Raw genomic sequence first — 57671 nt, 5'->3', positions numbered from 1 at the left:
GATAACCTTGATATTGCACAAATAGAAGTGTTTGATGCATTGGAGATTTTTGATGATGCTAGCCCGTATATAATGAGCCAAGAACATCAAGACAAAATGGCTAAAAATCCACGTTGGACCCCTATGGTCGTATCAGCATCATCAGCAAGCCAATCAGCTTTTTTTCAAAGTCATTCGACTAAATATGCAGCCAAAATTTTATTTGAAGAGTCATTGTTTATGGCCGCAAAAACGATATGGGAAAAGCAAGGTTATAGCGGTATCACCATTACCGATGTGAGCTGGCAAGGTGGCCAATTGCATGCTAAAGATGCTGAGCCTTTATCACTGTCTATCATATGTAAGAAAGCTCACGCCGAAGGCATGATAACGGGTGTCATGACCCATGGTTTTAATCGTTGGCAATGGGCAACAGCAAAATTTGAACTTAATCAGCAGCAAAAAGAATACCCACTAGATGCCATCGCATTGGAATACGGCATCGGCGCCAGTGACGCAGTAAAAGCTAAGCAAAATAAACAGGGCTTTGTGGTGCAAGAAAGACAAGCTGTCAATTATCCAGAAGTAAAGCTCAATAGCGCGATGGTACGTTATTACACTCCTTGTTTAACTATGGTAGAACTTGCTGTTCACAAGGTCTCTGGCGAAGTTGACATTCTTAGAACGCACACATGGATAGAACCTGGAAAAGTGCATGTACGGGAATTAGTTGAAGGACAAATTGAAGGTGGGCTTACCATGGGGATAGGCCATGTACTTCATGAAGCATTACCACAAGATAATACTGGCGCGGGTAATGGGGAGTGGAACATTGACCGTTATAAAGTCCCGTTTGCCAAAGACAATGGTGTGTGGACTCTTGACTACACGCTCCTACCGACTATTGATGGAAGTGATGAATCAAAAGGCTTAGCTGAAGTGGTGATGATCCCAATTGTTCCCGCGGTTGTTGAGGCGATTTATCAAGCCACTGAAAAACGTTTCTACCATTTACCTATTACAGCTAAAGATATTTCGGAGGCCAATGCATGAGCACGTTAAACTTAACCATCAATGGTAAGCAATATGGGCCACTTGAGATAGACCCAGGCATGCCAATGGTCAACTTTTTACATGAGTACCTTAACCTTACTGGGACTAAATTTGGCTGTGGCGAAGGTATTTGCCATGCTTGTGTGGTGATTGTAGATAATGATGATGGCACCTCAAGCACTAGGCGGACTTGTATTGCAAATGTCATGCTTTTTAATAACCTGAATATTAGAACCATTGAAGGCCATGCAACCAAAAATAACGTGGGTGAAATTATCGCCCTGCATCCTGTGCAAAATGCTTTTATCAAAAACTTTGCGTTTCAATGTGGTTGGTGCGCCCCTGGTTTTACTAATGAAACAGTGGCATTGATTGAAAAACTGAAACAAAAACCCATCGCGAAAGACCAAGTAGAACGGGTGATTGAAGATACCTTAGGAGAGCATGTCTGTCGTTGTACTGGATATGTACGTTACTTTAAAGCGGCTAAAAAACTGATTTTGGCGACCAAAGGCTTAACTATTTAACGATAATAAATGGTTACGTAATCTAAAGCGCATTCCCTGTAATGGGAATGGGCTTTTATTTAAAGTAATAATAGAAACGTTCAAGGTAGTTAACACCCAGTATAAATTCATTTTTAAAGGCTAATCGCTAAGGTCAAGGGGCATACATGTGCGCTGAAGCTGAAATAAGAGCGGTAAGGCTAGAATTCGATACTTGGTAGGTCATTATGTCCTTAGATGCTAGCTGGCCGCTCGATTCATCAGAGTTAACATAAAGTAAATTATTATACTCAAAGAGATCGCGATCATGATTGCAAATCCAGAAGCAAACATGATGCCCGCTTGCGCTGAGTTATCTTCTTTTAGTTTTATTTCAATGCTGACATGGGCGGTAGTAAAAGCCAAAATTGCGCTCACAATCAAACACCACCAAAAATTGTCACTTAAAAATGGCAGAACAAAGTAAAGCATAGGGCTTGCTAAGCTAAATGCATCAAATTTTGGATTATTGATAGCTGTAAAGAGGGCATTTAGGCCCAGCACTATCAAATAACCTATGAACATCTCCCAAAAGCTTATTGATGATTGAATAGGGCTTTGTCTTTCAGAAACAGAGGCTTCTCCAATAGGATGACTTTGGCTTGTACTTGAGTCAGATAAATGTTGTGTCACTTGGTTTATGGGCTGACTCGTATCTGGTTCGTATATAAAAAAGGCAATGAGCCCATATACAAAAAATGCTGAGACCAAATTATATACTTGCATTGAGTGCTGTTTATCATTTCCTCGAATGTGGTCTATGTATGCGTTGATGGCAATTGTCACCATTAGAATAAAGCCAAGATACAGAAATTGATCCCAGTGTGGAGCATCGAAAAAGAACACAGAAATGGGTGTTAAGCAGATGAGACTGTCAATGGTGAAGGTGTTCTTTTGGGGTTGGGTTTCGACTTGAGTATCGACTTGATCTTGATCTTGAGATTGAGTTTGAGCTTTATTTGAGCGCTGTGTGTAATATATTGAAATTATTGAGCATATTGAGACAACAACTAACCAAGTATTAAAATCCATTTTTTACTGATTCTTTATTTGCGGTAACTGTCATCTATGACTGTTACTGTTGGAAATATAAAACGAACCCAAAGGTTCGTTTCATTTCGAATAGAACTCGGCTAAATGTGTAGGAACCTAGTCCTTTGCAGCTTAGCTATTTACAATTTCACTAAAGCGTATAAGTTAAGTGCCAGTTATTTGTGAACAAATTTAATCGCTTGTTTCACGCCTTCATATAAACGCTTGAGCATTTTTTCGAATATAGTGCGGATGGTGATAAAAGTTAAATCGGTTACTACTGTGACAACTGACCCTGCAAATGCCAACATATGACCAAGTAATCCTCTTACTTCATCAGCTGCAGTTTTTGCCGCCTCTGAAATTTTAAGTAGTGTTTTTGCGATAAGGTCATATAAAGTGAGAGCCCCAGAAGCTGTGGCCTGCGCTGCTACCGCCGCATAATAACCATGTCGTTTTAACGTCGTAATCAATGCAGCACTTAAACGGTCACACCAATAATCGCTGTAACTAGCTTGATTGCGGTTTTCATAACGCAATGTCACTGGTTGCAAGAACTCATTTGCTTTAACTGATAGCTGTCCCCAGTCTTCTGTATTAGCAGTGGTCAAGTATCCAGGATTGGCCCCTGATTTGGGATCCATTCCATGTGCACTAATACGGATCCCTTGGCTATTATCAAGTCGGTACTCAGAGCCTTTAAAAGGAGCATGGATAAAAGGCCATAAAGGCACTTTAGGTACTATATCTGCGCCGTGTGTACAGCGGTGTATTTTATGAAGACGGTTAGTATTTTTTGTGGCAAAGCTGGTTTGTCCTACTCTTGGCGCTCCAAATGTATATAAATTGACGTTTGAAGCATAATTAGAGTGTGCAGCCCAGTCAGCCGTTAGAGATGCGATTGCACCACCCAGGCTATGTCCTACACAGTGAATCGCTTTGCCAGGGTTATTCTTTCGCCATTGAGTTAAAAAGGTGGCAAATTGAGGTTTTAAAGAATTAAAAGCATTATTAAAGCCTGCATGCACAATTTGACCGGCATCACTCGCAGTAAGTCCAACTTGTGCATTGGTTGCCCAATCGGCTTTTGAACTGAACTCCGTCCCTCTGACAGCGATAACCGCATCGCCTTGATATTGGCCCTTTCCGACGCCTACAGCAGCGAAACCTGAGTGACGGTTTAAAATGAATCCACCAGTTCTACCAATACCTATTTCTTTAAAAGAAAAATTATCTCTAATGTATGAAGTGCCAAAGGTACTTTCTCTAAAAAATGAAGCATCGCTTCCTGTTAAAGAATATGTACTCGAAGCAAGTTGTGAAGCTAGTTTAGGTGATAATGTTGTCATGAAAACTATCCTTGTTTTTCAGCTATTTAGTTCCTGCAAAAGGGACTACCATTTTCCGAACTTTTTGCGTTTTTCTACTTCAACCTTTTCTAATGAAGGCCAGCGACAAATGCTACCCACTTCATAACGAACCGATCCATCAGGAAAAGCTTCATCAATGATCTGATGAATTATTTCAGACTCGGTGAGTTCGCAATTCAAACTTAATAATCTTTCTTGAAAATATGATATGTGTTTTAAGCCTCTAGACTCAGTACTCCATAAATAGACACCGTCAACATCTGGAAAATTAGAATCATCAACTGTTATTCTTTGTGCGATGATTTGAGATGCTAATGGGTTATTTGGGTACTTAGTTTCCCATGTCAAATTTGGAAATCTGAATTGGCCATTTTTGTCTGTTGTTGCCTGATCTTCTATGCCTTGCTCCATAGCATTGAGGTATAAAAAACCACGTGTCAGTGTTAATCCCTCTACAGCTTCGCCATTTAGAGTTAATCGGCCAGAAACTTCAGGAAAAACTTCTACATCTACTGCTTTTTTGAATAGGCCCAACATCGATTCCTCCGATAGGCTACTGACTGTTACAATCAGTAGTAAAATCGCAATAACGCCAGTGAAAATACGAGTATTCATAGATTCGCGCTTCCTTGCTATAAATATAATAAATCACTAAATTCTATCGGCTAGATAGATTGAGATCTATTATCAAAAGTAATTATTTTTGCTCTATTTATTGGGAAGAATGGTGACTATCTTATTCTTTCGATAGTTGATGACAGTGCATGATTAGTGGATTTTTTAGTGTGATGATTAGCGGAAGGTTGACTATCCATTTGAATGGCTATTTTACATTACTAATATAGGAACACGTGTTTTGCATCACATTCAGCTTATTAAATAATGCCCCGACCTAGACTTTATCATTATCTATAGCTATCTATGTGGGATTAGCTCTATCTAAAAAACTGCATACTCTGTATACTGCCGCGCTGCTTTTAAAGCTCATTTATTCGACTATTTACCCCGAGGATTGCCGTTATCATTAGTACAAACAACATCACCATGCAGTTTGGCGCTGAGCCATTGTTTGAAAACATTTCTGCTAAATTTGGCCACGGCAACCGCTACGGTCTGATCGGCGCAAATGGTTGTGGTAAATCCACCTTCATGAAAATTCTCAGTGGTGCGTTAGCACCAAGCTCTGGCAATGTCTCAATTACACCGGGCTTAAAAGTCGGTACCTTGAGCCAAGACCAGTTTGCTTTTGAGCAATACAGTGTGGTTGATACTGTGATTATGGGCGATGCAAAACTGTGGGAAGTGAAGCAAGAGCGTGATCGTATTTACTCTCTGCCTGAAATGAGCGAAGAAGACGGCATGAAAGTGGCCGATCTTGAAAGTGAGTTTGCTGAAATGGATGGCTACAGCGCAGAATCTCGTGCTGGTGAAATTCTATTAGAAGCGGGTATTGAAGAAAGCTTTCATTTTGGCTTGATGCAACAAGTTGCACCAGGCTGGAAACTCAGGGTGTTACTGGCGCAAGCATTATTCTCAAACCCAGATATTTTGCTACTTGATGAACCGACCAACAACTTGGATATTCATACCATTTCTTGGTTAGCAGGCGAGCTTAACAAGCGTAAGTGCACCATGATTATCATTTCACATGATAGACATTTCTTGAATTCAGTTTGTACTCATATGGCTGATATCGATTATGGTGAGCTGCGTGTTTATCCGGGTAACTACGAATACTTCCTTGAAGCGTCTGGCCTTATTCAAGAGCAGCTATTGGCAGGCAATGCTAAAAAGAGTGCTGAAATGGCAGAGCTGCAAGACTTTGTTAACCGTTTTGGGGCCAATGCATCTAAAGCGAAACAAGCAAGCTCACGTGCTAAAAAACTAGATAAAATCAGTTTAGATGAAGTGAAATCGTCTAGCCGTATGACGCCATCGCTACGCTTTGATGAAAGTAAAAAAATGCATCGCCAAGCATTAGTGATTGAAGAATTAGGCCATGGCTTTGATGGTGAACCGTTATTTGCTGGTGGCGATTTAATTTTAGAAGCGGGCGCTAAGCTTGCGGTTATCGGTGAAAACGGTGTGGGTAAAACCACATTGCTGCGTTGTTTAGTCAATGAGCTAGCGAACAATCACGGCACGATTAAGTGGTCTGAAAACGCTGCAATTGGTTATTGCCCGCAAGACAGCAGCAAAGACTTTGATAATGATTTATCGCTATTTGATTGGATGTCGCAGTGGCGTACCCCTAAACATAACGACCTTATGGTACGTGGTATGTTAGGTCGTTTGTTATTTACTGAAGATGACGCCAACAAGAAAGCAAAAAATTGTTCAGGTGGTGAGAAAAACCGTCTGTTATACGGCAAGTTAATGATGCAAGACATCAATGTGTTAGTCATGGATGAACCGACTAACCACATGGACATGGAAGCCATTGAAGCGTTGAACAATGCACTTAAGTTGTTTGAAGGTACGTTAATATTCGTCAGTCATGACCGTGAGTTTGTATCATCATTGGCGACGCACATTATTGATGTAAGAGATCAACAACTCGTCAGCTTTCACGGCAGTTTTGATGAATACCTAGCTAGCCAAGCTGAAGCCGCTGCACTCGCAGGTAAATAAGCACAGCAATTTAGATTTTTCCGCTGATAATAAAATGCCGCTAACTTAATGGTTAGCGGCATTTTTTATGTCAGCTTGTTCTAGACAATTTAATTTTGATAATCAGTGGCCAATACTATTGAGGTGTTGGATTAACATCATTCGGATCTCTGTTGGGGTTTCACTATGCCAAAATCCGCCGACATACGCCCAAAGTGGGATCATAAATAACAGCATTAAGACTAGGACTGCTAAGCCTCTATATGACATTACCATTCCCCATCGAGTACTAAAATGTAGCGCCTCTTTTTTAGGACAAGCTGAGATACAGTTCATGCAGGCTTGGCACTCATCACTGCGAATGGTGGTTTGGGTATGCACGATAATATTAGCGGGACATGCGCGGGTGCACTTGTCACATTTCATGCCTTTACCTTCAATAAGGCATTGCTCAGTTGTGCGGCGAATTTTAAATGGGCTTAAAAAACTAACCAGTCCAAGCAGTGCGCCATAAGGACAGATATAACGACAGAACCCCTGTCGCTTCCAAGCCGCTATTGCCAGAATTAGGCTAAAACACATTAAGCTTATTGCAGTGGGACTTAAGAAAAAAAGCGCCATCTTAAGGTCGGCAACCTTGTGATAATAACCATCTAAGTAATGTGGAATACTGGCTAGTGGCATAGTGAACACTAACAAAACCAGTGCTGCCAATAGTAAGTACTTTATCATGCGCAGTATCCAGTCTAACCAGGCTGGTGGTGCAAGCTCCTGTTTGATAAAACGCTTTCTTAAGCTATATAAGTAATCGCCCGCTAACCCAAGCGGGCAGGCCCAGCCACAAAATGCACGTTTGCATAATAACCCTGTCAGTAACACCACAACTAGCATGACTGCAGCTGCTGGATGATTTTGATCCCACAGCCCTAGACCTAAAATGGCTTTAAGTTCAATACCGCCAGCAATAGGCAAAAAGGCATCACCAATATCAGGGCGTACTAACCAAGGGGTTATTTCAGCCTTTAACAATGCGGCATTGATGGCAAATTGAATCCCAACAAGCATCATCGACAGGGCGAGGGCATGCCTGATCATTTCTTTTAATTGATTGGCTTTATTGCCTTTAACGCGTTGACCGTTAACGACACCGCCTTGGGCAAGCGCTGGCTGAAACTTATTGAATAATGGTAGTAAGAGTAAAGATAAACCTAGGCCGACAAATAGTGGCCAATGCAAGCTGATAACTAGAGCTGCCATTAACAGTGCGCCACACAAAGCTGCGCCCCATTTTTGTTTACTCCAGTACAGTAAACTGATGCTGTATACCAAGGCCAATACCAAGGTGATTGATTCGATCGTGCTCATATGCTGATTTCTAAAAAGTGTGAATACTAATGAGAGTGCAGAGCGCTGGTGCTAGTTCGTTGGTTTGATTAAGGATGTGAATTAGCTCGAAAAAATAACCAATAAGTATGCAAAGTAATTGAGCTATATCACTAACCTTGGATTAACAATTGAAACAGTCTGGTATTTTGATTTTTATCTGTTAGGAATTCTTTTTAGCGTTGTTTATTTGAAACCTTTAATAACAAGCTTGAATGGATGCGTTAATAAGGGCATTGCTTATTAACGCATCAGAGGGCCTCGCTATATTATTAATAGCTAAAGCTAGTTAAAACTCTTCATTTGCCTCAACAATGCGCTGTAATCTTTCTTGCTCTTCCTCTTTAGCTGCATTGATTTCTTCAAGCACTGAATCCACATCAGCGATATGTTCACTTTCAGTAAATTCGCCTGTGAGTACCGACTCTGGCGTAAGTTCACCGGCTTCAAAAAGCGCCCACATTTCTTTGGCATATTGAGTCTTGGCAAGTTCCGGCGCAAATTGGCTGTAATACTGAGTCATGTTGTTCACATCTCGGGCGAACATCCATACAGCGTTGTTGTTTGCAGCGGCATCGACAGCCTGAGGTAAGTCGATAATCACAGGGCCTTTGTCATCAACTAATACATTAAATTCAGACAGATCGCCGTGGATCAACCCCGCACACAGCATCAGTTTGGCATACTCGATCATACTGGCATGATCGCGCACAGCGTCTTCATGAGAAAACACCACATCGTTTAATCTAGGAGCCACAAAACCGTCAGTGTCGGTCACCAACTCCATTAGCAACACGCCTGAAAAACAGCCGTAGGGTTCAGGTACACGAACGCCTGCTGCGGCAAGCTTAAACAGGGCATCCACTTCGGCATTTTGCCAAGCTTCTTCTTGCTGGTCACGGCCGAATTTAGAGCCTTTTTCCATGGCTCTTGCACGGCGGCTATTGCGGACCTTTCTTCCCTCTTGGTATTGAACAGCTTGTTTAAAGCTGCGCTTATCAACATCTTTGTAGACTTTTGCGCAGCGAATATCATCTCCGCAGCGCACTACATATACACTGGCTTCCTTGCCGCTCATTAATTGGCGCAGGACGTCGTCGACTAAGCCTTCTTCAACCAGAGGTTGGATTCGTTTGGGGATTTTCATTGCGCCGTTATACCGTAAATAGCGAGTAGATGGAATGCTCAATCAGTAGAATAGCCTTAAAAGGCTAACTTTGGTTGAGATGAGGCTTTTTAGGATAAACATAGGTTGATGATAGCTATGCTAGGTAGTTGCTTGCTATCATTGCTATCTTACTCAATGCTTATTAGCATTATTTAAATCGAACGATTGATAGCAAATTGGCAGTTAATAGGAGCTTTCATGATTGAATTACAGCAAAATAACCCACTACATGGTTTAAAGTCAGAAACTATGGTGTCAGAGCTAGTGGACTTTTATGATTGGAAGATTTTGTACGCAGCACTGCGTTTAGAGTGTTTTAACAATAATCCTAGCATGGAGTCATGCCTTAAGTTTTTAAAGAAAACTGAATGGGCGAGGGAACGTGTTGAAAGCTTTTACTTATATCGTTTTAAAAGTATGCCTAAAGGTAGTGCGGCTCAGTTTGAATTAAAGCCTCGCGAACGTGGTTTTGCTGACGGTATTGTGCCTCGCAAACCACAAGAATTAACCGTTGAGTTGATTGCGGAAATGCGTGAAAAAGCCACTGCTGACTATGAAGAAATGAAGCGTAATAATAATGATCGCCCTAAGCAGTACGGCAAAGATAAGCCAAGAGCACAGGATGGTTACGCGCAAAACAAACCTAAAGGCAATCGCCCTGCACCATCACAAGACCCGTCTAACCCTTGGGGTAAGTAGAGCAACCGTTGCATATCAGCTGCTAAGTAGCAGCTGATTAAAGTTAATCGTTTTATTATTAATTGAGCTAATATAATAACCAAAGTTCAATACTGAATAAGAATGAGGAATAATCAGCGATGATAAAAGCATCAACACTGATTGTAATGCTCAGGATCAGTATTTGCTGTGGTATCAGTCTTATCTTACTCGGTATTTACCTGCATAACTTTAATCATACTGTCGAGCTAATGGGCATTAAAGGCATTATCCTCAGCGCCATGTGTGTTGCCTTTGGTATGGTGTTATCACTGCCGACGAAAATGTATTTAACCTTGCTACTGGTTAATCACGAAAATCATCAGCGTGAACTTGAATCTGCAATTTCACAGCAAGATAAAACGTCCCAAGCCCAACCTAAATCATCTAAGTAAACCTTTCCCCTTTCTGGTTCGTATCAAAGATATGTTTGAATCATCTTTGGGTATATTTTGTCAGACGATCGCTCCTTATTTGTATTTACTCAAGATCTCCGCTTGCAGGATAATTTGGCGCTAAATGCGTTATTTGTCGATGTCTTAACATCAGAGTCTCAGCGGAAAACTGAATTACCCGTAGCGTTTGCTTATGTGTTCGATGAACGCTGGTTCAAATCCATTCGATACCAGCAACAATCCATGGGACAGCATAAGCTGGCATTTTTGCTGCAATCGTTAGCAGACTTGCAGCAGCAACTTGAATCATTAGGGCACACGCTGCATTTATGCATTGGCGACCCTGTTACTGTTATTAGCGATTTAGTGCAGCAAAATAGCATCAAAACCCTAGGGTACAGTAAACAAGTGGGCTGGGATGAAAGGCAAATATGGCAACAAGTCGCTAAGCGACAACCTCAATTACGGTTAATATCAGAATGGAATAATGGATTATTCAACCAACAGCAAATTACCCTTTATGTAAATGCGATGACGAGCTTCTCGCAATTTCGCCGAAAAGTTGAAAAAACAGGGCTATCAGTCGAGCAGCCTTGCAACACATTTAATGGTATTAGTACGCAGTCTATAACGTTAATAAGTGAAGCATTAACTGATTTAAGCCAATTTCAAGCAACGAAGTCGGCGTTGCTTTCTGGTGGTGAGCAAGCGGCTCAACAGCACGTATCACACTACTTTTCAAAATCTTACCCCAGCGAATATAAACAGACTCGTAATGAATTAGATGGCATTGAAAACTCGACTAAATTTAGCCCTTTCCTCGCTATGGGAAATATATCAGCACGGCAAATATGGGCGCAGCTTAAACAATATGAGCAAATTCACGGTGCTAACGATTCCACTTATTGGATAGGGTTTGAATTGCTATGGCGTGAGTATTTCCATTGGTTAGCATTGCAACACGGTAGCCAGCTTTATCGCTTTAAAGGCCAAGCGACTAAGCCGCCATTAACCAGCTTTTTTCCAGAGCGATTTAGCAAATGGTGTTTAGGTAGCACTCCTTATCCATTAGTGAATGCCTGCATGAAGCAACTGAACAGCACTGGGTATATGTCAAATCGAGGCAGGCAAATTGTGGCCAGTTGTTTAGTCAATGAACTGGGTGTTGATTGGCGTTTTGGCGCAGCCTATTTTGAGCAACAGCTGATTGATTATGATGTGGCATCCAATTGGGGAAATTGGCAATACATTGCAGGAGTTGGCGTAGATCCTCGTGGAGGGCGGCACTTCAATATCGAAAAACAGACTCAGCAATATGATCCAAACGGTGACTTTATTGCTCGTTGGTGTTCGTCATCCAATGATTGCAGCCTTGATACAACACTTCTGGATTCAGTAGATATTGATGACTGGCCTATTGATTGCGAGCTTATTGATTGCGAGCCTATTGATTCCAAGCCTATTGATTCCAAGCCTATTGATTCCAAGCCTATTGATTCCAAGCCTATTGATTCCAAGCTTATTAAACACAGGCCTATAGAAGATGTTCTAGTGGATAAAAAGTCGCATAGTAAGAGCAAGTTAAATAAGCGTGACTTTCACCATGAATAGGGCCTGTCGTGAAAATTCTGCGAGCAGAACGTCATTTGCTGATAAGACTTGCCCTGTCTGTTTGCGACCATTTAGCTGGCGTAAAAAGTGGCACAAAGACTGGGCTAATGTGAAGTATTGCTCTAAGCGATGTGCTGGTGAGCGTAACAGGAGTAAACATGATTAAAGCGAAACGTTTACGTCTTATTCTTGGCGATCAGCTTAATGCTTCACATTCTTGGTTTGCAGATAAACACCCTGACACTGTTTATCTCATCGCTGAGCTAAAGCAAGAGGCAAACTATACTCGTCATCACGGACAAAAAATCTGCGCATTTTTTGCAGCCATGGAACAATTTGCACAAGCGCTTAGGCAAGCTGGGCATCAGGTATTGCACTTGACCTTAGATGATACCGCTTTGTACTCAGATGCTTTGTATTCAGATCTTGTGGAGTTACTCAATAGGTTATTTATTCAATATGGTATCAAGCAATTTGAATATCAGTTGCCAGATGAGTATCGCTTAAGGGAGCAACTGCGTTGTTTTTGTGCAAGTCATGCAATTGAAAGTTTGGCCTATGAAAGCGAACATTTTTATCTCTCTGATGCTGAATTAAGTCATGATTTTAAAGCATCAACAAAGCATAGGATGGAGCACTTTTATCGCAAAATGAGGAAACGGTTTAACTTATTAATGGAAGGGCAGGAGCCAGCGGGAGGTAAATGGAATTTTGATGCGGATAACCGCCAAAAACTTAAATCAAATGACTTGCCTGATATTCCTGAGCCGCTTATTTTCGAGAATGATGTTAGTGCGATTATCGACAGGATAACGCGGCATAACATCAAAATAATAGGGCGGATGTCATCTCGCTTACTATGGCCTGTAACACGCCAGCAATCGATTCAATTACTAGAGCATTTTTGCCGTCATTGCTTAATTCGTTTCGGAACGTTTCAAGATGCAATGACCTCAAAAGCAGATACCTTGTTAGCACAGCGTCAATGGAGCTTATATCACAGCAGGCTATCGTTTGCGTTAAATAGCAAAATACTCAGTCCACAGCGAGTTATTGATACCGCTATTGGTTTTTATCAGCAAAGCCTGCATGGCGATAACCCCATTTCTCTCGCGCAAATTGAGGGCTTTGTTAGGCAAATTTTGGGATGGCGTGAATTTGTTCGGGGGATTTATTGGGCCAATATGCCTGTATATGGTCAACTAAATCATTTGGATGCTACACGCAATTTACCTCAATGGTTTTGGGATGCTAATACCAAAATGAACTGCCAGCATCATGCGGTCAAACAATCCCTTGATTATGCTTATGCCCATCATATTCAGCGGTTGATGGTCACGGGTAATTTTTGTCTAATTACTGGCATTAACCCTGATGAAGTCGATGATTGGTATTTAGGTATTTATATCGATGCAATCGAGTGGGTTGAAATGCCTAATACTAGAGGCATGAGCCAGTTCGCTGATGGTGGTATTGTTGGCTCAAAAGCCTATGCTGCAAGTGGTAACTACATCAATAAAATGAGTGACTATTGCTCAAGTTGCCATTACAAAGTCAATAAAATCGATACTGATGATGCATGCCCGCTAAATTCTTTATATTGGCACTTTATGGACAAACATCAACACAGTTTTAATGGTAATCCGCGAACAAGAATGGTGTATGCGAATTGGCTCAATAAGTCAGAGGCCGATAGATCGCGTATTTTACAGCATGCTGAAAAATTACTGGATAATTTAGATACTATTTGAGTTCGAAAAACACCGTTATAACAACCCTGTAATCCTGGTTGATTAGATATTCACACATAGGAATAAGATGATTTTAAAACAATTTTCAACTGCCGACTTTTCTGCATTTGAGTCGCGATACCGTGCCCATTTTATTAATAGTTTATCTGGGTTTAAAAGTGCGAACCTTGTTGGCAGCCAAGATGAAAACGGTATTACTAACCTGTCGATGGTCAGTTCTGTGTTTCATTTAGGCGCATCACCAGCGCTGATGGGGATGATTATTCGCCCAAATACAGTGCCAAGAGGCACACTTAGTAATATAAAACAGACAGGTGTTTATACGATAAATCATGTGTCTTCAGGTATTTATCAGCAAGCCCACCAAACTTCAGCACGCTATGACGTTGAGGTGTCAGAGTTTGATGAAGTAGGGTTAACACCTCAATATCTTGAAGGTGTTGCAGCGCCATTTGTTGGCGAGAGTTTGCTTAAATACGCCTTAGATGTGAGGGAAATTACCCCACTTACGATTAATAATACCGTGTTAGTTATCGGTGAAATCAAGCATGTTTTACTGCCAGAGATCATTGTTGCAGCTGATGGCTACATTGATATCGAGCAACTCGACACAGTTATTGTTTCAGGGCTCGATAGCTATCATGTCACGGAGCGTTTAAGTCGCTTAAGTTATGCTAAACCATATAAAAAGCCTATAGCATTGAATTTAAATGACGATGTGAATAATAGCCTCAATAGAGGTCGATAATTAAGTCCGTAATGAGGGGTAAACTGAAATTTAAACATCAATATTTGAGAAATGAAAATGTAGTCGACAATAAAATATTAGCATAATGCCAATATTTAAGTCATTGACATTAATGACTTTAGTTATTAAATTGTAACCTTACTAATATACATTATTAAGGATAATTGATGTATTTTTTCTACTTTAGATGTCTATTTCTTCTCTCCGTATTAGTCACTTCTTTCAATGCTCTTGCTGTCAGCGAATGGGCTAAATTCGATATCAGCAATGGGCATATCACTCTTCCAGTCACAATTAATGGTATTGAAGGCCGAGCGATATTAGACAGTGGCGCTCAGGTTAATGCGATTAACTTAAGCTTTATCAATAAACACGGTTTTGAGTTTGATAAAGGTCGGAAAATCAATGTCAAGGGAGTCTACGGAACAGAAACCCGAAGACTTTTCAATAATGTTGAAGTGAACCTTTTTGGGGCGGACATAGAGTTAGACGAACTCGCAGGGCTTCGTCTTGGCCATCATGAAGTGCAAATTTTATTAGGCGCAGGTTTATTAGAAAAATTTATCTTTCAAATCGATTACCCCAATAGTCGTCTTAGAATATTTGAAAGAGGCTCTGTCGATTTGGCTAGCCTTGGTAATATTCCCATGCAAATAGATAGAGCAAAAGGCCAACCAATTGTGAAGGTGTCTCTCAATGGTCAACAGGACTCATGGTTAGTGTTAGATACAGGAAACAGTGGTGGCTTGTTTCTTAAGCGCAGTATCGCGACCAAATTTGACTGGCTAGAAGAGTTTGGCTCGCAATCGGGGGTAACTATAGGTGCGAATCAGTTGGGCGTTGTTGATAATTTTCAATTACCAGAAGTAAAGTTTGGACCTTATACTCTTGAAAGTGTGAGAGTTACTGTACCTGCAGAAGGGCAGAAAGAGTCGGTGTCAGGACGAGGTGATGTGAGTTTTTCCAAAATTAAAGGAAAAAATATCAAAGGGCTTTTGGGTTATGATGTACTCAAGCATTTTGTATTAACCATTGATTACAAAGCTGGAAATATGCACATAGGTGTTCCTGAAGATTCTTGATTATTACAATTTCTACTTCAATTTGGGGCGCTCAATAATCAATTTATAGAGCGTCGATAAATTGCTAATCATCAATTATTGGTTAACTACTGGAATATGTTTATCAAATATTCAGTTTTATTTTGTCAGTATAAAGATGCTAACTCCTATAATTCCGCATTATTTGTAATTAACCCAAGACTAATGCGCTAAAAACACCGATAATTCACCCTAATTCGATAGATAAGCGCGATCGTTAGCGCTGTTTTAACTATATTTTGCTAGTCAGTTGTGGGTGTATTCAATGGAAATCAAAGTTAACTTTCTCGATAACTTAAGGCTTGAAGCCAAGTTTGACGATTTTACGGTCACGGCCGATCAGCCGATTCGCTATAAAGGTGATGGCACTGCGCCAAGTCCGTTTGATTATTTCCTTGCATCATCTGCGCTGTGTGCGGCGTACTTTATCAAGGTGTATTGTAAGGCGCGTGATATTTCTACTGACAATATTCGCTTGTCGCAAAATAATATTGTCGACCCTGAAGATCGTTATAACCAGATCTTTCAAATTCAGGTTGAACTGCCTGATGATATTTCTGAAAAAGATCGCACCGGGATCTTGCGCTCAATTGATCGTTGTACAGTGAAGAAAGTTGTACAAACCAGTCCAGAATTTAAAGTTGAAACCGTTGAAAACCTCGATGCAGATGCCAATGCAATGCTAATGGGTCAACCTGACGGTGACGAAAGCACCTTCATTCTAGGTAAAGATTTACCCCTAGAAGAAACCATTAAAAACATGACGGGCATGCTAGCCGACCTTGGGATGAAAATTGAAATCTCATCTTGGCGTAACATAGTGCCAAACGTGTGGTCATTACATATCCGTGATGCTGCATCGCCAATGTGTTTCACCAATGGTAAAGGCGCAACCAAAGAAAGTGCATTATGTTCAGCGTTAGGCGAATTTATTGAACGCTTAAATTGTAACTTCTTCTATAACGATCAGTTCTTTGGCAATGAGATCGCTAATAGCGAATTCGTACATTACCCAAATGAAAAGTGGTTTGAGCTTGAAGAAGATGATGCGCTGCCTAAGGGGATTTTGGATGAGTACACGCTAGATATCTACAACCCAGATGAAGAGCTACATGGCTCGCATTTGATTGATACTAACTCAGGTAATATTGAGCGTGGTATCTGCACGATTCCTTATACTCGTCACTCTGATGGCGAAACGGTGTATTTCCCGTCAAACTTAATTGAAAACCTATTCTTAAGTAACGGCATGAGTGCGGGTAATAACCTGCAAGAAGCCCAAGTTCAGTGTTTATCAGAAATCTTTGAACGCGCAGTTAAGCGTCAAATCATTGAGCAAGAAATAGTCCTGCCAGATGTGCCAATGTCAGTGCTTGAGAAATACCCAAGTATTCTTGCGGGTATTAAAGGCTTAGAAGATCAAGGCTTCCCAGTTGTTGTTAAAGACGCCTCACTGGGTGGTGAATTCCCAGTCATGTGTGTCACCTTAATGAACCCGAAAACTGGCGGTGTATTTGCTTCATTCGGCGCGCATCCAAGCTTTGAAGTCGCATTAGAACGAAGCCTTACTGAGTTACTACAAGGTCGCAGTTTTGAAGGGTTAAACGATGTCCCTAAGCCTACGTTTAACAGCATGGCTGTTAGTGAACCAGAAAACTTTGTTGAGCACTTTATTGATTCAACGGGTGTTATTTCATGGCGTTTCTTTAGCAGTAATCACGACTACGAATTTTGCGAGTGGGATTTCTCTGGCACCTCAGAGGAAGAAGCCAACGGCTTGTTTGGCATTTTAGAAGCGTTAGGCAAAGAAGTGTATACCGCTGAATTTGATCAATTAGGCGCATCAGCATGTCGTATGTTGGTACCTGATTTTTCTGAAGTGTACCCAGTAGAAGACTTAATCTGGGATAACACCAATAAAGCGTTGGATTACCGCGAAGATATTTTAAATCTGCACTCATTATCAGATGAAGAATTAGTGGATTTAGTGAATCGTTTAGATGAAAGTCAGCAAGATAACTACACTGACATTCGCACCATGATTGGCATTGTATTTGATGAAAATACCGTGTGGGGACAGCTGACTATTATGGAGCTGAAAATCCTTATTTACCTAGCATTGGGTGCCCATGAAGAAGCCAGCGAATTGGTCGGTGACTTCTTACAGTTTAACGATAACACGGTTGAACGTGGCTTGTTCTATCAAGCGGTAAACGCCGTACTTGAAATTGAACTAGAAGAAGATCTTGAGCTTGAGCATTACCTACATAGCTTTAACCGTATGTTCGGGGAAGAAGTGATGGAAAATGTTGTCGGCAGTGTAAACGGTAGCGTGCGTTTTTATGGTTTAACTAAAACCAGCATGAACCTTGAAGGGATTGAGCCGCATTTACGTCTGATTGAAAGCTATAAAAAGCTGCATCAAGCGCGTAAGTTGGCTGCTAAGTAATCTACATTCAGCCAATGTATTAACGATAAAAGCGAACCTCAAGGTTCGCTTTTTTATTTGCTGCATTATAAGTGGTTGAACATGTATCAGTGTTTGTAAAAATATGAAATCGGCTTTTGTCATAATACTGATGCGAGCTTTGGATTATAATAGGCCCATTCGTTTGCCCTTCATCATTTAGGAATATGTTTATGTCTTCACACCCATTTGACGCCTTAACCTTAGACAATGGCGCACAACTGATTTTTACCCCTTGCCCTGGTACTAAAGAGGCCTCTTTGGTCGATTCTGTCGTCACATTAAAGCAAGCTGGAACTCAGATGCTATTAACGTCAATGTTTGATAGAGAAATGGCAGCGAACAATGCAGAAGCTTTGCCAAGCATATGCGTTGAGAATGATATTCGCTGGATTCAATTACCGATATTGGATGATGCAGCGCCTAATGAAGTATTTGAAGCAGCGTGGCAAACGCACAAAGATGAAATACTTGAGCTAGTCTCGCAAAAAGGCACCATTGCTGTTCACTGTAAAGGCGGCACTGGGCGTACAGGTTTAGTGATCGGTTTAATCATGTTGGCACATGGCATACCAGCCGATAAGGTGATTGCAGAAGTGCAAAACATTCGCCCTAAAGCGCTTAAAAACCCTGTGCAAGTGGCTTACTTTAACCGTTACACGTAAAGCCAACATTGAAGCGTTTAGTGATTGAATTAATCACTTGATAGATTAGTTTTTTAGACTTTTTCAGAGATTTGTCTAAAGGTTTTACTAGAGATTTTACTAAAAATTTTATTAGATTATCTTGCAAAGCTTTTTCAAATAGCCAAAAGTCAGAATGGACTTGTTCTGACCTTTGGATTGTATAAATTACCCACTGATGCGCGGTAAATATCCATTTTAAAGCCGTAATGCTGGATTAACTAACAATCATTGTTTAGTTAAAAATCTGCTGACCGACCATCGCAATTTCCTACCAGTGAGCTGTTTTTATCAGAGAACACTGGTAGGTTGATTAGTGCTAGATTTGGAAGAGCCGGCAGGGGGCATTTTTAAAAGACTTTAATTAGACGTCAGCTGTTTCAATGTTTTCAATGATCTTTGATTTGTTGTCATCTTCTGGATTAATTTTGAAGCTTTTATAAAGTGAAACAAGGATAAGTGTTGAAAAGACGATCATCACAAGCAACTTAACGACTGCAATGTTTGCAAACATTCCCCATGTTTCTAGCACATCACTTGAAAGAGTTACGACTAAACTGATTAAGCTAGTTAGTAAAAAGTATCCCTACACGACACCACAGATGTAATAACCTTTCTCCATTCCTTTATAAAGCATAATGCCACCAATTATTCCGCCAATGCCTCTTACTATCACTGTGAGCAGAATGTTAATAGTTACTAAATTCAATGAAAGTCCTCCCCAAACGCCTGTGGTAGATTCTCGAACATCAGGTATGCTTAATATCGCTACAATAGCCAATAAAGCAGGTAGCCCGAATAAGACAGTAATAATTCCAAGTCCTTTTTTTGGTTGTTTCATCTATATTTCCTTTTAGAATGATACAGCCCCTTATGGAGCCATTTGTTGCTTGCTGAAATCTGTAGGTAGCTAAATGTAGCTAAGCTTTTAAAAATTCATTTCAAACGCTTTGATTTGGTTTTGGTGAACATTGCTGCCACAAGCGCTTTGTTCCCAACAGATAGTATGTGCCATAGATACAGCAAACTATGGAACTAACTAGCCAGAAAGTGATGGAGTTTTGATGTACAACAGGATCAGAAGTAAAGAAGGGGACGATTAATCCAGCCACGCCACGAATTAAGTAGACTGCGGTAATTAATATTAAGCATGTTTTTAATAAGGGCAGTTTCCACATTAAGCCTGCACCAGAGAATGCATAAAGCCCCCATACACTAAGAATGGCAGAAATAACCAATGTGACTATCGTTGGATATGAATCACCTGCAGCTGCCATTTGTGCCATTCTTTCACCAGCACCAAAAAAGCGATACCAGTCTGGCCCGCCAAAGATACAGCTAATGTGAAGTAAAGCCGCTAAGAAACTTAAGCAACCTGCAATGATAAGTAGATTATTTTTATGCATGCTAATCCTTTAGGTACATAAGTTGTCGTTAACAGAAACTATCGACAGTATTTTTCTTATTAGAAGTGATTGTTAAATGTGCTTTATTAAGCACAGCCCAAAGTTGCACAACATTTTTTGGCATTGCTTTATATACATTTCAGAATGCATTTCAGCAGAAATATAAGCAAATTGGTCATTATTACCATCAATGTGTTTAATTGCATTCTTTGAATAATTAAATTTTTTTAAAGCGACTTTAGGCTTAGAAAAAAACTTAGGGTTTGAATCATGGAAGTCTTTAAGCATTAACTTCAAATTTCCATGAGAACTTTCAAGGTTATTAATTTCACATAATCCTGACAGTAATTCTGATGCTGTGGCAGATAAGTGTAAGCTTGAATGAAAACGCTTAGCTTTGTATAGGTCAATTGCATCTTCAAGCATATCCATTGCAATGTCACCTTTATGGATTTTCATATAGTTAATGTGGTCCAGTGAGATATAACATCTGTTTTGTTTGCATGCATATAAAGCTGAGCAATGCGCATGTGCATTTAATAAACCTATTATTTAAGCTTTATACAGCAAAGCTATTGATTAATAAGCACTCTATCAGAGTCATGTTGAATAAACGAGATTAATAGGAAGTGATTTCCCAAACTTAGTTTGAATTAAGGTCATGGCGCTTCGTCCCCATGTTTTGCAAAGAGTGACGAAAGGGAAACAACAGCATTTCTCTTCTCGCTGATTCATATATAAAGCGTCTTGCTGCCCCCCAACGAAATCGCTCTAACTCTTATAGGTGAGCAAGCTTCATACTTATTCGAAAATAGTTAACGCTTTATGTAGACCATTACACTGCTAGTTCCTTTATCTAGATTCCAGCTAGCTTTCTTATGGAAGGGAAGCCCCATCGACAGCGTTAGAGGGCTATAAAACCAAACTTGTAGCTTACCGATGCAGATTAAAAATGCAGCTAGATGCTCAATATCAGTGCCGTTGAAAACTTTTCGCAGATTGACTTTAATTTTATGTATAACAAAAAATTATGATTTTAAGAATTTTTAATGATTATATTTTTATAATACTAAGTCGTAAAATAGCTTTATTCGCTAGTGATAACAGCACATTTATTTGCACATGCTTAAGGGTATTTTATGAAATTTCTACACACGATGATCAGAGTTGCTGATCTTGATACATCAATAGAATTTTACACTCATGTATTGGGTATGAAGGTGTTAGAGCGTCATGAAAATACTGATTATCGCTATACCTTAGTGTTTGTTGGTTATGAGCAAGGCGGCACGACTATCGAATTGACCCATAATTGGGATACCAATGAATATGAAATGGGTAACGCTTTTGGTCATTTAGCCTTAGGTGTTGACGATATTTATGCGGCGTGTGACAAGATTAAAGCATTAGGCGGAAACATCACTCGCGAGCCAGGCCCTGTTAAAGGCGGCGAAACTCACATTGCTTTTATTACTGATCCAGATAACTACCAGATTGAACTGATTCAATTAGATTAAGTTTTCCTTGGCATATTGCCGATTGATTTACCATTTTCGTTATAAGGAAAGACCATGAAAGATGCATTATTTCAAACTATTCAATTAGGTGAACACGCCCTAAAAAACCGTATTGTTATGCCACCAATGACACGCTCTCGTGCAACACAGCCTGGTAATTCTGCAAACGATATGATGGCTGAGTACTATGGTCAGCGCGCACAAGCAGGTCTAATTGTGGCTGAAGGCACCCAAATTTCTGCAATGGGTCAAGGCTATGCTTGGACACCAGGCATTTACTCGCCTGAGCAAATTGCGGGTTGGAAGAAAACCACTGAAGCCGTGCATGCTAATGGTGGAGTTGTCTTTGCCCAGCTTTGGCACGTAGGTCGCGTTACCCATCCAGCAAACATTGGCGGTGAACAGCCAATTTCATCATCAGCGATGAAAGCTGAAAATGTAAAAGTATTCATTGATGACGGCAGCAATGCACCGGGTTTTGTGGATGTGGTTGAGCCACGTGCTATGACCAAAGCTGATATCGAACAAGTGATTGGCGAGTATCGTCAGGCTGCATTAAATGCCATTGAAGCTGGCTTTGATGGCATCGAGTTACATGCGGCAAATGGTTATTTGATCAATCAGTTCATTGATTCAGAAGCGAACGATCGCACTGATGAATATGGTGGCTCAATCGAAAACCGTCTGCGCTTTTTAAGTGAAGTCGTCACGGCGATGGTTGATGCCATTGGTGCTGATAAAGTGGGTGTGCGTTTAGCGCCATTTACCTCACTTAACGGCACTGTTGATGCAACGCCTGTTGAAACCTATACCGCTGCTGCAGCAATGCTTAATGGCCATAACATTGTTTATTTACACATCGCAGAAGTAGATTGGGATGATGCGCCTGAAACCCCACTTGAATTCAGACAAGCCGTACGTGAAGCTTACAAAGGCGTGTTAATTTACGCAGGTAAGTATGACGCAGCAAAGGGCGGACAAGCGATTAACGATGGCTTAGCTGACATGATTGGTTTTGGTCGTCCGTTTGTATCAAACCCTGACCTACCGAACCGCATCAAAAATGGTTACCCGTTAGTTGCCCATGATCCAGCTACCTTATTCGGCGGAGATGAAAAAGGCTTAACTGATTACCCAGAGTATAGTGAGCAGTAAACTAGCTCATGGCTAAAAAGATTGGCTAAAAAGATTGGCTAGTTGAATCCGCTGCGATCAACTAGAATAGAGATTAATAGCAACCTCGCTAACGCTTGGTTGCTATTTTTTTGGTATTTTAATTATTTAAATCCATCGTGATAAATCTCGTTGATTTCACAGTTTACAAAAACGATGTTCGTGACTTTATCGATAATCGTTTATAACAGCGTCACTTCTTTTCATATTCATCAATTCCACTTTAGAGGCCATACATGCGCGGATCCTTGTTTTTATTCATCGCCACTTTGTTGGCTGCACTTGGCTGGATTGCCTCGAAAGTCGTGGTAATGGATATGCCAGGCGAGACCTTTATTGCCAGTCGCTTCATGCTAGCAAGTCTAGTGTTACTGCCATTTTGCTATAAAAGCTTATGGCGTTTGCGGGCGAAACAAATTCTGCTTGCTTGTGGCGTGGGGATCTTTCTAGGTCTGGCACTATTGGTATGGGTACATGCGGTGTCAGTGACCCAAAGCTTGTCGGAAGGGGCATTCATCATGAGCCTAGCCATGATCATTGCACCGATGACAGCCTGGATTTTATTTAAGATTAAACCTAACAAAGCTTTTTGGTATGCCTTACCCATGAGTATTGCTGGGATGATGCTCATGACATTAACCAATGGCTGGCAAGTGGATGAATCTCAATGGTTCTTTTTATTCGCTTCAGCGTTATTGTCAGTTCATTTTGTATTAAATAAGAAGATCAGCAATCGTATTAAACCGTTAGATTCAATCTGCTTACAGCTGTTTATGGTAGGTTTAGTCGGCGGTATTTATGTTGCGTTCACGCAGCAAGCACCGTTTGAAGTCAGCAGTAACTTGGCGATATGGTTTGTGTTATCTACAGTGTTTGCGACATCACTGCGTTACTTATTACAGACCATAGGTCAGTATTCTGTGAACATGGAAACCGCCGCGCTGATTATGGTTTTAGAGCCGATTTGGACCTTAATGTTGAGTATCTTGATGTTAGGTGAAAGCGTAGAAATGCAAAAGCTAGCGGGTGGCGTGGTGATCTTCTTGTCATTGATTATGTATATTAAATTATCAAAGCATTCACTTAAGTCTACAAATAAACAGAAAGCTGATTAAGCAGAACGCTGCACCCAATCACCCAATCACCCAATCACCCAATCAGCCAATGGTAAATGGTAGATGGTTATAGTCGGCGAAGTTATTTGAATCAAAGCACAGTTAAAAGGTGTTGATTAAAGTCATTAATCAACACCTTTTGGATTTAATTACAGCTCCGACTCACCATCCATTTTCTTGAATAACCAATCCGGTAGCTTATGCCAACTACCATAGTTTGGGTTTGACTTTAGTACTTCTTGTTGCGACTGCCATTCAATCTCGCCTTCAGCGTTTTTACTCACTTGCCAATACAGAGATGATTGCTGGGCAAATAGGTAATGATGCAACTTCTCAGCAAAGGCTGCACTGTGAACAAATAACCCAAACTCCACATTGATAAAGTCTGAGCGCGGATCAAAGTTAGACGAACCGACATAAGACACGCGGCTATCTAAAATGATGGTTTTATTGTGGTAATAAGTATCGCCATGATAAAAGTGGTCATCATTTTTAGCCGTGTCTTTATATTCGAAAATATCGACGCCCATATCCAGTAAGGTTTTACGGTGTTCTTCGTAGTAGGCGGGTATAAATAACGAGTCGTTCGATGCCGATGAGTTTGTGACTAGCTGTACTTTTGCACCTTGCTTTGTAAGCTTTGATACCACCGAAAAATCACCGTCGGTTGGCACAATATATGGGGTTGAAATAACCGCCTCTTTGGCATTAGCCAATTCATCCTGGATTGCAATTTCAGCACGTTGTCTAAAGTAAGGTAAACGGTTTTCCATTTTATTTAGCGAATCAAACACTGGGGAAACGGTGACATCAATCCACTGCGCTGCTGGCATTGTGTTGATGGTGTGCTCAATATCGGCAATAATTTCAGCATGCTTTTTTGTTGCCTTATTGAAGGCTTTTTTAAAATAGCGGGTATCGTTAATGTCTTTTTTAACATGAATCAGCTCGGCAATAGGCACTAAGTGTTCACTGTGCCACTGACGCTCATAATTGGTCGCGAAAGGCGCGATGACGTCACCTGAAAATAAAACATCTAGGTCGTAAAAGTTGGCCGCTTTACTGTAACCGAAATATTCGTCACCGATATTTCTACCACCTAAAATCATGTACTGATGATCAATGTTAAAGTATTTTTCGTGCAGGCGATTATCTAGCTTCTGCTGATGAATTTGAAAATCAAAAGCCCGTCCAGCCCAACCCATTTTGCGCGAATTAAAAGGGTTAAATATTCTGATTTGTACATTAGGGTGTTTATCAATATCAGCTAACCATTTGTCATTAAACACTAATAAGTCATCTAAGGTTAACCTAACTTTGACGCCGCGATCGGCAGCCTTGCTAATTTCATTTAGCAGGCTTAGTCCTAAGGTATCGCCATTCCATGAAAAGTAGGTCATGTCGATGCTACTTTTGGCTTGCCTGACTAACTCAATACGGTGTGCAAATGCTTCATTGGCTCTAGGGATGATATAAGCTTTAGCTTGATAATCACGCTTTTGAAAGTTGGCCTCAAAATCGTCTGGTACGCTTGGGTTCGGGGTGGCGCAGCCGCTTAACAGCAAGATGCCACATAGCAAAGCCCAAATGGAATTGTGCTGGTTAAGTTTGAATAATGTCATTGAAAATATTTTACCTTAGCAAGAAAAAGTCATAGAAAAGGCCAGCGAACTGGCCTTATTAACATGTCATTAGTGTGTTGTGCTAGACACCTGGTTAATGCTTACATGTAACCTAATATTAGATTTAGGTTTTCTAGTCCTTGTAGGCGACCGCCGCGTAATTCTGGGTCGACGCCTGGTTGTTTGCTATCCCAATCTTGGGTGAAGGTTTCAACGCCATCTTCATCAAACACAAGTACGCTGTCACTGTTGTATTGGTAGTCGTTAAACAGCTCATCGCTGAACCATAGACGAGACATTCTATCCATCAATGCTTGGTCTTTAGTGCTTACTTTTACTGAAGAACCATCCAGTTTTAACGGTTTGTTAAACACAAATGGCAGTTCTGATGCATTACAAGCACCGCTAATACAGCTTACAGTCTTAAGTACATCGCCAATATCCACAGCGCCTTCTTGTCCATCGGTATTGTAAGTCCATACGTTAAAGCTTGCGTGATAACCAAATTGGTAAAAGGTCGCTTCTACATTATCCTCTTGGCTGTCGCGAGCCTGTTTACGTGCAGGTCCTGCAAATAACACGTCATTCAACATCATTTTAAACTGCTTCATGTTGGCTAACGCGCCTGACACTTCACCTTCTTTGTTTGGGTAAAAATCAGTTAAGCCTAATAAGCCATTCGTGGTGTCACCATTACCTAAACCAAAGTAAAACTTGGTAATCGCCTCGTATGCAGAGCTTGGTAAAATATCGCCAAGTTCGACTTGCGCTTTAATATCATCAGCAGTTAGTTGGGCTATTTCTTGCTCTACTAATGCCATGTTATTTTTGTCTGCAAGCCACTCAATCATGTTTTGGTTAACATCGCCTTGCTCGATTAAATCTTGGTCATCTTCAGTCATTAAGTTAATAATGGTTGGAATTAAAAACGTTAAGCTTGGCAGCATAGCGGTGCTGCTAGCTTCGTCAGTGTTTGACCCCACAACCGTTGGCACAGTGAAGTGATCAAGTGCTGGCTGAGTTCTTAAGTGATAACCTTTAATGGTTGAACCAAAAATCGGTTTTTTATATTCAATGTAAGGCGCGAAAGGCATTAAGTTTGCCAATGGCGTCGTTTCATTTGAAACCTTACTGGTTAAACAAATACCACTGCCAACTAAGTTGTCTAAGTCAACACAAGATAATCCAGTCCAGTCGCCAATGCGCGAAAGCGCTGATGATGCTTTTCTTTGTACTTCTAACAATTGATCAAGTGGCAAATCTTTTAAATCAACTTGGTCAAGCTCAGGCATTTCGGCCTGATAATCTGCTATTTTATCGGCAAAATCTTCTGCTTGGTCGTAACTACGATAATCGAAACCTGCTGGATTACTTTGCATAATCGCGCGAGTAAAGTACTCACCTGACATCGGCTCTTCGGTGTCAGTTTGCTGTAAAATACCGACAGACATAGCGCCAGCGCCTTGACCCATTAAGGTGACATTTTCAATATCACCGCCGAATTCTGCGATGTTTTGGTTAATCCACTTAAGGGCTGTTTTTTGGTCGCCAAGGCCATAGTTGCCGCCCTGCGAATCTTTCAGCCAGTGGCTGCCTAACATGCCTAAACGATAGTTAAGGGTAATGGCAATAAATGGGTTACCTTCAGCTGTACCTTGAGCGACAACGGTATCGCCATGAATAAGCGGTTCAGAACCTGCACCAGACTCGAAATCGCCACCATGAATAAATACATAAACAGGTAATGATGTCTCTTCTGCGACATCTGCAGGACGCCAAATATTAAGGCTTAAACAATCTTCAGATTGCAGTTCCTGTGTGGTTTTAAGCTGGGGACAAGCAAAACCAAACTCTGTGGCATTAACTTCAGTTGTCATGTCGCTTACGCCGCTGTGAACAAATCGTTCTGCTGTTGCGTAAGTAATGCCTTTAAAGCTTTCAATGCTGGCTAAAGACTCTTCGCCGTCACTTGAAGTGACTACGTGAGATTCTTTTGTTGCTGTAATAATGCTGTTACCGATTTCAAGGCTGACTTCTTCAGGTGGTAACGGCTGAAGTTGTGGTGGTGGAGTCGGTGTTGTTTCTGGCGTCTCATCACTATCACTACCGCAAGCGGCTAAAGTCAGTGTAATGGTAACGGCTAGTAGTGTTTTATTGAACAAAGTCATCGTTGTATCCTGTAATACTCTAGCTGTTATAAGCTAGGCTGTTGACGTAGCCAGCAGTTCGCCAAGTTAGGCTTACTGATTATTGTTAAGGTCTGTTGGCTGCGCTGTCAGTGAATGTGGGTGTATAATAATTGCTCAAGCTATCTATCTGTAATCGCATATGTAGGATGGAGTCCTCATTGAGTTTTCAGCCTACATAGCCATAGTCAGTGATATTGAGCTAGCCTTTAGTTGGCTAGCTCGTCATGTGCTTTGTCGAACAATTAATATTTAGAAGTGGTAGCCAAAGTTAACCGTAAATGAGTTACGTGTTTCGCCTTTGTTGTAAAGCACACTCAGGTTGTAGTTTTTGCCAAATTGCTTGTTAAATCCGATTAAGTAAGCCCATTTGTTTAGGTCTACGCCGACGTTATAGAAAAATTCTTCTCCGCCTAGTTCAACACCAGCAATCGTGCCTTCCATATTCGGATTTAAGTCTTGATACTCAGCACCAACAAAAATTTGTGCACGGTAATCAGCTAATTGGTAACCCAACATAGGTTGAATCGTTAAGATACCGTCGCTCCATTTATCACTACCTTCCATTTTTGTTTTGGTGTAAGTGGTTGTTACTGAGGCAAAAAGCTGTTTGTAGCCAACTGATAAAGTCGTACCGATACCGGCTAAGTCATAATGTAAATCAAGTGGCACTGATAATGTGCCCGAGTTACATAATGCAGATAGCTCATCACATAGTGCGTTACCTAATCCTGGTAGTTTGTTATTCAGTGCATCTTGTAGTTGGCGACCAATTTCACCGGTGTACTCCGCATCAACCTGGGCATCAACATTCAGTTTTCCGTAGTACCCAAACACATTCCAAAATGGCAGGATGTTCATTTCACCGCGTAAAGTTAATGTTTCAGCATTCACTTGGGCTACCGATTTATAGGGATCGAATAGCTCATTTAACTTAATGCCCATAATGTCAAAGTCAGTAAAGCCAAAGTTCATATCTTGGTTGCGGTACGCCATAGAGATACCAAACGGTAAAGGCACATCAATGCCTTGCTGGCGAACCATGTCACTCATTAAAGGAAAGACTCTGTCTAACTTTACGCTTTCCTCTTTGTATCTCGGATCAGATACCTGTGATAAACGTGCTTCGTTTAGCACTTTAGAGTGTGTTTCATCATCGTAAAAAACCACAGGTTCAACCAAGGTAGTAACACTCACAGGTTGGGCTTTTTTATTCATGCCAATAGCTTGGATGTGCTTTTGCTTAATTCTGACGCCTTCATCGTGAACCTCAAAATCAACCACTTGTTGATAGTCATTAATTCGAAAATTTTGGTATGCAAAATCACGAGTATTTTTAATAACCATACGCACTGGTTGATTGTTTTCCGCAATGATTTTAACTCGCATAAAACGGAAATAAGCGATGTCTTGTGGTAAGCCAAATTTTGAATAGTTAAATGCAATTTCTACCTGACCATTACCCAGCTCAGTTGCAGTAACAGAGTTTGGATCGTAGCTTTGGGCATATTTACGTAAGCGATACTCAATTTTGGTGTTGGCTTCAATTTCATTGATGATGTCTTCATTTTCATCAACCTTGGATGGATCGTATTTAATCCTAAGGTCAATGTTGCCTTTCTCATCAGTATTTTGAACCAAGAAGACTTCTGAACGACGCTCTTGGTCACCCACTTTAGTTGTGCGGCTTACATGCTCGACCAAGTGCTCACCTTGCGCTAATGAGCTTAAGCCAAGCTTAGGTAGATCATCAGCAATACCGTACTTTGCAAAAATAGCTCTGCCAGTCAAAATTTGTTCTTGCTGTTTAACGACTTCGATTTGCGTATCTTCAGCAAATGCATGCACTGGATAATTGAGTGCCAACAAGCCTATACCAAGGGTTAATACTTGCATTGGGAATGATGTCATCCAGTTCTTTGTAAAGCTCATGTCTAATACTCCTATTGAACCGCAAAACTATGCGTATTCAATCGTTATTGATATCAACTAACGAACCTTGGTCAGTTGTGAACCCCATACAATTTCTGCTTAAAGTGGCGCATCTTTATGTGCTGCTCATCTTGTTACATTGTTGAAATTGCATCGGTCTTAATGTGTTGGCGAGCATTCTAGGGGGAGACATTAATTTAAGTTAATCGCGTTTGTAGGATGAAACCCTCAGGTTGTTTTTTGCTCGCTGAGGGTTATTTGTTCTTTATTAAGTCGTGGGAGCGAGTTAATTGAGCTGAATGGCAATTAACCAATTGCCAATCGTCGATTGGTTTTAAGGGCGTAGTTTTAATCGCTTAGTTTTAGTCGCTTAGTTCTAGGCGCTTAGTTTTAGTCGCTTAGTTCTAGCCGCTTAGCTTTAGTCGCTTAGTTATAGACGCTTAACTTTAAAGATTTAGCCTAAGGCGCTTAGTTATAGCCGCTTAGCTTTAGTCGCTTAGCTTTAAACGCTTAGCTAAGGTTTTGTGCTTTTAAACGGAAGATGACTCTTGGAAGAGGTGGTGATTTGATTTGTTATTTTTTATTGGAGCAAGCCAAAATACTCAGCAAGAGAGTTAAAGGTATGGATGTTCTAGGCGAGGGTTTAATCCTACAAACGTGATTTAAGTGCAGGCTAGTTTGTCTTTATAGTGCCCCAATTCAAGCTGCATATATGACGTTAGCCTTAAAATAAATACACCATGGTGTGCTTATTAGGGGGTAATTAGTCATAACAGATATAACCCCGTTTATTGAACGATAAGCCTTCCTGTTTACTGCTAATAAAAACAGTTAAACGAGTGAGATGCATGTCGCTATACAGACCAAAAGAGAGATAGCATGACTCATATTAAGAAATTAGCTGCATTATTGTTAGTGACCATTTTAATGGGCTGTAGCACGACGCATACACTAGATATTCGTATTCCTGAAAAAGGATATGAACAGGCTATCGTTGGTGATATTGCCGATAATACATCGAAAGAACCTTTACGTTTTTGGGCCGGTGAGCAGGATGATTTTTTATATTCAGAGCTTAACAAATCAACTCCACTGAAGGTTCAAGGTGATGCGTTAAATATTCTCGTGCTATCGGGGGGAGGTGCTAAAGGTGCGTTTGGTACTGGTATCGTAAATGGCTTATATGAACAAGATAAACTTGAGCAATACACCATTGTAACAGGCGTGAGCGCAGGGGCTCTTATTGCACCATTTGCATTTTTAGGTGGCGATGAAGTTCCTCGACTAAAAGAAGTCATGTTAGGTATCACAGATAAAGAAGTGATTGGTAAACGTAATTTTTTAAATACGTTATTCAAAGATGGGTTTAGCAATGGCGACAATATGTTCGAGTTTATTACCCATGTATATAACCCAGAAATGATTGAGCAAATCGCCAAGCAACATCAAGCGGGTCGTCGACTCTTTATTGGCACCACTCAATTTGATTCAGGTCGTTTATCAATTTGGAATATTGGTCAAATTGCCAATAGCGATATAGAAAATAAACAGGCTTTAATTCATCAGATTATTGCTGCTAGTTCGTCAATTCCTGGGGTTTTTCCGCCGCAGTTCATTCAAGTGAATTATCAAGGTGAGCAGTACGAAGAATTACATGTAGATGGCGGTTTATCGGCGCAAATGTTCTTTGAACCGACTCAAACTGACTTTAACAAAGTGTCCAAAGCTTTAGGGTTAACACAGCAGCCTTATATTCATGTCATTCGCAACGGCATGTTTAATATGCCCTATGAACCGACGCCAGATAAAGGCATGAAACTCCTAACCCGCAGTTTAAAAAGCTTAACCGTACTGCAAAGTCGTGGAGACTTATACAAGATGCTTTACGATAGTGAACTTCAGCAAATCGATTTACGTTTTACCTATGTTGATGATGAGTTTTCAGCGCCATCAAAAACCAAAGCAATGTTTGACCTTGAATACATGAAAGCGCTTTACCAGTATGGCTTTGACAAGGTGGTAAATGACACCGTGTGGTCACAAGAACTGCCATAAGTAACACCGTTATAAGTATGTTTTACCCATAATTAGTATAAGAAAAGCAATCACTAAATTATCAATCTACTCGTTGGTTATTGGCGTTCGTTATCATGTTTTGTGGTGTCACGAATAGCCAACTTGCCTTAAGGCATTTTTTTCGTAACCAGTGCACGGAAGCAACACGTTAACCGGACTTTATGTCCGGTTTTTTTTGTCTATTTTTTAAGGATGATATTGTTTAAGGCAGATATTATTTAAGGCTGAGTTTACCGGTTCAACTGTTATCAACTGTTAGATTGGCGGCATCAATGCCCATTTGATAACCAGACTCTAAGATGGCTTTATCTGTGGTTAGACGGCCAACATTGAATTCTGCTGGTGGAGCGATAACATTGATTTTGCAATCCAGGGGGGGTGACTGAATAAAATCAATCGCGTTATTATAACTATTGGCACGATTGACCATTGCATTGGCTAATTGTGGGTGAGCTTTTAATGCACGCTTTATTAGCCAAGGTAGTTTCGGGGATTTTTTTCGGTAACCCAGTGGCCTTGATAGCACGACAGTGATTTCTTTCGCTCCCATTTCGTAGGCTTTGATAATTGGAATCGAGTCAGCGATACCGCCATCTGTCATGGGGCTGCCTTGATAGGCTGGAAAATCTCTAAATGCGATAGGTACTGAACATGATGCTTTTAAGATATGTTCGATATTGTCAGCATTACTTTTAATATAAACCGCTTTTCCAGTAGTAATGTCTGTTGTGACCACAAATAGTGGGACCGGTTGTTGGCTAAAGGTGTCCATATCAAAGTGACATTCTTTGGCAAGAATATCCCATAACCAGTTTAGGTCTAGCCAGTGTCCACCTTTAATAAAACGTTTTAAATCAATGAATTCAGGCAAGCATGAGTAGTGGGTGATAATACGGTAATTTCGTTGCTTTTGATTTGAAAGCCAAGAGGCGAGATTAGTTGAACCAGCGGAAACACCGATACAAAAATCAAAAGGGCGATGGTTTAAATCAATAAAACGATCTAACACTCCTGAGGCAAAAATCCCTCGCATGGCACCACCTTCTACAATCAAGGCGTGAGGTGGGGGAGATGGCTGAAGTAAATTGGTATCCATGCGTGTGTTAACTGGTTTCATTTTGATTATTTAGTTATTTATTGAGTTATGTACATTAGCTATTAGGCTTTAATTAGAAAGTCGCTTTCTATGTTAATCACCATAGAGTAAAGACTCAATCACTTCAATCTCAGATAGAGTTGCAGACAGTACCCAGGGCTGAGTACTTATTAAGGTTTTAGTGTTTATGGAAGTATTTTGATTCTAATTGCGCTAACGTTAAGGGTTTATCGAAGTAGTAACCTTGTATTAGTTCACAACCATATGATTTTAAAGTTGAAAACTGTTCTTTTTCTTCGACGCCTTCAGCGACAACTTTGATATCGTAAGCTTCACTTATAGCTAAAATGGCTTTGACTAGGGCATTACTTTGAGGGCTGCTGATCATATTATTAATGAAACAGCGATCTATTTTGATTTCAGTTATTGGCAGTTCATTTAAATAGCTTAATGAAGAATATCCTGTACCAAAATCATCAAGGGAAATACCAAATCCTAGTGCTTTTAATTCATTTAAAATAATGGATGTCTTTTTTAAATCTTTCAACACTAAGTTTTCAGTAATTTCTAATGTAATACGTTGCTGATCAATATGGACCTCATTAACTATTTGAGTAATCGATTCGGCAAAATTGATATCCAATAATTGATGGGGAGAAATATTAATAGCCACACGGATCGCACTATCGCCATTGGGTGAGATGGCTAAAATATCTTCACAGGTTTTACGGAATATAAACAAACCTATGCTGTTTATTAGGCCTGTTTTCTCGGCAATATTAATGAAAATTTCTGGTGAGATGTTACCCAGTATTGGATTGTTCCAACGGGCTAATGCTTCAACACTCTGCAGTTTTTTAGAATTTGTGGTGATTTGAGGTTGATATAAGACGCTAATTTCATTCTTGGCTAAAGCGGATCTTAGCTGTTCTTCAAGTTGATATTCATAAGTTATTTGAGCATCGACCTCTTCATCAAAGAAATTGACCAAACCATTCAATTTGGCTTTGGATTTATAAAGTGCAATATCGGCTTTACGAATTAACCCTTCAGGGTCTTGGCTGTCAGAGGGATACATACTGATCCCAATGCTACCTTTAATCTCATGATGATTGTCATTCAAGCTATATTCTCGATTAAAGATATCCTGGATCAAGACAACTTTTTGATGCACTTGATGAATGTTGTCTAAGTTTGGAAAGCAAAATGCGAACTCGTCTCCGCCAAAGCGTGAAGCTGTGTCTTCTGACACTATAGATTGTTCTATGTTTCGGCTCACTTCTTTGAGTAATTCATCCCCAACTGAATGGCCATAAACATCATTAATTTTTTTAAAATTATCGATATCAATCAATAATACCGCGAGTTTTTTATGCTTTTTGTTAGCGGTTTTGATCCCTTTAGCAATATGCTCTACGAAGCATAATCGATTAGGAAACCCTGTGAGGCCATCATGCATCGCCATATGCTTCATGGTGGCTTTGGAGTTTTCTAACCTTTTAAAGTCTTTCTCAATTTGAAACTTGAACTTTTTAAATCTTTTAGCAATTAAATTACTGGCGAATAGGCAGCCTCCCACCATAAAAAAGGTCGATAGAATACTTAAAGTTAGCACCTTCATCAGTTTTTCATGGTTATTTAGAAGCAATTTTTCTTGTTTATTATTCAGATACTTTTCAAAGTCATGTGAATTGAAATGTGCCCCGACAACCCAGCCCCATGGCTCAAGTAATTTGGCATAACTAATTTCAACAGGGGCTCTTTTTTCTTTGGTTAAATTAGCTAAATCAAATTCCATGAAATTCCCCTCAATGCTAACTTGAGAGAGCAACTGATTGACTAATTCTTGAGTCGTGTGCTCATGGTGTTCGACGAAGTCATGTCGTTGATGGCTGATAGGGTTGGCCAGTGGATGACCACTCTTATTAATAATGAAGACACGCTGATGTTTGTCGTCATCATATTCAGAAATCCAGTTTAGGAGGGTATCTTTAATATCTTCTTCTACATCGGCGAGATATTCGCCTGTGCCGATAAACCAGTCATAGGGGCCAAATTGTTTGCCATAGCCCACTTTTTCGAACTCTTGGTTAGCAGGAAAACCAGGTTTTTGATACCACCAATGATAAAAAGCTTCACCGTTATGCAGCTGTATTTTCTGGATGTGTTCTTTCAGGATATAAGTCCCACGAAGATCTTGAGCGTTCCATACTGAGGTGTTTTCTAAATGAGGTTTTAATCCGTGTAGTACATTTATGCCATCCATTTGGAAAATAAAAAAATAACCTCTGCCATCATTAAACCTAATCGGCCTTAATGCATCAACAATCATTTTTTTGACTTCTGATTCAGGTTTATCTTGGTTGATATTAAAGATATTGAGAGCAATAGCGTGGGCTTCATTTACTCGCATTCTAGATAGGTTTTTTAGCTGTGAAAGCGCTGCACTTTTTTTGAATTCAATGATGTTTATAACTTGATTGACTTGCTGTTTGATTTCTTGTTTTTGGCGAGAAATGACGTCTTCTCTGAGGGATATTATACTGTTGTTGGCTTTTTCTTGGTTGTCACTGATGATGACAATATTAATAATAATCATGAAAAAGCACACTGTTAAGGCAGGTGCAAACTTAATTAAATTAATCAGTTTCTGGTCATTCCATAACACCATCATTATCTTTGTAAATCCTTTTACACCGAGATTAGCTTAAATTCAGTATAGAACAAAAATCACAGGCTTATTTAGAAAAAAAGTATAAATATCAGTTAATTTATTAAAGTTTGAAGTGTGTCTAACTATCGGTTTTCGACCGACTGGAAAATGGTTGAAAAGACGAATAAATCACTTTTTGCTTCAGCAGTATGAGTGATCGATCATTTAGCTTATTCTTGGGGATTGAGTGGTTGATGCTTGAGCTTTACATATTGCATAATATTTCGGTAATTATCGACCCATAGCGTTTCTCGGTTATCACTTAAATACTGCAATAATTCATCATGAGCTTGATTACTGACAGTTAAGTAATCTCCTTCAATTCCATGAAACAAGATATTGGCGATGCCACCTTGTCTGTGGGCTTTTTTTACAAAGTTAATCAGCGTTTCACCACTGACATTTTCGGGCATCAACAACAAATCAAATTTGGCATCATACTGCGGATTAAAGCCTTTAATCGCCACGAAATCGTTTCTTATTACCTCGACATAATTACCTTCAGCGGTTTCAGTATCGCCGCAGGGAATAGTAAATGTGCGACTGATTTGGCTATCTATTGCTTGCAGAAAAGTATTGGCGACGCTGATTTCTTGCTGTATCTGAGTCAAGGTTTTAGTGTCGATATCATGATAAGCGGCAACCCAGTCACGGTCTTTTTGACTTTTACTACAAGGGTGAAAAATGGTGTGATTACCTAGCTCATGACCATTAGCGGCTACGGAGCGCCATTGCTCCATTCCTTGCTGTGTACCGGGATTTGCTAAGGTGAGGTAAAAAGAGGCTTTAAAGCCATATTTATCCAGTGCTGGAATAGCATGGGCTAATTGACTCATTAACGCATCATCATAGGACAGACTGACAGCGGCTTGATAATTAGCTGGCCAAGTGAAATCGGACTCTATGTCGGTTGAGTGAACAGAGTAAGACAGACTCATCGAGCAGGTTGCTGTGATAAAAGCAGCCATTAAGGTCCAAGTTGGTGATTTCATTTTCGCTATTCCTTGAGCTTTGATTTTTACCATGATGCATGAATGGGCTATAGCATGGCTATTGTCAGGTCATGGCTATTGTCATTGTCATAGTTATGGCTATAGGCATTGTGAATGTTATTTTTTAAATAGATCCTCAAACAGTAACCCGCTACTTATAACAGTCCTAAAAGCGCGCTTGTTATTATGGCGGTAATTTTCACTAGAAAACAAATTGGAACAACAAAGTGGTTCATTGTGGATGATTAAGACCATAATGATTGGAGCTATCGGCTCTTTTTCTCTTTCGTAATGATCTTTAATATGCACTCCATCGACATCGTTCAATGAGGAAAATCATCATGTCTCACCAAATTATTAAAGATTTAAACAGCCGTTACACTGCTAAAAAATACGATTCATCAAAGCGTATTTCGGCTGAAGATATGACTGTGCTTAAAGAAGCTATTCGTTTATCAGCTTCCTCTATTAACTCACAGCCATGGAAATTCATTGTGCTTGAGAGCGATGCAGCAAAACAACGTTTCCACGACACATTTGCTAATATGCATCAGTTTAACCAACCACATGCGACTGAAGCGTCACATATTATTATGTTCGCTCATAACCCTAATTTCACAAAAGATGACTACAGAAAAGTCGTTGATGTTGAAGTATCTTCAGGTCATTTACCTGCTGAAATGTATGACAACATGCTTAACGGAGCTTTTGGTTTTGTGGACCTTAATACCGATGAGAATGGTTATAATGGTGGCTGGACTAAGGCACAAACTTACATAGCAATTGGTAATACTTTGCATGTACTTGCTCGCTTAGGTATTGATTCAACGCCAATGGAAGGGGTTGACCCGGATTTAATTGGTGAGATTTTTAATGAAGAATTAGGCGGTTATGTGTGTCAATTCGCGTTAGCGATTGGTTACCACAAAGACGGCGAAGATTATAACAAAGGCTTACCGAAAGCCCGCTTACCAGAAGCTGACGTCATTACAGTTTTATAATTGTCAGATTTCAATAAAAAGCTCAAGCCATTGCTTGAGCTTTTTTGTTACTGAAAATCAGTACAAGAATGGTTTTATTGATTTCGGTTATTTGTCTGCATTGGTGGAGCCAATTTTATGAATGGCTAAGTCAGCGCCGATATATTCATCTTCTTGGCTTAAACGTAAGCTAGATACTTTATTGACGACGCCATAAACGATGAATCCACCAACTACAGCGAATACGACGCCAGCAGCAGTGCCGACAAGTTGCGACATAACGCTTACACCACCAAGGCCGCCAAGACTTTGTTGGCCAAATATACCCGCTGCAATACCGCCCCAAACACCACATAAACCATGAAGTGGCCATACACCTAAGACATCATCAATTTTAGTGCTGCGCTGAAGCTTAGTGAACACAAATACAAACAGTCCGCCAGCAACCCCGCCTACCACGAAAGCGCCAATAGGATGCATTAAATCAGAACCTGCACAAACAGCGACTAAGCCTGCTAGTGGACCATTATGAATAAATCCGGGGTCATTTTTACCGACAATAAGCGCAATAATAGTGCCGCCCACCATGGCCATTAAGCTATTTAATGCTACCAGGCCACTAATGCCATCTAAGGTTTGTGCTGACATGACATTAAAGCCAAACCAACCAACGATTAAGATCCATGAACCCAATGCAAGAAACGGAATGTTTGAAGGTGCAAAGGCTACCCCTGGTTTACGACCACCACGGACACCCAAAAAGTAAACTGCGACTAACGCTAACCAGCCGCCCATGCCATGGACGACAACTGAACCTGCAAAGTCGTGAAACTCAGCGCCAAAAGTACTGCCAAGCCATGCTTGAAAACCATAGTTACCATTCCAAATAATCCCTTCGAAAAGTGGATAAACAAAGGCAACAATTAACGCTGATGCAAACAAGAATGGACGGAAACTGCCACGTTCAGCAATACCGCCTGATACGATCGCTGGAATCGCTGCCGCGAACGTTAATAGGAAAAAGAACTTCACTAAGTCATAGCCATTATTTGCTGCTAGCGTGTCGGCGCTAACAAAAAAGTGGCTACCATAAGCAATTTGATAACCTATGACGAAGTAGGCGACAGCTGAAAATGCGAAATCAGTTAAGATTTTAACTAATGCATTAACTTGGTTTTTGTGTCGAACGGTACCAACCTCTAAAAATGCAAAGCCTGCGTGCATCGCAAGCACCATAATTGCACCAAGTAGGATAAAAAGGGTGTCTGCACTTTGTGCAATGACCCCGATTGCGTCACTAATATTGTCCATTTATGCTCCCCAAAGCTATTCTCTTATTAAAATTCATAGGCTTAGTGAAGCAAGAATTATTCCCATGTTGTAAAAATGTTACGCTTGGCAGGTTCGTTATTGGTGCAGGTAAGTAAAATTACTGTGCTAACAGTGAGTTCGATGAGCTATAGAGGTGCGATAGTTGTGAGTCTTTTGGTTGAGTTTCGATTTTTAAGGGCAGTTTTAAGGCTTTAATGATTCAACTTGGTGCAAGCTGGTTTCATGATAGTGCAAATAGATTTTATGATAGTGAAAATGGATTTATGCGATCGCAAAGTTTAACTATCAGAAAGTTAAGCTATCAAAAAGTTAAGCTATCACAAAGGTTAATCATTAATATAAGAGTTAAACATTAATATAAGAGTTAAACACTAATATAAGAGTTAAACACTAATATAAGAGTTAAACACTAAGCCACAAAATGAATGGCTTAAGATTGACGAATATCCTTAGCAAGTTCTAGCATGATTTGAACTGTAATTTATGAGACTTGTTTCAATCAAGCTTTGTTCAATCCAGTTTTGTTCTATAGCTTGCGACTACCTTTTTTCCTTTAAGAGATCATTTGCGATCAAATTCTCAAATTTGGATTGAGATTGCAGACGATACTTGTATTTAGCTAGACGATCGGTCTAATATTAAGCCATGACAGAATCACAACTGGTAAAAGCGGCTAAACCTCGTCGAGGTCGACCACCAAAGGCTGCAAGAGACAATCAAGATACTCGCGCTGAGTTAATTCGCAGCGGCCTTGAGCAGCTGACCGAAAAAGGTTTTGCTTCATCAGGGATTGATCAAATATTGCGAAAAGTAGGCGTGCCTAAGGGATCTTTCTATTATTACTTTTCCAGTAAAGAAGAGTTTGGTCAGGTTGTGATTGACAATTATGCGACTTATTTTGCGCACAAACTTGATAAGCACTTGTTAGAACAAGCCTATTCGCCCTTAGCACGTATTGGCCAATTTGTAGAAAGCGCCAAAACTGGCATGGCGCGATTTGAGTTTAAACGAGGTTGTTTAGTGGGCAATTTAGGCCAAGAAGTGGACTTGCTGCCTGAAAGCTATCGCCAGCAGTTGATTGATATATTTTTAGATTGGCAACAAAGGTTATCCATTTGTCTTGAGGCGGCTAAAGCTCAAGGTGAAATCGCACAAAGTGCAAATTGTGAATTACTTGCTGAACAGTTTTGGGTTGGCTGGGAAGGTGCGGTAAGTCGCGCTAAGCTAGTTCAAAGCACCCAACCTTTACAGAATTACCTCGAGTTTTTTATTGCTGGATTACCGCGATAAAAATTTTTTAACTATTTATAGACGCTCGGTCTATATTAAGGAGACACCATGTTTAATGGTTTATTGATTGAAAAAGATGACCAAGGTTATCACGCAGAAGTTAAAGCAATTGATGAAAGTCTGTTACCTGAAGGCGATGTTAGCGTGAAGGTACTTTATAGCACGGTAAATTACAAAGATGCTTTGGCGATTACCGGCAAAGGACCGGTTGTTAGGCAGTTTCCTATGATCCCGGGTATTGATTTAGTCGGTGTGGTTGAGCAATCAGATAGTGATAAATTTACTCAAGGCGACCATGTGCTACTTAATGGTTTCGGAGTTGGCGAAGTTCACTGTGGTGGCTTAGCGACAAAGGCACGTTTAAAAAGTGAATGGTTAATTCCGCTTCCAGCAGCGTTTACGCCAAGACAAGCTATGTCAATTGGTACTGCAGGTTATACGGCCATGCTGTCTGTTATTGCACTTGAAAAAAACGGTGTGACACCGGATAAAGGTGAAGTATTAGTAACAGGCGCCAATGGCGGAGTTGGGAGCTTTGCTATCGCTATTCTAGCCAAGCTTGGTTATAAAGTTGTGGCTTCAACAGGTCGTGCTGATCAATCCGCTTATCTAGAAAAGTTAGGCGCTACAGAGGTGATTGATCGTCATACTTTATCAGAGTCTGGTCGTCCATTAGCGAGAGAACGTTGGGCTGGTGCGATTGATTCTGTAGGGAGTCATACCTTGGCAAACATTTGTGCTAGTACCCAATATGGCGGCACAGTGGCAGCGTGTGGTTTAGCCCAGGGAATGGATTTTCCATCTTCAGTGATGCCATTTATTTTACGCGGGGTGACATTAGCGGGTATCGACAGCGTCATGCGCCCACTTGAAGATAGGTTAGAGGCTTGGCAGCGTTTGGCTGAGATTATCGAGCCGGAAATGTTTGATGATATTTCCAAAGAAATCAGTTTAGATGAAGTGATTAATACCGCTGATGATCTGGTTGCTGGCAAGGTGCGTGGCCGTGTAGTGGTGAAGCTAGCGAAATAAAATTTCGATTTAATACCGCCTTAATGAGTTAATAAAAAAGCCAGTCAGTGACTGGCTTTTTTGTGCGAGTTCAATATGGAAACTCACGTTTGAATGGTTAACTGATTACCAGATGCGAACACGCTCACCTTCAGGTAAATACAGTTTGTCACCAGGCTTAACGTCAAATGCTTTGTACCATGCATCATGGTTACGTGGTGCTAATGCGCGGTATCGACCTGGAGCATGGGTACCGGCGCGAAGCTGGCTTAACATGCTTTGTTCGGTGCGTTTTTCTTTCCACACTTGTGCCCAAGCTAAGAAGAAACGCTGATCGCCAGTTAATCCGTCGATAATTGGTGCTTCTTTGCCATTTAAACTTAACTGGTAAGCGTGATATGCCATAGATAGACCACCAACATCACCAATGTTTTCGCCTAAGCTATTACGGCCATTAACGAAGTTTTCAGGGATAGGCTCATATTGACTGTATTGGGCGGCAAGCATATCTGCTTTCGCTTCAAATGCAGCACGGTCGCTATCAGTCCACCAGTTACGCTGAATACCATTAGCATCAGACTTAGAACCTTGGTCATCAAAGCCATGGCCCATTTCATGGCCAATAACTGCGCCAATACCACCGTAATTCACAGCAGGATCAGCATTGGGATCGAAGAATGGCGGTTGTAAAATTGCCGCTGGGAATACAATTTCGTTAAATGAGCTATTGTAATAAGCATTGACAAATTGCGGGGTCATGCCCCAACGATTACGATCGGTTTTCTTCAGCTCTTTAGCAACGCTATCGGCATGGAAGTACTGACGTAGATTTTTGATATTGCTTAGCAAATCTTTGTTAGTCAGTGCTAATCCATCAAACTCTTGCCACACATCAGGGTAACCAATTTTAGGCTTGAAGGCAGCTAGCTTAGCGTGAGCGTTCACTTTAGTTTCATCGCCCATCCAATCAAGACCATCAATGCGTTGGCCTAATGCAGATCGAAGGTTTTCTACTAACTCAGCCATTTGTTGCTTAGATGACTCAGGGAAGTAGCGAGCAACATAGACTTTACCGATTGCAAAACCAAGTGACTGAGTACCAGACATTTCAGCGACAGCGCGCTTCCAACGTGGCTTAGGCTCCTCTTGACCGCTGAGTTCTTTGCCGTAAAACGCAAAGCTAGCATTGTAGATATCTTCCGATAATAAACCTGCATTGTTACTGACAGTGTGGAAGGTGAGGTAATCTTGCCATACATTGAGTGGCTGATTATTAACCAACTCAATCATTGCCTTGATAGGCTCAGGCTGAGAAACGTTAAGCTGTGGTATTTGGTAACCTGATTGCTCAAAGAATAAGTCCCAGTTGAAGTTAGGGTATTCATTGTTTAAGTCAGCACGTTTTACCTGATTTAAGGTTAAATCACGGTTACGACGTTTTTCACGTGGCCATTGACCTTCAGCTATTTTAGTTTCTAATGCCACAATCGCTTCAGCGCGAGCTTGGCCATCTTTAATGCCTGCAAAAGCAAGCATTTCAGCAATATGGTTTACGTAGGCGCTACGAATCTTTACAAAACGCTCGCTATCTTCTAGGTAGTAAGAACGATCTGGAAGACCTAAACCACCGGCACCAATTGATAATTCATACTGGTTTGGATCAAGACGGTTAAACCACATACCACCAGAAATTGGCGATTCAGCATCGGTTAGCCATGCATTACCAAAAACTTGGGTTAAGTCATCGGTATTTTTGATCGCTGTAATGGTGTCTAAAGTACCTTGAATTGGGCTGATGCCCAGTTTGTTGATGGTATCTGTGTCCATATAAGACTGATAAAAGTCAGCAATTAATTGCTCTTCAGCATTTAGGTCGCTGCGGCTTGCGATATCATCAATGATTTCTTTGACTTGCTGCTCGCTGCGTTCACCTAATGCGGTAAATGCACCGTAGCGAGTTTTATCAGCAGGCATTTCAAAATTGTCATACCAAGTACCGCTGGCATACATAAAGAAATCATCACCTGGTTTAACAGCTTCATTACGGGCGGTTAAATCAACGCCGAAATCACCCAATTCAGCTTTTTGGGTTAGGGTGGCGACTGCTGCTTTAACTTTATCTGTGGCGTTATCTGTGGTTTTTACATCTGAAGTGCCACAAGCGCTCAAAAATGTTGAGGCCAGTGCAATTGCGATCAGTGTTTTTTTCATTGTTGTCTGCTTCCTTACAAAGGATGGAATCGGTTTATATTTTTATAATTATTCGATGTTATTTTTTATGGGTATTTTAACGAAAGTGGGCTTTATCGGTAAAAAACCTATCCATACTCTTAGACTGAAGAAAAAAGTCAATTTAATAATTGTTAGCAAATCTTGTTTTTATTGAGTAATTTCAATATCAGCCTAGATTTTAGGCGCGGACAATCACTAAGTTTATCCCCCCAGTTCTGAAAAATATCGCGATATTATCAACTTAATATGTTTGTCACTCCCCCTTGTGATGTGCCTTTTGTGTTTCTAGTTGGTTGGTTTTGCGTGAATAATTTGTTTGGTTGATGTTAAATTTGGGCGGGTTTTAGCTATTTGTAACAAAATATTTGCCAGTTAACTTAATTGGCAACTAGAGGTTAAAAGGCACCACCTATTGTTTTAATAATAAATAACAAGGAATGTCTATGATCAAATCCAATATCATCTTTAAGCTTCAAGTTCAGGCGCAAACTCAGTTGCATAACCAAGTAAATTTAGTGATGCAGCATATGGGCAATGCCCTTGTTTCAGAGGGGGGATTGTTAGCACCACGTCAGCTAATCACTAAAGCTGGAATTATGTTGTTAGGCGCAATTGTCACTTTAGCGTTATTCGTTTTCATGGCGCAATTAGTTAAAAGTGACGCTGTATATGTTGATGAACCTGCTCCATTGCCAGTGATTAACTTTTTTCAAAAGCCACAAGAGCCTCAAAAAGTGATCAAAAAAATCAGGGTGCAACCTCAAAAAGTGCCTGCAATTATTGATCGTACTCCTATGCCAACTTCTTCAGAGGGAGATGCTGACGTCATTAAAGGTTTTACGCCTGAAGCCTTACCTGTGCCAAAAGAGAACTATGATCGTAGCTACAATGATGGAGATGCTATGCCTGTTGTGCAGGTTTCACCGCAATATCCCATGGCAGCAGCGCGAGATGGTAAAGAGGGTTATGTGATTGTGATGTTTGATATTAGTAAGACGGGCGAAGTGATCAATGCTCAAGTGATGGAGGCTGAGCCCAAAAGAGTGTTTAATCGCTCGGCAATACAAGCGATTAATAATTGGAAGTACAAACCTAAAACGGTTGCAGGGCAAGCCATTGAACAAAAAGGGCTGCAAGTGAGGCTAGACTTTAGCCTTGATCAGGCTAACTAAACTTGAGCTTATTCGCACTAAAACCTATCAAGTATTGATAGGTTTTTTGTCGACTAAATTTATCGGCAAGGAAGAATGATTAGCTGGCAGCTTGCTGAGAGGGCGGTAAATTATTGGCTATCCATTGCAAGGTAAATTCGATAAAGCGAGACAATCTAGCTGATTGATGGATCAATTGTGGATGCATCAAATACGTGGCTGAAGAGACAGTGCTTACCTGTGGTAATACTGTAATGAGTTGCCCTGAGGCTATTTCTTTGTCCACTAAGTATTCGGGCACCATAATAATTCCTTGTCCGGCAATGGCTAACGATTTGAGCATGTGATTGTCATTAACGCTAAGGCTACTTAATATAGGTAATGACTCGCCATTTAATGGCCATTCAGTAAACTCCGTTGCTGTTAGGCATTCATACTTAGTTAAATCTGTCACCCGTTGAGGCATACCATTACGGTTAAGGTATTGAGGGGAAGCACAGCAAATGTGCTGATAAGAAAACAGCTTTTTTGCCACCATATTTTGTGGTGGTGTGTTAGTCGCGCGAATCGCTAAATCAAAATCACTTTTGGCAAGGTCATGGGTGGTGTAACTGCTATCGAGACTAAAGCTAATCTGTGGATGTTGTTGCTGAAACTCACTGCAGATAGCTAATAAATAACGCTGGGTAAATTGACTTGGTGCGGTGATTTTAATCCGTCCTGCAATACTGTTATTCTCATGACGGATCTGTCGGTCTAAATCTAAAAGCGACTGTTTTACATGGCTCATGCTTGCAAGGATAAGCTCACCTTGAGGCGTGAGTTTTACACTGCGAGTGGTGCGGATGAGTAAGGGTCTGGCGAACTCTTTTTCAAGCTGTCTAATTTGCTCAGAAAGATATCCTCTTGAGATCCCAAGCGTTGCTGCGGCTTCAGTAAAACTTAATTGTTTTGCGACTTCACTGAACAGAAATAGCCGTTCAAATTTCTTGTGTTCTCGGCTCATGTCATCATCATCTTAAAATCAACACCCTAAAATCATCATCTTAAATTAATTATCTTAAACTATTCATCATTATCTTTTAAAACGAATTGTATTCTTTTATTGGTAGCTATAACAAACAATGATTTTGGTAAATACGGTTCCTCATTGCTGCTCAATGCTTACACTGATTGTTATCTAAAATGTGCCGATAACGAGCGAAGCCTTTCAATGAATGCATCTTTAACCGAGCCTCAAGTTATTAATTCAAAATCAGTTATTAATTCAAAATCAGTCACGGGTTCAAACTCAGCAATAAATGCAAAACAAGTCAACGTTAAGCCTTTGGCGCTTGCGCAACACTTACCAGACGTTAGCCGAGTGGTTTATGGCTGCATGGGACTAGGTGGTGGCTGGAATAATCATGCCATTAGCGCAGCTGATCGAAATCAAGCTCACGAGGTTATAGATACGGCTTTAGCACAGGGAATTAACTACTTTGACCATGCTGATATTTATACCTTTGGTAAAGCAGAGCAAGTGTTTGGTCAGGTGTTGTCAGCTCGTGCTGAATTACGTGAAAAGATGTTTATTCAAACCAAATGCGGTATCCGTCTTGAAGATGATCTAGGGCCAAAGCGTTACGATTTATCAGCGCAATGGATTAACCACAGCGTTGATAAAAGCTTGCAACAATTACAAACCGATTACCTTGATGTGTTGGTATTGCATCGCCCAGATCCACTCATGGAGACAGAGGAAATCGCAGACACGTTCCATCGTTTACGTGATGCAGGAAAAGTACGATTCTTGGGTGTTTCTAATATGCAGCATCATCAAGTATCTGCCATTCAACAAGCGCTTGATACACCTTTAGTTGTCAACCAAATTGAGTTGAGTTTACACAAGCAAGATTGGCTCGATGAAACTGTTTATGCGGGTAATCAGGCAGGCGCTGGGGTTAACTTTACCCCTGGTACATTAGCGTATTGCCAGCAGAACCGTCTGCAAGTGCAGTCTTGGGGGAGCTTGTGTCAGGGGATTTACACTGGAGCCGATGCAAGTAGTCAACCAATTGCGGTTCAACAAACCAGTAAATTAGTAGCGCGATTAGCCGCAGATTACGGTGTTAGCAAGGAAGCCATTTTACTTGCTTGGTTAATGCAGCATCCTGCGCAAATTCAGCCCGTCATTGGTACTACGAACTTACAAAGAATTTCAGCTTGTCAGCAAGCTATTGGCTTGAAACTTTCCCGTGAACATTGGTATGCCTTATATGTGAGCGCAAAAGGTGAAGAGTTACCTTAACTTTATATCACTTCGTTGTGGCACTTTTGTTTGAACTATTAATGGATTAAGAACAAATATGAAATCAATATTATCAAAAACTACATTGGGTGTAGCAAGGCTTGTTTTAGTCACTGTCAATGCAGGAGTGCTGCTCCTAGGTTGCCTCATAAGTGAGTCATCTCAAGCCGAGTCATCCCAAACTGAATCATCCCAAACCGAGTCAGCGGCTTTTGAATTAGCATCCACGCAATCAATATCAAGGGAATCGAACGTAAGCGAACCCCCATCATCGTTAGATATTTACCAAGATTATCTACATCGAGATATTAGGGATGACATTTTTTATTTTGTATTGCCAGATCGATTTAATAATGGCAACGAAGCTAACGATAATGGCGCATTGTCAGGAATATCTCACGGTGGTGTCGATAAGGCGTCAACGCGTGGTTTTCATGGTGGTGATATTACTGGGATTGAGCAGAAATTAGATTATTTGGCGTCTCTAGGGATCACAGCTATTTGGATGACACCACTACTGAGAAATCAGGCGATTCAAAAAGACGGCATTGCACATCACGGTTATTGGATTGTCGATTTTAGTGAAATTGATCCACACTTTGGTAGTAATGATGATCTTAAAGCCTTAATCAATGCTGCTCACCAGCGGGGAATGAAGGTGTTTTTTGACATCATCACTAATCACACCGCAGACATCATCCGCTATAGCGAGTGCCATCAACAAGACGGTCAATTCCGTCAAGGTCTAGACCATTGTGAATACAAGCCATTAAGCACATCTAAAACAGAACAATACTCACCATTTATACTTGATGAACACGCTGATATTAAAGTGCCAGAGTGGTTGAACGATCCGCAGTATTACCATAATCAAGGTGATAGTAGCTTTAAAGGTGAAAGCTCACTTAATGGTGATTTTAATGGCCTTGACGATCTTAATACTAAAAATCCTCAAGTGCTCAAAGGGATGATTGAAATTTATCAGCAATTGATAGCCGAGTTTAAGCCTGACGGGTTTCGCATCGATACTGTGCGTCATGTTGATTTGTCATTCTGGCAAACTTTTACGCCAGCAATTATTGATTATGCCAATCAACAAGGCATTCCTAATTTTCATGTATTTGGCGAGGTCTACGACACTAACCCACATCATCTCAGTTTGTATACCACAGAAGGTAAATTGCCCTCGGTATTAGACTTTGCTTTTCAGGATGTCGCTGCTGATATTTTTTATCGTGGTAAAAGCCCGCTATTAGCTAAACAGTTATTTGAGCAAGATGTGTTGTATCAAGATGAAGATAGCCAAGCAGATTTATTGATGACCTTTTTAAGTAACCATGACATGGGGCGAGCGGGGTATTTTATTAATGGCTCAGGACTTGAATTGACGGCAGCTGAAAAGTTACAGCGGAGTATTTTATCCCATGCGTTTATGTTTTTATCGCGCGGGATCCCCGTTGTATATTACGGTGATGAGCAAGGCTTTACTGGTGATGGTAACGATATTGATGCAAGAGAAGACATGTTTCCATCAAAGGTAAACAGCTATAACGATAATGTCTTAATGGGGACTTCAGCGACGACTGCTGAAGATAATTTTAATCAATCCCATCCACTATTTAAGGCGATATCAGCCCTCAGTCAGCTTAGGAAAGAGCATAGAAGCTTACGTCGTGGCGTATATCAACCTAGATACTATCAAGCTTCAACAATCCAAGATTCAACAATTCAAGTCTCATCAATTCAAGCTTCATCAATCCAAGATTCATCAATCCAAGCTTCATCAATCCAAGATTCAACAATCCAAGATTCAACAATCCAAGATTCAACAATCCAAGATTCAATAATCCAAGATTCAGCAATTCAAGCGAACAGCGGCATGTTTGCCTTTGCTAGAGTGGATGAAACGAGTGGTGAAGAATATTTGATTGTGTTTAATTCTGGTAATCAATCTGCAAGCATTGAAATTGATATGACAGATAAAGGTGAGCCTATCACGGCGATTGAAGATGTATTGAAAACCTTTAAGGCTGCTGGTGATTTATATTATAACGGCTTACCTTCTAGCAATGTAGATTCAAGCCACTTAATTGACGTTGAAAAACAAGCTATCACAGTCTCAATGCCTCGCTTAAGTTATGGGGTATATCAAATAAAACGATAATAATGGGCATTAGTCTTCAGGAGTTCCCCCCTTCAATTTACTCCTAACCACGGATTTTTAAACGTGAAGTTACTGGTATCTGTAGCGTTGAACGTTGATGAAAACTGTGGTTTTTTTATGCCAATTTTGTATAAATAAAGCAGCGTAACAGCACAAATAATGGATGCGTGGTTCATTAAGCTCAGTGTTGGAGAAGTCACTTGAGCTTAATGATGCACGGAAAGCATGGTGGAGAAATGCACGCTTATGCAGAATAGATAAACAGGGTGTTTGAATACAATAATGTGTTAAGCAAAGAAATCATCGCCACCCATAGCACGTTTAAGTTGTTGTGCTTCTAAGTAGTCTTCAAGGCGTCTTTTCACCTCGCGTCTATGCAACATATCTTCTTTTGCTTTTGGAGTAGATGGTTTGTCAAACCCATCGATTTCAGTGTTATTTGGAACAAGGTCAATAATTTCAGCCATAAAATATCCTTTCTATCGAGACATGGCTTTCTTGTTGGGGAATGAGTCGCCCTTGAAATAGAAAGTCCGTTCGATATCAATCATAAAGCCCAAACTACAAGCACTTAGTATTGGTGGTTGTGAACACTATATTAGTGTGTGCTTAATCTGGAATTTATCAGGAGTTTCAAAATAAAAATGCGATCTGGATAACAATTTTTTTTTAAAGTTTCAAAAGGAGATATGAGTCATATTTTAATTGATGAGTGGCTGACTAAATTGTTTGAAATCGCAGCAGTTTTAGCTTTTTTATTGTCATTTAGCGACTCAACTAAACTGCTTGTTTAGCTTCAAGCTGAAAAATTTTAAAGCGTTTAGTTGCTGCAATACTTAACTATATTGATATTATTGAAAGCGTTCGTTGTAAAAATAGTAGTGGTTAATTTATATAAGACAGTACGGGTATTGTTATAAATACCCGTAGTTTTATTTTAAAAAGAAAGACTGACTTAACTTAATTTAACTCAGCTCTGTAAGCACTTGCTCTAGCACGTCTACCACTTTTGCTGTTTTAGCCACATCTAAAGCGTCAGGGTGAGGAGAGGCGAATTGTCCTCTATCATTATCAAAATATTGCCCTGTTGCCTCTGCAAACTCATCAGCTAACGCTGCGCGAGTTAATATATCTGCGCCAATCGATAAGTCGCCACCTGCAACGCCGTATGCTTGTTTGACCATTTTACTGCCAAGCATTGATGCTGGGTTAACTGCCACAATCATTGGGCCTGTTCCTTTAATCGCTAACCCTAAATGGCGTGACCACATCGTCAGTGCCAACTTACTTTGGGCATATACGGTTGAGTCAGACAATGGGCTTGGTTTAGCCATATCATTGGCAGAAAATGCAGCCTGTGCTGCAGAAGATAAGTTAACGATACGACTACTTGAATCCATGATAGGCAGTAATAATTGGCTTAATAAATAGGGCGCATAAGTATTAACCGCATAACGTGAATCTAAGCCATCTAGGGTAATTAATGTGCTTGGGTTATAAACCCCTGCGTTATTAATTAGCACATCAAGGTGATTATGCTTGGCTTTGATTTGTTTAGCCAAAGCTCTTACCTCTTCCATGCTCGATAAGTCGGCAACATAAGACTCAATTTGTGATTCATCTGCCGCTGTTGCTAATAGATTAACAACGTCAGTCAGTTTATTTGGATTACGGCCATGTAATAACACCTTATGACCTTCAGCAATTAACATCTTTGCTGTTTCTAAACCAATGCCATCGGTAGAGCCGGTAACAAGAATCGTCTTTTGCATGATGAGTTCCTAGTGATTAATAAGTTACGGGACTGCCTTTAAGGTTTCATTTTTAAGACTTCAAGGCTTAAAAATTGATGTTTTATAAACCTAACGCCCGCACATTCAATATATTAATGTTAGCAGGTATAAAGCGATTGATAAGCGAGAGTTCAGTAGAATTAGTTTATAGGTTTTGTTAATAATAGAGGGCGTGAGTAAGCTTTTATTAATCACTGTAGACTAGATGTTGGCCGCATTTTTGATTGCAAATATCATGTTAAAGTTTATGCTAATCCTTTTCGAAAGCTGTGCTGATACTTATGACCGTTTCAAAAAATTCCAATGCCATTTCTATCGTAGTTGTCTTAATTTTACTGATTGCTGTTATCACAGCGGTGATAATGATTAATCAGTCTAATCAACATAAGGGGCCTGCAGTATGGAGCTCGTTTGTGTATAAAAATGGCTATACTTCAGCTGCCTACGAAATGGACACCGACTTCACCGATTATCAGTCCTGCAAAGTTCACGCTCAAACGGTATCAGCTAAATATGATAATGCGCCGTGGCAATGTGGTTCTCAGTGTCGATTTGACTCAATGCGCCAAGGCTTTGAGTGTGAGTCCATGATGAATGACTAGGGCGTGCCAGCGCATTTATTTGGCCGGAAACAATCTGTGTGATGGCGCGTTAGCTGAAACTTGAAATACTTGTTTCTGCTTATCCTCTTGCCGAGTGACACTCATATCAATCACTTGTTCACTGAAACTTTTACCAAATAATTGATTCTCAAATATGAGGGGATCTTGACTGTTGTTGAGTTTGAACCTGCCCATAACGATGATTTGATCTGATGGCTGTTTAGGAGAACCATGTGAAGCCAATGAAATGATCAACCCTTGCAGAGGCAATGGTCCGGTAGCATCGCGTAAACTTACCCGTTGTAGAATGATGCGGCTTATTTGTTGTCGATGCTGTTGTAATTCATCAGATGATAGTTTTCCGTCATTATTTTGATCAATGCTCAGGTTCGACATTGATATATTGCCGATTTTTTTATCAACATCATCAGAGCCATCAGCAGCATCAGCATCATAGAGATCAGCAGCATCAGAGCCATGAAGTTCAGTCAGACTATTATCAAGAAAATGAAACGCCGACACCGGCAGTGATAGCACCATAAAGGCACCATCATCGACTAAGTTAATTGTGCCATGTTGGGCCACCATCATATGTGCCTGAACAGATGAGAATGTTAATCCACTCAAGGTGATACAAGTAGTGATCCCTGCAGCGAGTTTCTTTATTAATTTCATGTACTCATACTCTTAATAGGTTTTATGCTTGATGGCTCCATTGACTTCATCATGATGCCAATAGTTAGACAGTTATTTACAGTTCACCTTTTACACAACGTTGAAAGTAGGGGTAGCTGTCAGTGGCATAGTAATGATAAATGCCATCAGGAAACTCAGGAGTGACCCCAACACGGCCATTACACTCATCCAAATCACCAGAACCTGCTACGTACTCCCAATCTTGCGCGAATGTACCCAATGGATATATGTCGCTTGATGGTCTGCTACTGCTGGCGTTGGTCACTAACTGATAACTGCCTGTAATGGTTTTAATGGCAGAACTGGCATCGTCTGCGATGCTATAGCCGTAACGAGCATAAATAGGAAAGCCATCTGCTGCCCAGCCGATAATGGTCATTTTATCGCTGCTACCACCTTGTAAAGTGACGAAGCCTTCTGGCATGCCATGGTAATGGTATTCACCGCCAGGTTGAACATGGGCGTTATTGTCATCGGTGCCAAAGTTGAAACTTGATTGGCCCAATGCTTCAATATTCCAGTTGCCGTCATTGCCAACTAAACTGCAATCATCACCAGAGTCATCACAAGTGCCTGCGGTGCTCGCATCAATTTTTACCCCATTAAGTACATAGCCTAAAACACCTCTGGGGCCACCAAGGGTTGTAGCAGTGTTACTTTCTTCAGGGGTTAAGGTGTAACTGGCAGAAACATCTTGCTCATAAATGCTGTTTGGATTATTTGCATTAGGAAATAATCCCACTTCATGATCAGGGATCCCATTAGCATCAAGCAAGCGTTCACCTTCCTCGCAAGTCCACTCGGCATTACTGGTGTTATAAACCGATTCAGATTCGTTATAGGTGCTATTTACATAATCACACAGCACACCATCTGTTGAACCTGTTGAAGGCGTTTCATTATCAGGGTCGTCTCCAGAATCATCACCAGAGTCATCTCCTGAGTCATTATCAGAGTCATCACCTGAATCATCAGTAGAGTCGTCTGGAGTGGTGATAACTTCATCAGCATCTTCAACAACAGCAGTATCATCATCGCTACTGCCACAAGCCAGTAATGTGCTTGTGATGAGTACAAATAAGGCTGACTTTATTAGGCTAATTGAGTGTTGCTTGGTCGGGGCAAAGAGTTTCATGGCAAGGGCTTCCACTTGTTATAAAAAGCAATTTATAAATAGGCAGTTATCAAGAGCTGTTTACAAGCCTCTAGGTACAGAGGTCTACTTGTTAAGCGCTTGCTTAATTGAGTTTGGTTTATCCTAGCGTTAAAAAGTGCAGAAACGGTGCAGAAAATGAGGGGAAACAGCGTGATTGTTACTTAATTGTTGCGGGTGGTTTGATTAGATTGATTTCCTTTAATACTTACATATGTTTTTTGATTTAAAAATTATTAGCAGTCGAAATGAGGGGAAGAATATTTCCTATGAAAAATAGCGTATCATGCGCGTTTTTATTTTGATGATCTTGTTATGCGCCATTTAAAAACCAGCCACCACCCCGACACACCTAGTCAGTTTGTTGCTCAACAGCAAGACTCAATGTTAACTCGCCGAGCTGCGAGGGCAATTGTACTGCAAGGTAATACTATTTTAATGCTCTATACCGAGCGTTATCATGATTACACTTTACCTGGTGGTGGGGTTGATGATCATGAAGAGGTTGAGCAAGGTTTAGTACGAGAATTACAAGAAGAAACTGGCGCTAAATCAATTCGTAATATTAAAGAATTTGGCTTGTATGAGGAATATCGCCCTTGGAGTCGCGATGGCATGACATTGATTCATATGTTGTCATATTGCTATACCTGCGAGATAGATAGTGAATTGGGTGAAACCCAGTTTGAGTCCCATGAGATTAACAATGGTATGAAACCCGTGTGGATGGATATTGATGAAGCTATCCAACATAATCTCGATACCATGGCGAACAGTGACAAAAAAGGCTTATCCATTGAGCGTGAAACTTTTTTACTCAAATTAATTAAACAAGAGCTGCTCTAATAAGCTGTAGAGCAGACGACAAAAAATAAGATCTTGATAACAAAACTGTGTAAAAGTTAATAAATGTACTTATCAGTGCTATTTATGTTGTAGTGGCGGGTTCATGGTTGGAGTATTATCGGCCTTCCTTTAACTATTTCATATTTTTCCAATAGATAAATATGATGTTGTCAGTGAATATTTGTTATGAAATACCCCATTCAACGCGGTTTTACTTTAATTGAACTTGTGGTTGTTATTATTATTTTAGGTGTACTTGCGGTGGTTGCAGCCCCTAAATTTATTGATATTAAATCCGATGCCGTTAAGGCGAATTTAAGCAGCTTACAAGGCAGTATTCAATCAGCTAATTCGTTAGTTTATTCAAAAGCGGTTATTGGCTCTCAAGAGACACTTGATCCCGGTGAGATTGATCATAACGGCATCAAAATATCGACTACCCTAGGTTATATCACAGCAACTAACGTTAACTTACCTAAAGCTATAGAAGGCTCGTTCGCTCAGATGGCAGGAGCAACTGATGAATTTAGTGAAGATTGGGGGATTTACAATATTCCAAACTCTGGCGTGTATATATTTCCTCAAGGTTATGACATAAGCAGTAATTGCTCATTGCACTATTTGGTTGATGGTAACAATTCAGAGCCCGCTTTCTATCAAATAACTGATACAGGTTGCTAAATTTGCCTAAGTTTTAAAAAGCCTGAAATGCTTATTTCAGGCTTTTTTTTGGATAGTCATTTTTATTTAGGCTTTATTGGCAGGATAAAAGTAAAACGGTAATCAATTATTTAGTAAATAATATATGAGTCAATGCTAAAAATACCTATTTCGAGGTATGCTAATTTAGTATAAGTTAATGATCTGGCTCACAAATATTGATGCGTAATTGTAGCTCTTTTGTAACATTGTTCTAGATCAATTATTTCATTTCATTTCACCTTTATAACATCACTCGAGATGATGAAATAAAAGGATTACAATAAATGAAATTAAGTACCCTCACATTAGCCGTTCTTGCCAGTTTAGCGACTTCTACGGCCTATGCTGAAACTGAAACTGTTGACCCATTGAAAAAAGCCTTTATCGATGACTCGTCAGTGAATGTGCAATTTAGATTGCGCTATGAAGATGTCGATGTTGCCAATGTGGATCAACAAAACCAAACCACATTACGCACACGTTTAACTTATCAAACAGGTGATATATATAATTTATTTGCAGTAGCGGAAGTTGATGATGTTCGCTCTACGGATAATGAACCACTGATCGGTGATTATAAATATACCCAAATCAACCAAGGTTTTATTGGGTATAAAGGCCCTGCTGAAACGTTAGCTAAATTAGGTCGCCAACGCATATTATTAGATAACCAGCGTTTTGTTGGTGGTGTGGGCTTCCGTCAAAATGAACAAACTTATGATGCGGTTTCGATTAAAAACACCGCGATTGAAAACTTGACGGCTTACTATGCGTATGTCGCTAATGTAAATCGTATTTTCCCTGAAGGTTCAGGTAAAGAAGAACATGAAAACGAAACCAGCTTAATCAATATCAATTATAAAGGTTTAGAGTTCGTTAATTTAACCGGTTATGGTTACTTGATTGATAATACTGATGTTGCTGCCTTTTCTACTGATACCTTTGGTATTCGAGCTGCGGGTAATATCAAATTAGATGCGCTGAAAGTCAGTTATGAAGCTGAATATGCGCAGCAGTCTGAAGGGGGGGATAACCCTGTAAGTTACAGCGCGGATTACTACAAGTTAGGTGCGGGTATCGATTTTGACGCCTTTGGCGCAAAAGTGGGTTATGAAGTATTAGGTTCTGATAGTGGTAAAGCTGGCTTTATTACACCATTAGCAACACTTCATGCCTTTAACGGTTGGACTGACAAATTCTTGTTTGGCGGAAAAGGTAACTGGGATAACGGTTTAGTCGATACCCATGTGATCTTAACGGGTAAAGTTGCCGGTCTTAAATTACTAGCCAAATATCACCAGTTTGAATCAGATTATGGCGATATTGATATGGGAACAGAGTGGGGCGTTGCTGCTACTTACCCATTTGCTAAGCATTACAGCTTAGGTGTGAAATATGCCAGCTTCAGCGGTGCAGATGAAGGCTATGACTTTTCAAATGATACCGATAAATTATGGTTAACATTCCAAGCTAACTATTAATGCTAAGCGGATGAAACATCTTGCAGTCACTACTTTGGGTGTGTAGTGACTGTTGTAACTCCCCCCCCCACCTAGTTTGCAGGAATCTAATTGATTCCTGCTTTTTTATGTCTAAGTCTTAAACAACTTTGGCGTGAAAGACTTCAGTTGGCTGAACGAGTTCAGCTTGAGCAGCAATGGTTTGTAGCTCCCACTCTTGCCTTTTATGGGTTTCTTTTAATACCCCATAACAAGCGTTAGTGGCATGTTCAAATGCTGTTACTGCGCTCATGTCTTGTAATAGCCCCCCAGTAAACAACGCTGATATTAAATCCCCCACACCAACAGGCTGGCGGTTAAATTCAAGCTGTGGTCGCTGGGAAATATACATGCCATCTGCAGTGGCTAACATCATGGTAAAGGTGTCATCAGCAATAGAGTGCAGGTGCTTTACTAATACGATTTTAGGTCCTAGAGTCAGTGCTTTTTCGCAGGCGAGTTTTGCTTGTTCTAGGTTATTGATTTCCATGCCTGTAAATTGAGTTAATTCAAATTGGTTAGGCACAATGACATCTGCGATAGGCATGACATCATTGATTAATTGCTCAGTGATCCCGTCTGCCAGAATGCAGCCTTTTTCAGGATCGCCCATCACAGGATCGCACACATAAATCGCAGCAGGGTTTTGTTGTTTTACACTGTTAACGGTATGGATAATTGCCTGGCATTGTTCTGCAGTGCCTTGATAACCTGAAAGTATCGCTTGGCAATCCGCCAGTTTACCTATGTTGTCGATACCTGCCACAAGTTGGTTGATGTCGTCAGCAGAAAATGCACGACCTTTCCAACCTTGTTTATATTGGGTGTGATTTGAAAATTGCACCGTATGAATAGGCCACACTTCCATGCCCATGCGCTGCAGAGGGAACACGGCAGAACTGTTACCTGCATGCCCAAATACCACGTGAGATTGAATTGAAATAATACCTTTCATGTAATGACCTATTATAAGTAAAGTTGTGATGAACAATGCGAGCACAATACTGGAAGAATGCCGTGCTCTGACAATGATGGTGCTGGTTAACGTTAGCTTATAAAGGCTTACGCGATTGATTTCAATATGGCTAATGATAGTCTGTGATCTTGAATAGTCATAATCCTTGTTGATGGATGAAATCCACCAGTAAGGCTTTCTTATGCACAAGGTTTTATGAAGATTCTTAGAAAAGCTATTCGAGCATACAAACACGCCAATCTAATGATTGGCGTTAGTATTTACAATAGTATTGATGGTTATTACTGGTAATAGTTTTAGTAATAGTTTGGCACTAGTACTGTCACGATTACTGTCACGAGTACTGGCTCAGTTTAGTGAGCCAATACAGGTGTTATTCATTACGCAGTAGCTGCTTGAAACTCAGTAAAGTAATCGTTCAATACTGAGCGTGTTTCACGGCCAATTAACTCGTATTCGTGATGAGTTAAGTTTGCTAAAGAAACGCGTACTGATGGATGCACCACGTCAAAGC

The 57671-nt window shown here is 40.4% G+C and carries 48 protein-coding genes and 2 pseudogenes (2 of these 50 cut by a window edge); 26 read left to right on the top strand and 24 right to left on the bottom strand.

All coding sequences use genetic code 11. From position 1 onward, the window contains the following. Positions 1–1032: the end of a xanthine dehydrogenase family protein molybdopterin-binding subunit gene (locus Q4600_RS08045; RefSeq protein ID WP_303515089.1), read on the top strand. The gene continues 1794 nt to the left of window position 1, outside the view; the window shows 1032 of its 2826 coding nt (coding positions 1795–2826); its start codon lies beyond the left edge, outside the window; it ends in the stop codon at positions 1030–1032. Next, positions 1029–1559 (top strand): (2Fe-2S)-binding protein, encoded by a 531-nt coding sequence (locus tag Q4600_RS08040; RefSeq protein WP_303515087.1) that lies wholly within the window; start codon positions 1029–1031, stop codon positions 1557–1559. The genes Q4600_RS08045 and Q4600_RS08040 overlap by 4 nt, the downstream gene beginning before the upstream one ends. A gap of 219 nt (positions 1560–1778) precedes the next feature. Here the strand turns inward: Q4600_RS08040 and Q4600_RS08035 are convergent, their stop codons facing one another. The 3 genes from Q4600_RS08035 to Q4600_RS08025 all read right to left on the bottom strand — a co-directional run bounded on the left by Q4600_RS08035 (position 1779) and on the right by Q4600_RS08025 (position 4594). Beyond that, the gene (locus tag Q4600_RS08035) at positions 1779–2609 is read right to left on the bottom strand and encodes a hypothetical protein (protein ID WP_303515084.1); all 831 of its coding nucleotides are present in this window, start codon (positions 2607–2609) and stop codon (positions 1779–1781) included. Between the two features lie 176 nt (positions 2610–2785). After that, positions 2786–3958, bottom strand: coding sequence for a lipase family protein (locus Q4600_RS08030; RefSeq protein ID WP_303515082.1), 1173 nt, complete (start codon positions 3956–3958; stop codon positions 2786–2788). Between the two features lie 45 nt (positions 3959–4003). Then, complete coding sequence (locus Q4600_RS08025; protein ID WP_102526548.1) at positions 4004–4594, bottom strand: DUF6795 domain-containing protein; 591 nt, start codon at positions 4592–4594, stop codon at positions 4004–4006. Positions 4595–4999: 405 nt separating this feature from the next. Between Q4600_RS08025 and Q4600_RS08020 the strand changes: the two genes are divergently transcribed. Then, positions 5000–6610 (top strand): ABC-F family ATPase, encoded by a 1611-nt coding sequence (locus Q4600_RS08020; RefSeq protein ID WP_229369193.1) that lies wholly within the window; start codon positions 5000–5002, stop codon positions 6608–6610. 102 nt (positions 6611–6712) lie between these two features. On the opposite strand, the gene Q4600_RS08015 is transcribed toward Q4600_RS08020, so the two are convergent. Beyond that, the gene (locus tag Q4600_RS08015; protein WP_303515077.1) at positions 6713–7954 is read right to left on the bottom strand and encodes a 4Fe-4S binding protein; all 1242 of its coding nucleotides are present in this window, start codon (positions 7952–7954) and stop codon (positions 6713–6715) included. Between the two features lie 307 nt (positions 7955–8261). Beyond that, entirely contained in the window at positions 8262–9119 is an 858-nt protein-coding gene (locus tag Q4600_RS08010) for a PA4780 family RIO1-like protein kinase (protein ID WP_303515327.1), read from the bottom strand. Between the two features lie 219 nt (positions 9120–9338). Here Q4600_RS08010 and Q4600_RS08005 point away from each other — a divergent pair, with 219 nt between their 5' ends. The 9 genes and pseudogenes from Q4600_RS08005 to Q4600_RS07965 all read left to right on the top strand — a co-directional run bounded on the left by Q4600_RS08005 (position 9339) and on the right by Q4600_RS07965 (position 18594). Beyond that, complete coding sequence (locus tag Q4600_RS08005) at positions 9339–9839, top strand: VF530 family DNA-binding protein (RefSeq protein ID WP_229369114.1); 501 nt, start codon at positions 9339–9341, stop codon at positions 9837–9839. A 119-nt stretch (positions 9840–9958) separates the two neighbouring features. After that, positions 9959–10252: a hypothetical protein gene (locus Q4600_RS08000; RefSeq protein WP_102526543.1), complete on the top strand. Its 294-nt coding sequence runs from the start codon at positions 9959–9961 to the stop codon at positions 10250–10252. A 57-nt stretch (positions 10253–10309) separates the two neighbouring features. Beyond that, on the top strand, positions 10310–11863 hold the full coding sequence (locus tag Q4600_RS07995) for a DASH family cryptochrome (protein WP_303515072.1): 1554 nt from the start codon (positions 10310–10312) through the stop codon (positions 11861–11863). Positions 11864–11903: 40 nt separating this feature from the next. Next, positions 11904–12029, top strand: a pseudogene (locus Q4600_RS07990) (DUF2256 domain-containing protein); the annotation flags it as partial. Beyond that, the gene (locus Q4600_RS07985; protein ID WP_303515069.1) at positions 12022–13614 is read left to right on the top strand and encodes a cryptochrome/photolyase family protein; all 1593 of its coding nucleotides are present in this window, start codon (positions 12022–12024) and stop codon (positions 13612–13614) included. The pseudogene Q4600_RS07990 and the gene Q4600_RS07985, both read left to right, overlap by 8 nt. Positions 13615–13681: 67 nt before the next feature. Further along, entirely contained in the window at positions 13682–14362 is a 681-nt protein-coding gene (locus tag Q4600_RS07980) for a flavin reductase family protein (protein WP_303515066.1), read from the top strand. A 167-nt stretch (positions 14363–14529) separates the two neighbouring features. Then, positions 14530–15444 (top strand): aspartyl protease family protein, encoded by a 915-nt coding sequence (locus Q4600_RS07975; RefSeq protein ID WP_303515063.1) that lies wholly within the window; start codon positions 14530–14532, stop codon positions 15442–15444. Positions 15445–15727: 283 nt separating this feature from the next. Next, entirely contained in the window at positions 15728–17911 is a 2184-nt protein-coding gene (locus tag Q4600_RS07970) for an OsmC domain/YcaO domain-containing protein (protein ID WP_229370081.1), read from the top strand. A gap of 191 nt (positions 17912–18102) precedes the next feature. Then, positions 18103–18594, top strand: a complete 492-nt coding sequence (locus Q4600_RS07965; RefSeq protein ID WP_303515061.1) for a tyrosine-protein phosphatase — start codon at positions 18103–18105, stop codon at positions 18592–18594. A 604-nt stretch (positions 18595–19198) separates the two neighbouring features. On the opposite strand, the gene Q4600_RS07960 is transcribed toward Q4600_RS07965, so the two are convergent. The 3 genes from Q4600_RS07960 to Q4600_RS07950 form a co-directional block, all read right to left on the bottom strand. After that, the gene (locus Q4600_RS07960) at positions 19199–19453 is read right to left on the bottom strand and encodes a hypothetical protein (protein WP_303515059.1); all 255 of its coding nucleotides are present in this window, start codon (positions 19451–19453) and stop codon (positions 19199–19201) included. A gap of 100 nt (positions 19454–19553) precedes the next feature. Further along, a complete protein-coding gene (locus tag Q4600_RS07955) occupies positions 19554–20018 on the bottom strand; it encodes a hypothetical protein (protein ID WP_303515056.1) in 465 nt (154 codons plus the stop codon). 72 nt (positions 20019–20090) lie between these two features. Further along, positions 20091–20477, bottom strand: coding sequence for a hypothetical protein (locus Q4600_RS07950; protein WP_303515054.1), 387 nt, complete (start codon positions 20475–20477; stop codon positions 20091–20093). A 680-nt stretch (positions 20478–21157) separates the two neighbouring features. Here Q4600_RS07950 and gloA point away from each other — a divergent pair. From gloA to Q4600_RS07935, 3 genes are all read left to right on the top strand, one after another. Then, positions 21158–21535 (top strand): lactoylglutathione lyase, encoded by a 378-nt coding sequence (gene gloA / locus Q4600_RS07945; RefSeq protein ID WP_229370077.1) that lies wholly within the window; start codon positions 21158–21160, stop codon positions 21533–21535. 54 nt (positions 21536–21589) lie between these two features. Next, complete coding sequence (locus Q4600_RS07940; protein WP_102526531.1) at positions 21590–22690, top strand: alkene reductase; 1101 nt, start codon at positions 21590–21592, stop codon at positions 22688–22690. A gap of 254 nt (positions 22691–22944) precedes the next feature. Continuing rightward, positions 22945–23823, top strand: a complete 879-nt coding sequence (locus Q4600_RS07935; protein ID WP_303515049.1) for a DMT family transporter — start codon at positions 22945–22947, stop codon at positions 23821–23823. A gap of 149 nt (positions 23824–23972) precedes the next feature. Here the strand turns inward: Q4600_RS07935 and Q4600_RS07930 are convergent, their stop codons facing one another. The 3 genes from Q4600_RS07930 to Q4600_RS07920 form a co-directional block, all read right to left on the bottom strand. Continuing rightward, the gene (locus Q4600_RS07930) at positions 23973–25445 is read right to left on the bottom strand and encodes a phospholipase D family protein (protein ID WP_303515046.1); all 1473 of its coding nucleotides are present in this window, start codon (positions 25443–25445) and stop codon (positions 23973–23975) included. Between the two features lie 101 nt (positions 25446–25546). After that, positions 25547–27613, bottom strand: a complete 2067-nt coding sequence (locus tag Q4600_RS07925) for a carboxylesterase family protein (protein WP_303515044.1) — start codon at positions 27611–27613, stop codon at positions 25547–25549. A 270-nt stretch (positions 27614–27883) separates the two neighbouring features. Beyond that, a complete protein-coding gene (locus Q4600_RS07920) occupies positions 27884–29563 on the bottom strand; it encodes a hypothetical protein (protein ID WP_198589517.1) in 1680 nt (559 codons plus the stop codon). 879 nt (positions 29564–30442) lie between these two features. Between Q4600_RS07920 and Q4600_RS07915 the strand changes: the two genes are divergently transcribed. Continuing rightward, positions 30443–31618, top strand: a complete 1176-nt coding sequence (locus Q4600_RS07915) for a patatin-like phospholipase family protein (RefSeq protein ID WP_303515035.1) — start codon at positions 30443–30445, stop codon at positions 31616–31618. 259 nt (positions 31619–31877) lie between these two features. Here Q4600_RS07915 and Q4600_RS07910 read toward each other — a convergent pair whose 3' ends face one another. The 3 genes from Q4600_RS07910 to Q4600_RS07900 form a co-directional block, all read right to left on the bottom strand. Then, positions 31878–32756 carry a patatin family protein gene (locus Q4600_RS07910; protein ID WP_303515032.1) on the bottom strand — a complete coding sequence of 293 codons (879 nt, stop codon included), beginning with the start codon at positions 32754–32756 and terminating at the stop codon, positions 31878–31880. A 157-nt stretch (positions 32757–32913) separates the two neighbouring features. Then, positions 32914–35409 carry an EAL domain-containing protein gene (locus Q4600_RS07905; RefSeq protein ID WP_303515030.1) on the bottom strand — a complete coding sequence of 832 codons (2496 nt, stop codon included), beginning with the start codon at positions 35407–35409 and terminating at the stop codon, positions 32914–32916. Between the two features lie 209 nt (positions 35410–35618). After that, positions 35619–36440: a polysaccharide deacetylase family protein gene (locus tag Q4600_RS07900; protein ID WP_303515028.1), complete on the bottom strand. Its 822-nt coding sequence runs from the start codon at positions 36438–36440 to the stop codon at positions 35619–35621. Between the two features lie 341 nt (positions 36441–36781). On the opposite strand from Q4600_RS07900, the gene Q4600_RS07895 reads away from it, so the two are divergent. After that, positions 36782–37441 (top strand): nitroreductase family protein, encoded by a 660-nt coding sequence (locus tag Q4600_RS07895; RefSeq protein WP_102526523.1) that lies wholly within the window; start codon positions 36782–36784, stop codon positions 37439–37441. Between the two features lie 87 nt (positions 37442–37528). Here the strand turns inward: Q4600_RS07895 and Q4600_RS07890 are convergent, their stop codons facing one another. Continuing rightward, complete coding sequence (locus Q4600_RS07890) at positions 37529–38731, bottom strand: ammonium transporter (protein ID WP_303515024.1); 1203 nt, start codon at positions 38729–38731, stop codon at positions 37529–37531. A gap of 666 nt (positions 38732–39397) precedes the next feature. Here Q4600_RS07890 and Q4600_RS07885 point away from each other — a divergent pair. After that, entirely contained in the window at positions 39398–40042 is a 645-nt protein-coding gene (locus Q4600_RS07885) for a TetR/AcrR family transcriptional regulator (RefSeq protein WP_303515022.1), read from the top strand. A gap of 48 nt (positions 40043–40090) precedes the next feature. Continuing rightward, the gene (locus Q4600_RS07880) at positions 40091–41074 is read left to right on the top strand and encodes an MDR family oxidoreductase (RefSeq protein WP_303515020.1); all 984 of its coding nucleotides are present in this window, start codon (positions 40091–40093) and stop codon (positions 41072–41074) included. Between the two features lie 105 nt (positions 41075–41179). On the opposite strand, the gene Q4600_RS07875 is transcribed toward Q4600_RS07880, so the two are convergent. Continuing rightward, complete coding sequence (locus Q4600_RS07875) at positions 41180–43264, bottom strand: M13 family metallopeptidase (RefSeq protein ID WP_303515017.1); 2085 nt, start codon at positions 43262–43264, stop codon at positions 41180–41182. A gap of 464 nt (positions 43265–43728) precedes the next feature. Here Q4600_RS07875 and Q4600_RS07870 point away from each other — a divergent pair, with 464 nt between their 5' ends. After that, the gene (locus tag Q4600_RS07870) at positions 43729–44457 is read left to right on the top strand and encodes an energy transducer TonB (RefSeq protein WP_303515014.1); all 729 of its coding nucleotides are present in this window, start codon (positions 43729–43731) and stop codon (positions 44455–44457) included. 79 nt (positions 44458–44536) lie between these two features. Here Q4600_RS07870 and Q4600_RS07865 read toward each other — a convergent pair whose 3' ends face one another. Further along, complete coding sequence (locus Q4600_RS07865) at positions 44537–45442, bottom strand: LysR family transcriptional regulator (protein WP_303515010.1); 906 nt, start codon at positions 45440–45442, stop codon at positions 44537–44539. Between the two features lie 207 nt (positions 45443–45649). On the opposite strand from Q4600_RS07865, the gene Q4600_RS07860 reads away from it, so the two are divergent. Then, positions 45650–46726, top strand: coding sequence for an aldo/keto reductase family oxidoreductase (locus tag Q4600_RS07860; protein ID WP_303515007.1), 1077 nt, complete (start codon positions 45650–45652; stop codon positions 46724–46726). A gap of 58 nt (positions 46727–46784) precedes the next feature. Then, positions 46785–48425, top strand: a pseudogene (locus tag Q4600_RS07855) (alpha-amylase family glycosyl hydrolase); the annotation flags it as partial. Here Q4600_RS07855 and Q4600_RS21170 read toward each other — a convergent pair. From Q4600_RS21170 to Q4600_RS07845, 3 genes are all read right to left on the bottom strand, one after another. Continuing rightward, complete coding sequence (locus tag Q4600_RS21170) at positions 48415–48540, bottom strand: hypothetical protein (RefSeq protein WP_368501619.1); 126 nt, start codon at positions 48538–48540, stop codon at positions 48415–48417. The pseudogene Q4600_RS07855 and the gene Q4600_RS21170 overlap by 11 nt on opposite strands. Before the next feature lie 637 nt (positions 48541–49177). Then, complete coding sequence (locus Q4600_RS07850) at positions 49178–49357, bottom strand: PA3496 family putative envelope integrity protein (RefSeq protein ID WP_102529429.1); 180 nt, start codon at positions 49355–49357, stop codon at positions 49178–49180. 498 nt (positions 49358–49855) lie between these two features. Next, positions 49856–50662: an SDR family NAD(P)-dependent oxidoreductase gene (locus Q4600_RS07845; RefSeq protein WP_102529430.1), complete on the bottom strand. Its 807-nt coding sequence runs from the start codon at positions 50660–50662 to the stop codon at positions 49856–49858. Between the two features lie 302 nt (positions 50663–50964). On the opposite strand from Q4600_RS07845, the gene Q4600_RS07840 reads away from it, so the two are divergent. Beyond that, positions 50965–51285, top strand: coding sequence for a hypothetical protein (locus Q4600_RS07840; RefSeq protein WP_102529431.1), 321 nt, complete (start codon positions 50965–50967; stop codon positions 51283–51285). A gap of 15 nt (positions 51286–51300) precedes the next feature. Here the strand turns inward: Q4600_RS07840 and Q4600_RS07835 are convergent, their stop codons facing one another. Together Q4600_RS07835 and Q4600_RS07830 are read right to left on the bottom strand one after the other, a co-directional pair. Continuing rightward, positions 51301–51960 (bottom strand): hypothetical protein, encoded by a 660-nt coding sequence (locus Q4600_RS07835; RefSeq protein ID WP_303515001.1) that lies wholly within the window; start codon positions 51958–51960, stop codon positions 51301–51303. A 76-nt stretch (positions 51961–52036) separates the two neighbouring features. Next, positions 52037–53116: a YHYH protein gene (locus Q4600_RS07830; protein ID WP_303514999.1), complete on the bottom strand. Its 1080-nt coding sequence runs from the start codon at positions 53114–53116 to the stop codon at positions 52037–52039. A 333-nt stretch (positions 53117–53449) separates the two neighbouring features. On the opposite strand from Q4600_RS07830, the gene Q4600_RS07825 reads away from it, so the two are divergent. The 3 genes from Q4600_RS07825 (at position 53450) to Q4600_RS07815 (ending at position 56163) form a co-directional block, all read left to right on the top strand. Continuing rightward, positions 53450–53980: an NUDIX hydrolase gene (locus tag Q4600_RS07825; protein ID WP_248955416.1), complete on the top strand. Its 531-nt coding sequence runs from the start codon at positions 53450–53452 to the stop codon at positions 53978–53980. A 186-nt stretch (positions 53981–54166) separates the two neighbouring features. Further along, positions 54167–54661 (top strand): Tfp pilus assembly protein FimT/FimU, encoded by a 495-nt coding sequence (locus tag Q4600_RS07820; RefSeq protein WP_303514996.1) that lies wholly within the window; start codon positions 54167–54169, stop codon positions 54659–54661. 305 nt (positions 54662–54966) lie between these two features. Continuing rightward, entirely contained in the window at positions 54967–56163 is a 1197-nt protein-coding gene (locus Q4600_RS07815; RefSeq protein WP_102529436.1) for an alginate export family protein, read from the top strand. Positions 56164–56281: 118 nt separating this feature from the next. On the opposite strand, the gene pdxY is transcribed toward Q4600_RS07815, so the two are convergent. Further along, on the bottom strand, positions 56282–57136 hold the full coding sequence (gene pdxY / locus Q4600_RS07810; RefSeq protein ID WP_102529437.1) for a pyridoxal kinase PdxY: 855 nt from the start codon (positions 57134–57136) through the stop codon (positions 56282–56284). A gap of 401 nt (positions 57137–57537) precedes the next feature. After that, on the bottom strand, positions 57538–57671 hold the 3' end of the coding sequence (locus Q4600_RS07805) for a bifunctional aspartate transaminase/aspartate 4-decarboxylase (protein ID WP_303514993.1). The gene runs 1483 nt beyond the window's last position; the window shows 134 of its 1617 coding nt (coding positions 1484–1617); the start codon falls outside the window, past its right edge — the gene reads right to left on this strand; the stop codon is at positions 57538–57540.

The sequence above is a fragment of the Shewanella sp. 2_MG-2023 genome, assembly GCF_030548905.1.
Classification (GTDB): Bacteria; Pseudomonadota; Gammaproteobacteria; order Enterobacterales; family Shewanellaceae; genus Shewanella; species Shewanella electrodiphila.
The sequence above is the reverse complement of the archived record's forward strand: the minus strand, read 5'-3'. Positions and strand labels throughout refer to the sequence as shown.

Coding starts and splice junctions, on each gene's coding strand:
- Q4600_RS08040 (WP_303515087.1), top strand. CDS start 1,029: ATGAGCACGTTAAACTTAACCATCAATGGTAAGCAATATGGGCCACTT.
- Q4600_RS08035 (WP_303515084.1), bottom strand. CDS start 2,609: ATGGATTTTAATACTTGGTTAGTTGTTGTCTCAATATGCTCAATAATT.
- Q4600_RS08030 (WP_303515082.1), bottom strand. CDS start 3,958: ATGACAACATTATCACCTAAACTAGCTTCACAACTTGCTTCGAGTACA.
- Q4600_RS08025 (WP_102526548.1), bottom strand. CDS start 4,594: ATGAATACTCGTATTTTCACTGGCGTTATTGCGATTTTACTACTGATT.
- Q4600_RS08015 (WP_303515077.1), bottom strand. CDS start 7,954: ATGAGCACGATCGAATCAATCACCTTGGTATTGGCCTTGGTATACAGC.
- Q4600_RS08010 (WP_303515327.1), bottom strand. CDS start 9,119: ATGAAAATCCCCAAACGAATCCAACCTCTGGTTGAAGAAGGCTTAGTC.
- Q4600_RS08005 (WP_229369114.1), top strand. CDS start 9,339: ATGATTGAATTACAGCAAAATAACCCACTACATGGTTTAAAGTCAGAA.
- Q4600_RS08000 (WP_102526543.1), top strand. CDS start 9,959: ATGATAAAAGCATCAACACTGATTGTAATGCTCAGGATCAGTATTTGC.
- Q4600_RS07985 (WP_303515069.1), top strand. CDS start 12,022: ATGATTAAAGCGAAACGTTTACGTCTTATTCTTGGCGATCAGCTTAAT.
- Q4600_RS07980 (WP_303515066.1), top strand. CDS start 13,682: ATGATTTTAAAACAATTTTCAACTGCCGACTTTTCTGCATTTGAGTCG.
- Q4600_RS07975 (WP_303515063.1), top strand. CDS start 14,530: ATGTATTTTTTCTACTTTAGATGTCTATTTCTTCTCTCCGTATTAGTC.
- Q4600_RS07970 (WP_229370081.1), top strand. CDS start 15,728: ATGGAAATCAAAGTTAACTTTCTCGATAACTTAAGGCTTGAAGCCAAG.
- Q4600_RS07965 (WP_303515061.1), top strand. CDS start 18,103: ATGTCTTCACACCCATTTGACGCCTTAACCTTAGACAATGGCGCACAA.
- Q4600_RS07960 (WP_303515059.1), bottom strand. CDS start 19,453: ATGAAACAACCAAAAAAAGGACTTGGAATTATTACTGTCTTATTCGGG.
- Q4600_RS07955 (WP_303515056.1), bottom strand. CDS start 20,018: ATGCATAAAAATAATCTACTTATCATTGCAGGTTGCTTAAGTTTCTTA.
- Q4600_RS07950 (WP_303515054.1), bottom strand. CDS start 20,477: ATGAAAATCCATAAAGGTGACATTGCAATGGATATGCTTGAAGATGCA.
- gloA (WP_229370077.1), top strand. CDS start 21,158: ATGAAATTTCTACACACGATGATCAGAGTTGCTGATCTTGATACATCA.
- Q4600_RS07940 (WP_102526531.1), top strand. CDS start 21,590: ATGAAAGATGCATTATTTCAAACTATTCAATTAGGTGAACACGCCCTA.
- Q4600_RS07935 (WP_303515049.1), top strand. CDS start 22,945: ATGCGCGGATCCTTGTTTTTATTCATCGCCACTTTGTTGGCTGCACTT.
- Q4600_RS07930 (WP_303515046.1), bottom strand. CDS start 25,445: ATGACATTATTCAAACTTAACCAGCACAATTCCATTTGGGCTTTGCTA.
- Q4600_RS07925 (WP_303515044.1), bottom strand. CDS start 27,613: ATGACTTTGTTCAATAAAACACTACTAGCCGTTACCATTACACTGACT.
- Q4600_RS07920 (WP_198589517.1), bottom strand. CDS start 29,563: ATGAGCTTTACAAAGAACTGGATGACATCATTCCCAATGCAAGTATTA.
- Q4600_RS07915 (WP_303515035.1), top strand. CDS start 30,443: ATGACTCATATTAAGAAATTAGCTGCATTATTGTTAGTGACCATTTTA.
- Q4600_RS07910 (WP_303515032.1), bottom strand. CDS start 32,756: ATGAAACCAGTTAACACACGCATGGATACCAATTTACTTCAGCCATCT.
- Q4600_RS07905 (WP_303515030.1), bottom strand. CDS start 35,409: ATGATGGTGTTATGGAATGACCAGAAACTGATTAATTTAATTAAGTTT.
- Q4600_RS07900 (WP_303515028.1), bottom strand. CDS start 36,440: ATGAAATCACCAACTTGGACCTTAATGGCTGCTTTTATCACAGCAACC.
- Q4600_RS07895 (WP_102526523.1), top strand. CDS start 36,782: ATGTCTCACCAAATTATTAAAGATTTAAACAGCCGTTACACTGCTAAA.
- Q4600_RS07890 (WP_303515024.1), bottom strand. CDS start 38,731: ATGGACAATATTAGTGACGCAATCGGGGTCATTGCACAAAGTGCAGAC.
- Q4600_RS07885 (WP_303515022.1), top strand. CDS start 39,398: ATGACAGAATCACAACTGGTAAAAGCGGCTAAACCTCGTCGAGGTCGA.
- Q4600_RS07880 (WP_303515020.1), top strand. CDS start 40,091: ATGTTTAATGGTTTATTGATTGAAAAAGATGACCAAGGTTATCACGCA.
- Q4600_RS07875 (WP_303515017.1), bottom strand. CDS start 43,264: ATGAAAAAAACACTGATCGCAATTGCACTGGCCTCAACATTTTTGAGC.
- Q4600_RS07870 (WP_303515014.1), top strand. CDS start 43,729: ATGATCAAATCCAATATCATCTTTAAGCTTCAAGTTCAGGCGCAAACT.
- Q4600_RS07865 (WP_303515010.1), bottom strand. CDS start 45,442: ATGAGCCGAGAACACAAGAAATTTGAACGGCTATTTCTGTTCAGTGAA.
- Q4600_RS07860 (WP_303515007.1), top strand. CDS start 45,650: ATGAATGCATCTTTAACCGAGCCTCAAGTTATTAATTCAAAATCAGTT.
- Q4600_RS07850 (WP_102529429.1), bottom strand. CDS start 49,357: ATGGCTGAAATTATTGACCTTGTTCCAAATAACACTGAAATCGATGGG.
- Q4600_RS07845 (WP_102529430.1), bottom strand. CDS start 50,662: ATGCAAAAGACGATTCTTGTTACCGGCTCTACCGATGGCATTGGTTTA.
- Q4600_RS07840 (WP_102529431.1), top strand. CDS start 50,965: ATGACCGTTTCAAAAAATTCCAATGCCATTTCTATCGTAGTTGTCTTA.
- Q4600_RS07835 (WP_303515001.1), bottom strand. CDS start 51,960: ATGAAATTAATAAAGAAACTCGCTGCAGGGATCACTACTTGTATCACC.
- Q4600_RS07830 (WP_303514999.1), bottom strand. CDS start 53,116: ATGAAACTCTTTGCCCCGACCAAGCAACACTCAATTAGCCTAATAAAG.
- Q4600_RS07825 (WP_248955416.1), top strand. CDS start 53,450: ATGCGCCATTTAAAAACCAGCCACCACCCCGACACACCTAGTCAGTTT.
- Q4600_RS07820 (WP_303514996.1), top strand. CDS start 54,167: ATGAAATACCCCATTCAACGCGGTTTTACTTTAATTGAACTTGTGGTT.
- Q4600_RS07815 (WP_102529436.1), top strand. CDS start 54,967: ATGAAATTAAGTACCCTCACATTAGCCGTTCTTGCCAGTTTAGCGACT.
- pdxY (WP_102529437.1), bottom strand. CDS start 57,136: ATGAAAGGTATTATTTCAATTCAATCTCACGTGGTATTTGGGCATGCA.